The sequence below is a fragment of the Bradyrhizobium sp. ISRA442 genome, from assembly GCF_038085055.1.
In the GTDB taxonomy this organism is placed as follows: domain Bacteria; phylum Pseudomonadota; class Alphaproteobacteria; order Rhizobiales; family Xanthobacteraceae; genus Bradyrhizobium.
In genome coordinates this window covers 220,548-275,312 of sequence record NZ_JALGCN010000011.1, presented here as the reverse complement: position 1 = coordinate 275,312, position 54,765 = coordinate 220,548, and the positions used below count along the sequence as shown (strand labels likewise).

Annotated in this window: 58 protein-coding genes, 1 tRNA gene and 1 pseudogene (2 of these 60 running past the window's edge); 27 read left to right on the top strand and 33 right to left on the bottom strand. The window is 64.9% G+C overall.

The genetic code is table 11. The features are described 5' to 3' along the window. From MTR72_RS24005 to MTR72_RS23985, 5 genes are all read left to right on the top strand, one after another. Window positions 1-197, top strand: partial view of an SDR family oxidoreductase gene (locus MTR72_RS24005; protein ID WP_063697564.1) — the end only. 682 nt of this gene lie to the left of the window's left edge; 197 of the gene's 879 nt are visible here — the last part of the coding sequence; its start codon lies beyond the left edge, outside the window; the stop codon is at window positions 195-197. A 73-nt stretch (window positions 198-270) separates the two neighbouring features. Continuing rightward, window positions 271-1,224, top strand: a complete 954-nt coding sequence (locus MTR72_RS24000) for a dihydrodipicolinate synthase family protein (RefSeq protein ID WP_341511194.1) — start codon at window positions 271-273, stop codon at window positions 1,222-1,224. A 4-nt stretch (window positions 1,225-1,228) separates the two neighbouring features. Beyond that, window positions 1,229-2,026 (top strand): NUDIX hydrolase, encoded by a 798-nt coding sequence (locus tag MTR72_RS23995; protein WP_341511193.1) that lies wholly within the window; start codon window positions 1,229-1,231, stop codon window positions 2,024-2,026. 81 nt (window positions 2,027-2,107) lie between these two features. Next, the gene (locus MTR72_RS23990) at window positions 2,108-3,022 is read left to right on the top strand and encodes a DMT family transporter (RefSeq protein ID WP_341511192.1); all 915 of its coding nucleotides are present in this window, start codon (window positions 2,108-2,110) and stop codon (window positions 3,020-3,022) included. A 133-nt stretch (window positions 3,023-3,155) separates the two neighbouring features. Continuing rightward, window positions 3,156-5,843 (top strand): PAS domain S-box protein, encoded by a 2,688-nt coding sequence (locus MTR72_RS23985; RefSeq protein ID WP_341511191.1) that lies wholly within the window; start codon window positions 3,156-3,158, stop codon window positions 5,841-5,843. Here the strand turns inward: MTR72_RS23985 and MTR72_RS23980 are convergent, their stop codons facing one another. Continuing rightward, on the bottom strand, window positions 5,844-6,194 hold the full coding sequence (locus tag MTR72_RS23980; RefSeq protein WP_280970354.1) for a GrlR family regulatory protein: 351 nt from the start codon (window positions 6,192-6,194) through the stop codon (window positions 5,844-5,846). It lies immediately after the preceding gene. Window positions 6,195-6,449: 255 nt separating this feature from the next. Here MTR72_RS23980 and MTR72_RS23975 point away from each other — a divergent pair, with 255 nt between their 5' ends. Beyond that, window positions 6,450-6,944, top strand: coding sequence for a hypothetical protein (locus MTR72_RS23975; protein WP_280970949.1), 495 nt, complete (start codon window positions 6,450-6,452; stop codon window positions 6,942-6,944). A 46-nt stretch (window positions 6,945-6,990) separates the two neighbouring features. Here MTR72_RS23975 and MTR72_RS23970 read toward each other — a convergent pair whose 3' ends face one another. After that, on the bottom strand, window positions 6,991-7,374 hold the full coding sequence (locus tag MTR72_RS23970) for a VOC family protein (protein ID WP_280970355.1): 384 nt from the start codon (window positions 7,372-7,374) through the stop codon (window positions 6,991-6,993). Window positions 7,375-7,541: 167 nt separating this feature from the next. Between MTR72_RS23970 and MTR72_RS23965 the strand changes: the two genes are divergently transcribed. From MTR72_RS23965 to MTR72_RS23945, 5 genes are all read left to right on the top strand, one after another. Next, window positions 7,542-8,123: a hypothetical protein gene (locus MTR72_RS23965; RefSeq protein WP_280970356.1), complete on the top strand. Its 582-nt coding sequence runs from the start codon at window positions 7,542-7,544 to the stop codon at window positions 8,121-8,123. 161 nt (window positions 8,124-8,284) lie between these two features. Next, the gene (locus MTR72_RS23960) at window positions 8,285-8,773 is read left to right on the top strand and encodes a hypothetical protein (protein WP_280970357.1); all 489 of its coding nucleotides are present in this window, start codon (window positions 8,285-8,287) and stop codon (window positions 8,771-8,773) included. Window positions 8,774-8,921: 148 nt separating this feature from the next. Next, window positions 8,922-8,998, top strand: a tRNA-Arg gene (locus MTR72_RS23955). A 207-nt stretch (window positions 8,999-9,205) separates the two neighbouring features. Beyond that, the gene (locus tag MTR72_RS23950) at window positions 9,206-10,108 is read left to right on the top strand and encodes a sigma-70 family RNA polymerase sigma factor (RefSeq protein ID WP_280970358.1); all 903 of its coding nucleotides are present in this window, start codon (window positions 9,206-9,208) and stop codon (window positions 10,106-10,108) included. A gap of 109 nt (window positions 10,109-10,217) precedes the next feature. Continuing rightward, on the top strand, window positions 10,218-10,556 hold the full coding sequence (locus tag MTR72_RS23945; RefSeq protein ID WP_341511190.1) for a YciI family protein: 339 nt from the start codon (window positions 10,218-10,220) through the stop codon (window positions 10,554-10,556). Between the two features lie 3 nt (window positions 10,557-10,559). Here the strand turns inward: MTR72_RS23945 and MTR72_RS23940 are convergent, their stop codons facing one another. From MTR72_RS23940 to MTR72_RS23930, 3 genes are all read right to left on the bottom strand, one after another. Continuing rightward, window positions 10,560-11,528, bottom strand: coding sequence for an AraC family transcriptional regulator (locus tag MTR72_RS23940; RefSeq protein WP_341511189.1), 969 nt, complete (start codon window positions 11,526-11,528; stop codon window positions 10,560-10,562). 142 nt (window positions 11,529-11,670) lie between these two features. Beyond that, window positions 11,671-11,868, bottom strand: a complete 198-nt coding sequence (locus MTR72_RS23935; protein ID WP_341511215.1) for a hypothetical protein — start codon at window positions 11,866-11,868, stop codon at window positions 11,671-11,673. Window positions 11,869-11,975: 107 nt separating this feature from the next. Beyond that, complete coding sequence (locus tag MTR72_RS23930) at window positions 11,976-12,251, bottom strand: hypothetical protein (protein ID WP_341511188.1); 276 nt, start codon at window positions 12,249-12,251, stop codon at window positions 11,976-11,978. A 304-nt stretch (window positions 12,252-12,555) separates the two neighbouring features. Here MTR72_RS23930 and MTR72_RS23925 point away from each other — a divergent pair, with 304 nt between their 5' ends. After that, the gene (locus tag MTR72_RS23925; protein WP_341511187.1) at window positions 12,556-13,017 is read left to right on the top strand and encodes a host attachment protein; all 462 of its coding nucleotides are present in this window, start codon (window positions 12,556-12,558) and stop codon (window positions 13,015-13,017) included. Between the two features lie 39 nt (window positions 13,018-13,056). On the opposite strand, the gene MTR72_RS23920 is transcribed toward MTR72_RS23925, so the two are convergent. Beyond that, window positions 13,057-13,320: a hypothetical protein gene (locus tag MTR72_RS23920; protein ID WP_280970363.1), complete on the bottom strand. Its 264-nt coding sequence runs from the start codon at window positions 13,318-13,320 to the stop codon at window positions 13,057-13,059. 291 nt (window positions 13,321-13,611) lie between these two features. Here MTR72_RS23920 and MTR72_RS23915 point away from each other — a divergent pair, with 291 nt between their 5' ends. From MTR72_RS23915 to MTR72_RS23905, 3 genes are all read left to right on the top strand, one after another. Further along, window positions 13,612-14,058 (top strand): hypothetical protein, encoded by a 447-nt coding sequence (locus MTR72_RS23915; RefSeq protein ID WP_280970364.1) that lies wholly within the window; start codon window positions 13,612-13,614, stop codon window positions 14,056-14,058. 104 nt (window positions 14,059-14,162) lie between these two features. Then, on the top strand, window positions 14,163-15,035 hold the full coding sequence (locus MTR72_RS23910) for a DMT family transporter (RefSeq protein WP_341511186.1): 873 nt from the start codon (window positions 14,163-14,165) through the stop codon (window positions 15,033-15,035). A 106-nt stretch (window positions 15,036-15,141) separates the two neighbouring features. Beyond that, window positions 15,142-15,885, top strand: a complete 744-nt coding sequence (locus tag MTR72_RS23905; RefSeq protein ID WP_341511185.1) for a hypothetical protein — start codon at window positions 15,142-15,144, stop codon at window positions 15,883-15,885. Window positions 15,886-15,937: 52 nt separating this feature from the next. Here MTR72_RS23905 and MTR72_RS23900 read toward each other — a convergent pair whose 3' ends face one another. The 3 genes from MTR72_RS23900 to MTR72_RS23890 all read right to left on the bottom strand — a co-directional run bounded on the left by MTR72_RS23900 (window position 15,938) and on the right by MTR72_RS23890 (window position 17,201). Further along, window positions 15,938-16,189 (bottom strand): histone, encoded by a 252-nt coding sequence (locus MTR72_RS23900; RefSeq protein ID WP_341511184.1) that lies wholly within the window; start codon window positions 16,187-16,189, stop codon window positions 15,938-15,940. A gap of 54 nt (window positions 16,190-16,243) precedes the next feature. Further along, window positions 16,244-16,453 (bottom strand): hypothetical protein, encoded by a 210-nt coding sequence (locus tag MTR72_RS23895; RefSeq protein WP_341511183.1) that lies wholly within the window; start codon window positions 16,451-16,453, stop codon window positions 16,244-16,246. An 88-nt stretch (window positions 16,454-16,541) separates the two neighbouring features. Next, window positions 16,542-17,201, bottom strand: coding sequence for a peroxiredoxin (locus MTR72_RS23890; RefSeq protein WP_280970368.1), 660 nt, complete (start codon window positions 17,199-17,201; stop codon window positions 16,542-16,544). Between the two features lie 383 nt (window positions 17,202-17,584). Between MTR72_RS23890 and MTR72_RS23885 the strand changes: the two genes are divergently transcribed. Next, the gene (locus MTR72_RS23885; RefSeq protein ID WP_341511182.1) at window positions 17,585-18,157 is read left to right on the top strand and encodes a hypothetical protein; all 573 of its coding nucleotides are present in this window, start codon (window positions 17,585-17,587) and stop codon (window positions 18,155-18,157) included. Between the two features lie 57 nt (window positions 18,158-18,214). On the opposite strand, the gene MTR72_RS23880 is transcribed toward MTR72_RS23885, so the two are convergent. Then, entirely contained in the window at window positions 18,215-20,068 is a 1,854-nt protein-coding gene (locus MTR72_RS23880) for an alkaline phosphatase family protein (protein WP_341511181.1), read from the bottom strand. 678 nt (window positions 20,069-20,746) lie between these two features. Further along, on the bottom strand, window positions 20,747-21,034 hold the full coding sequence (locus MTR72_RS23875) for a hypothetical protein (RefSeq protein WP_341511180.1): 288 nt from the start codon (window positions 21,032-21,034) through the stop codon (window positions 20,747-20,749). Window positions 21,035-21,314: 280 nt separating this feature from the next. On the opposite strand from MTR72_RS23875, the gene MTR72_RS23870 reads away from it, so the two are divergent. After that, window positions 21,315-21,752: a hypothetical protein gene (locus MTR72_RS23870; protein ID WP_341511179.1), complete on the top strand. Its 438-nt coding sequence runs from the start codon at window positions 21,315-21,317 to the stop codon at window positions 21,750-21,752. 12 nt (window positions 21,753-21,764) lie between these two features. On the opposite strand, the gene MTR72_RS23865 is transcribed toward MTR72_RS23870, so the two are convergent. Beyond that, complete coding sequence (locus MTR72_RS23865) at window positions 21,765-22,607, bottom strand: GNAT family N-acetyltransferase (RefSeq protein WP_341511178.1); 843 nt, start codon at window positions 22,605-22,607, stop codon at window positions 21,765-21,767. Between the two features lie 108 nt (window positions 22,608-22,715). Between MTR72_RS23865 and MTR72_RS23860 the strand changes: the two genes are divergently transcribed. Continuing rightward, the gene (locus tag MTR72_RS23860) at window positions 22,716-23,420 is read left to right on the top strand and encodes an SDR family oxidoreductase (protein ID WP_280970374.1); all 705 of its coding nucleotides are present in this window, start codon (window positions 22,716-22,718) and stop codon (window positions 23,418-23,420) included. A gap of 10 nt (window positions 23,421-23,430) precedes the next feature. On the opposite strand, the gene MTR72_RS23855 is transcribed toward MTR72_RS23860, so the two are convergent. Beyond that, entirely contained in the window at window positions 23,431-24,486 is a 1,056-nt protein-coding gene (locus MTR72_RS23855) for a serine hydrolase (protein WP_341511177.1), read from the bottom strand. Between the two features lie 348 nt (window positions 24,487-24,834). Between MTR72_RS23855 and MTR72_RS23850 the strand changes: the two genes are divergently transcribed. Both MTR72_RS23850 and MTR72_RS23845 read left to right on the top strand, forming a co-directional pair. Further along, complete coding sequence (locus tag MTR72_RS23850; RefSeq protein WP_341511214.1) at window positions 24,835-25,224, top strand: ArsR/SmtB family transcription factor; 390 nt, start codon at window positions 24,835-24,837, stop codon at window positions 25,222-25,224. Continuing rightward, the gene (locus MTR72_RS23845; protein WP_341511213.1) at window positions 25,224-25,715 is read left to right on the top strand and encodes an SRPBCC family protein; all 492 of its coding nucleotides are present in this window, start codon (window positions 25,224-25,226) and stop codon (window positions 25,713-25,715) included. Before MTR72_RS23850 ends, MTR72_RS23845 begins: the two co-directional genes overlap by 1 nt. A gap of 160 nt (window positions 25,716-25,875) precedes the next feature. Here MTR72_RS23845 and MTR72_RS23840 read toward each other — a convergent pair whose 3' ends face one another. After that, a complete protein-coding gene (locus MTR72_RS23840; RefSeq protein ID WP_341511176.1) occupies window positions 25,876-26,850 on the bottom strand; it encodes a Bug family tripartite tricarboxylate transporter substrate binding protein in 975 nt (324 codons plus the stop codon). A 36-nt stretch (window positions 26,851-26,886) separates the two neighbouring features. After that, on the bottom strand, window positions 26,887-27,765 hold the full coding sequence (locus MTR72_RS23835) for an IclR family transcriptional regulator (RefSeq protein ID WP_341511175.1): 879 nt from the start codon (window positions 27,763-27,765) through the stop codon (window positions 26,887-26,889). 191 nt (window positions 27,766-27,956) lie between these two features. Here MTR72_RS23835 and MTR72_RS23830 point away from each other — a divergent pair, with 191 nt between their 5' ends. Further along, on the top strand, window positions 27,957-28,793 hold the full coding sequence (locus MTR72_RS23830) for a hypothetical protein (RefSeq protein WP_280970378.1): 837 nt from the start codon (window positions 27,957-27,959) through the stop codon (window positions 28,791-28,793). Between the two features lie 5 nt (window positions 28,794-28,798). On the opposite strand, the gene MTR72_RS23825 is transcribed toward MTR72_RS23830, so the two are convergent. The 4 genes from MTR72_RS23825 to MTR72_RS23810 form a co-directional block, all read right to left on the bottom strand. After that, window positions 28,799-30,004, bottom strand: coding sequence for an ABC transporter substrate-binding protein (locus MTR72_RS23825; RefSeq protein WP_341511174.1), 1,206 nt, complete (start codon window positions 30,002-30,004; stop codon window positions 28,799-28,801). Between the two features lie 45 nt (window positions 30,005-30,049). Then, window positions 30,050-30,907, bottom strand: a complete 858-nt coding sequence (locus tag MTR72_RS23820) for a fumarylacetoacetate hydrolase family protein (RefSeq protein ID WP_341511173.1) — start codon at window positions 30,905-30,907, stop codon at window positions 30,050-30,052. After that, window positions 30,904-32,442 (bottom strand): bifunctional 3-(3-hydroxy-phenyl)propionate/3-hydroxycinnamic acid hydroxylase MhpA, encoded by a 1,539-nt coding sequence (gene mhpA / locus MTR72_RS23815; protein WP_341511172.1) that lies wholly within the window; start codon window positions 32,440-32,442, stop codon window positions 30,904-30,906. Before mhpA ends, MTR72_RS23820 begins: the two co-directional genes overlap by 4 nt. Before the next feature lie 149 nt (window positions 32,443-32,591). Next, window positions 32,592-33,383, bottom strand: coding sequence for a DNA-binding transcriptional regulator (locus tag MTR72_RS23810; protein ID WP_341511171.1), 792 nt, complete (start codon window positions 33,381-33,383; stop codon window positions 32,592-32,594). 148 nt (window positions 33,384-33,531) lie between these two features. On the opposite strand from MTR72_RS23810, the gene MTR72_RS23805 reads away from it, so the two are divergent. Then, window positions 33,532-34,515, top strand: a complete 984-nt coding sequence (locus tag MTR72_RS23805; protein ID WP_341511170.1) for a VOC family protein — start codon at window positions 33,532-33,534, stop codon at window positions 34,513-34,515. A gap of 20 nt (window positions 34,516-34,535) precedes the next feature. Here MTR72_RS23805 and MTR72_RS23800 read toward each other — a convergent pair whose 3' ends face one another. Then, window positions 34,536-35,198, bottom strand: a complete 663-nt coding sequence (locus tag MTR72_RS23800; protein WP_341511169.1) for a response regulator transcription factor — start codon at window positions 35,196-35,198, stop codon at window positions 34,536-34,538. Then, window positions 35,195-36,595 (bottom strand): sensor histidine kinase, encoded by a 1,401-nt coding sequence (locus MTR72_RS23795; protein WP_341511168.1) that lies wholly within the window; start codon window positions 36,593-36,595, stop codon window positions 35,195-35,197. Before MTR72_RS23795 ends, MTR72_RS23800 begins: the two co-directional genes overlap by 4 nt. Before the next feature lie 179 nt (window positions 36,596-36,774). Here MTR72_RS23795 and MTR72_RS23790 point away from each other — a divergent pair, with 179 nt between their 5' ends. Continuing rightward, window positions 36,775-37,653 (top strand): DUF3280 domain-containing protein, encoded by an 879-nt coding sequence (locus tag MTR72_RS23790; protein ID WP_341511167.1) that lies wholly within the window; start codon window positions 36,775-36,777, stop codon window positions 37,651-37,653. Between the two features lie 15 nt (window positions 37,654-37,668). Here the strand turns inward: MTR72_RS23790 and MTR72_RS23785 are convergent, their stop codons facing one another. From MTR72_RS23785 to MTR72_RS23775, 3 genes are read right to left on the bottom strand one after another with little or no spacing between them, the layout of a single operon-like run. Further along, window positions 37,669-38,700 (bottom strand): L-idonate 5-dehydrogenase, encoded by a 1,032-nt coding sequence (locus MTR72_RS23785; RefSeq protein WP_341511166.1) that lies wholly within the window; start codon window positions 38,698-38,700, stop codon window positions 37,669-37,671. A 28-nt stretch (window positions 38,701-38,728) separates the two neighbouring features. Further along, window positions 38,729-39,496, bottom strand: coding sequence for an SDR family oxidoreductase (locus MTR72_RS23780; protein ID WP_341511165.1), 768 nt, complete (start codon window positions 39,494-39,496; stop codon window positions 38,729-38,731). Between the two features lie 11 nt (window positions 39,497-39,507). Then, the gene (locus MTR72_RS23775; RefSeq protein ID WP_341511164.1) at window positions 39,508-40,707 is read right to left on the bottom strand and encodes a mandelate racemase/muconate lactonizing enzyme family protein; all 1,200 of its coding nucleotides are present in this window, start codon (window positions 40,705-40,707) and stop codon (window positions 39,508-39,510) included. A 183-nt stretch (window positions 40,708-40,890) separates the two neighbouring features. On the opposite strand from MTR72_RS23775, the gene MTR72_RS23770 reads away from it, so the two are divergent. After that, window positions 40,891-41,658, top strand: a complete 768-nt coding sequence (locus tag MTR72_RS23770; RefSeq protein WP_341511163.1) for a GntR family transcriptional regulator — start codon at window positions 40,891-40,893, stop codon at window positions 41,656-41,658. 25 nt (window positions 41,659-41,683) lie between these two features. Further along, window positions 41,684-43,048: an MFS transporter gene (locus MTR72_RS23765; RefSeq protein WP_341511162.1), complete on the top strand. Its 1,365-nt coding sequence runs from the start codon at window positions 41,684-41,686 to the stop codon at window positions 43,046-43,048. Window positions 43,049-43,140: 92 nt separating this feature from the next. Here MTR72_RS23765 and MTR72_RS23760 read toward each other — a convergent pair whose 3' ends face one another. From MTR72_RS23760 to MTR72_RS23720, 9 genes are all read right to left on the bottom strand, one after another. Next, complete coding sequence (locus tag MTR72_RS23760; protein WP_280970391.1) at window positions 43,141-43,371, bottom strand: hypothetical protein; 231 nt, start codon at window positions 43,369-43,371, stop codon at window positions 43,141-43,143. 113 nt (window positions 43,372-43,484) lie between these two features. Then, complete coding sequence (locus tag MTR72_RS23755; RefSeq protein ID WP_341511161.1) at window positions 43,485-44,744, bottom strand: arsenic transporter; 1,260 nt, start codon at window positions 44,742-44,744, stop codon at window positions 43,485-43,487. A gap of 20 nt (window positions 44,745-44,764) precedes the next feature. Beyond that, on the bottom strand, window positions 44,765-46,033 hold the full coding sequence (locus MTR72_RS23750; protein ID WP_341511160.1) for an MFS transporter: 1,269 nt from the start codon (window positions 46,031-46,033) through the stop codon (window positions 44,765-44,767). Between the two features lie 51 nt (window positions 46,034-46,084). Next, window positions 46,085-46,696 carry a hypothetical protein gene (locus MTR72_RS23745; RefSeq protein ID WP_341511159.1) on the bottom strand — a complete coding sequence of 204 codons (612 nt, stop codon included), beginning with the start codon at window positions 46,694-46,696 and terminating at the stop codon, window positions 46,085-46,087. A gap of 34 nt (window positions 46,697-46,730) precedes the next feature. Further along, window positions 46,731-47,468, bottom strand: coding sequence for a hypothetical protein (locus tag MTR72_RS23740; protein WP_341511158.1), 738 nt, complete (start codon window positions 47,466-47,468; stop codon window positions 46,731-46,733). A 109-nt stretch (window positions 47,469-47,577) separates the two neighbouring features. Continuing rightward, window positions 47,578-48,942 (bottom strand): sigma-54-dependent transcriptional regulator, encoded by a 1,365-nt coding sequence (locus tag MTR72_RS23735; RefSeq protein WP_341511157.1) that lies wholly within the window; start codon window positions 48,940-48,942, stop codon window positions 47,578-47,580. Beyond that, window positions 48,927-50,381 carry a sensor histidine kinase gene (locus MTR72_RS23730; RefSeq protein ID WP_341511156.1) on the bottom strand — a complete coding sequence of 485 codons (1,455 nt, stop codon included), beginning with the start codon at window positions 50,379-50,381 and terminating at the stop codon, window positions 48,927-48,929. The genes MTR72_RS23735 and MTR72_RS23730 overlap by 16 nt, the downstream gene beginning before the upstream one ends. Window positions 50,382-50,416: 35 nt before the next feature. Continuing rightward, a complete protein-coding gene (locus MTR72_RS23725) occupies window positions 50,417-50,857 on the bottom strand; it encodes an EamA family transporter (RefSeq protein WP_341511155.1) in 441 nt (146 codons plus the stop codon). A 209-nt stretch (window positions 50,858-51,066) separates the two neighbouring features. After that, complete coding sequence (locus MTR72_RS23720; RefSeq protein WP_341511154.1) at window positions 51,067-53,544, bottom strand: PAS domain-containing hybrid sensor histidine kinase/response regulator; 2,478 nt, start codon at window positions 53,542-53,544, stop codon at window positions 51,067-51,069. Between the two features lie 306 nt (window positions 53,545-53,850). Between MTR72_RS23720 and MTR72_RS23715 the strand changes: the two are divergent. Then, window positions 53,851-54,196, top strand: a pseudogene (locus MTR72_RS23715) (putative zinc-binding metallopeptidase); the annotation flags it as partial. A 179-nt stretch (window positions 54,197-54,375) separates the two neighbouring features. Continuing rightward, on the top strand, window positions 54,376-54,765 hold the start of the coding sequence (locus tag MTR72_RS23710; RefSeq protein WP_341511153.1) for an acetyl/propionyl/methylcrotonyl-CoA carboxylase subunit alpha. 1,626 nt of this gene lie beyond the right edge of the window; only the first 390 of its 2,016 coding nucleotides appear in the window; the start codon lies at window positions 54,376-54,378; its stop codon lies off the right edge, out of view.

The window sequence follows — 54,765 nt, the reverse complement described above, 5'->3', positions numbered from 1 at the left end:
TCAGCGATTTGTCGGGCGATCAGACCGGCAAGGTGCTGGGCGTGTCCGGACCCCGCGGCGTGCGCGAAATGCGGATGATGGAGATGGAAGGCTGGAAACCGCCGCACACGGGCTGGAAGGCTCAGGACATCGTCGATCACGCCAAGGAGATCTTCTTCTCCGAAGAGCAGATCAAGATGGGCGCGCGGCGGTTTTAGCCACACCGTCATTCCGGGCCTGGCCCTTCGGGCCATCCCGGAATGACGAAGGAAAGATGGACAAGGAAAGACGATGAAACTCACCGCCGACGCCAAGGGCACCTTCGCAATCGCGCCGACGCCGTTCCACGATGACGGCCGGATCGACGAGCGCTCGATCGACCGCCTGACCGATTTCTACGAGGAGGTCGGCTGCGACGGCGTCACGGTGCTCGGCATCCTTGGTGAGGCGCCGAAGCTCGATGCGGCCGAGGCCGAGCAGGTGGCGGTGCGCTTCGTCAAGCGCGCCAAGAAAATGCAGGTGATCGTCGGCGTCTCCGCGCCGGGCTTTGCGACCATCCGGGCGTTGACGAAGGCCTCGATGGATGCGGGCGCCGCCGGCGTGATGATCGCCCCGCCGCCGTCCTTGCGCACCGACGACCAGATCATCGGCTATTTCAAGCAGGCTGCCGAAGCGATCGGTCCCGACGTGCCCTGGGTGCTCCAGGACTATCCGCTGACCCTGTCGGTGGTGTTCACCCCCGCAGTGATCCGCAAGATCGTCACCGACAATCCGAACTGCGTGATGCTCAAGCACGAGGACTGGCCGGGGCTGGAAAAGATCTCGACCTTGCGCAACTTCCAGAAGGACGGCTCGCTGCGGCCGCTCTCGATTCTTTGCGGCAATGGTGGCCTGTTCCTCGATTTCGAGATGGAGCGCGGTGCCGACGGCGCCATGACCGGCTATGCCTTCCCCGAGCTTCTGATCGACGTCGTCCGTCTCTCGAAGGAGGGTAGGCGCGACGCCGCGCATGACCTGTTCGACGCGCATCTGCCATTGATCCGCTACGAACAGCAGCCCGGCGCAGGGCTCGCCGTGCGCAAATACGTGCTGCAGAAGCGCGGCATCATCGCCTCCAGCGCCCAGCGCAAGCCGGGCGCGACCATCACGCCGGCGGCGAAGGCGGAGGTCGATTATCTGCTGTCGCGCGTGGCCCGCGTCGACAAGCGCGCCAATCTCCAGCCGCTATCGAGTGCCGCAGGTTAGTTGTATGCCCGAGATCGCCGCATCACGCCCCGCGTCCACGATCCTGCTGCTTCGCGATGGCGCAGCACAGGAAATCGAGGTCTTTATGATGGTCCGCCATCATCAGATCGAGTTCAACTCGGGTGCGCTGGTGTTTCCCGGCGGCAGCGTCGATGCCGGCGACAAGGAGATCGTCGCCCGGTCCGAGCTGTATTCGGGCGGCGAAGGCCTGAGCGAAGCGGAGCGCGGCTTCCGCATCGCCGCGATCCGCGAGACCTTCGAAGAGAGCGGCATCCTGCTGGCGCGGCCGAAGGGCTCGGGTGTCCCGATCGATGCCAAGCGCGCCGGCGAGATCGCGGACGCGCACCGCGTCGCGCTGAACGAGCACAAGATCAGCTTCCTCAGCATCCTCGCCGACAACGGCCTCCAGCTCGCGCTCGACACGCTCGTGCCTTACGCGCACTGGATCACGCCGGAGGGCATGCCCAAGCGCTTCGACACCTGGTTTTTCCTCGCGGCAGCACCGCCCGATCAGCTCGGCGCGCATGACGGGCGCGAGTCGACGGACTCGATCTGGGTGTCGCCGCGCGAGGCGGTGGAGGGCGGTGAAAGTGGCCGCTTCAAGCTGCCGTTCCCGACCACGCGCAACCTGATCCGGCTGGCGAAGCAGGGCAGTGTGGCCGCGGCGCTCGACCATGCCCGCGGCATGTCCATCGTCACGGTGATGCCGGTCATGACCAAGACCGAAAGCGGCCGTCAGCTCCGTATCCCCCGCGAAGCCGGCTATGACGGTGAGGTGTTCGAGGTGGGCGCCCTCGGCTGACACACTTCGATATGTAGCGAATTATCGGTGATCGCGGCCGCGTTAAGTTCCGTCGCCTGAGAGCAGGACGGAACGCGTGACATGGATAGCCGGCAGGACACCAACATTGCCGTCGAGCTGGCGCTGCTGCTCGCGCTCGCCACGCTCTGGGGCGGTTCCTACACCTTCATCAAGCTCGGCGTCGCCACCATTCCGCCGATCACGCTGATTGCGGCGCGCACCGCGATCGCCGGCCTGCTGCTGCTCGCCGTCATGCGGGCGCGCGGCATCGGGATGCCGGCGGATGCCGCGACATGGCAGCGCTTCGCCTTCCAGGCCGTGCTCAACAGCGTGATCCCCTGGACGCTGATCGCGTGGGGCGAGCGCCATGTCGATGCCGCCCTTGCCACCATCCTCAACTCGGCGGCGCCGATCTTCACCTTCCTGTTCACCGCCATCGTAACCCGGCACGAGGCGACGACGCCCCGCAAGCTGATCGGCGTGGTCGCCGGTATGGCCGGCATCTGCCTGATCGTCGGGGTCGATGCCTTCCATGACATCGGTCGGGGTCTCATCGCGGAAGCGGCCATCGTTGGGGCTACCATCTGCTACGCCTGCGCCGCGATCTTCAGCCGTGGCTTCAAGGGCCTCGATCCGATGGCGCCGGCGGCCGGCTCGCTGCTTGCGGGGGCGGCGGCCTTGGTCCCGGCTTCGCTCATGGTCGAGCAGCCCTGGACGCTGTCGCCCTCGCTGGTCTCGGTGCTGGCGCTGCTTGCGCTCGCCGTGTTCTCGACCGCGGTGGCGTTCGCAATCTATTTCCGCCTGATCCAGACCCTCGGCTCCGTCGGTACCACCGCGCAAGCCTATCTCCGCGTGCCGATCGGGGTCGCCATCAGCGTCGCCTTCCTCGGCGAAAGCCTGAGCCGGACCGCCTGGATCGGGCTTGCCTGCGTCGTCATCGGCGTCGCCGCAATGACCATTCCGGCCAGGGGCCCGGCCAGCGTCAAAACGTCCTGATCGGAAGGGTTAACCGAAGACGGAGGGCGCTGCCCGGCCCGCGATGTTAAGGATATTCCGCGGCCCAAGGCATGTTCCCCCGAGGCCGCAATACGTCGTATATTGGGCTTCCCGTAGCCCGGTCCTCAACCCAATGTCCGCCGAATCGACGCCGAATCCCGAGAAGAAGCGAATATTCTCGCTCTCCATCGGCCAGCTCACGTTCGGCAGCTTCCTCCTGGTGCTGGCGGTGATCATCGTCACCTCGACCGCGAGCGTGATCGCGATCCGGCATATCGATTCGACCTTCGCCGAGCTGCAGCGGCTCCAGAGCGTCGGCGATCTCGCCGAGGACATTGACCGGCGCATGAACGAGTTGCGGCTCGCCGCGCGCGACTTCGTTACCGACCCCGGCGCCGGAATCCAGTTCCAGCAGGTCGGCGAGGCGGCCGCGACGCTGAGCGACATCCTGAAGAAGACCCGCATCGAGCTCGCGCCCGAGCAGCAGGACATGATCGACGGAGTCACCGAGCGGCTCGCGACCTACCGCAGCGGCTTGGAGCGCATTTCGACGCTGATCGACCGCCGCGCCCAGTTGCTTGCCGGCCTGCCGCCGCTGCGCGAGAGGTTCGATGCTGCGGTCGCCGGAACCGCCGATCGCGAGCTGGCGTCCCGCCTGTCGGAGGCGCAGAGCCGGATCGCGCTGGGATTGCTGGCTCGCAATCCGTCGGCGGCCGAGCAGGCGGCGCAGAGCATGCGGACGACCGACATCGCCGACACCAAGCTGAAGGCGGCCGTGAACGATTACGCCGAAGCCATCATCGCGGTGGCCGTCCGCGAACGGCAGATCGCCGATATCGATCGCGAGGTGCTGGGAACCGAGGGCCGGCTGATCGGACGCGTCACCGAGCTGCTGCGCGAGGTCAGCGCGCGGCGCGGTCATGTGCTGTCGCGCGACTTCGCCCGCACGCTGACGGAGGCGAGATGGCAGAGCATCGTGCTCGGTACGATTTGCGTGCTGATCGGCATCGTCGCGGCCGCCTTCGTGGTGCGGCGGACAGTCCGTCCGCTCGCCCAGATTGCAAGGTCGATCCGCGCGCTGGCCGCCGGCGAGAAGAGGACGTCGATCCCGTCCGCCGACCTCGACAACGAGATCGGCGACATCGCCCGCGCGGCCGAGGTGTTCCGCCGTGCGCTGGAGGAGGCCGACACGGCGCGCGAAGCGGCGGTGCGCGCGCTGACCGAGCAGCGCCTCGCCGAGGAGAGCTATCGCAAGCTGTTCGAGGGCTCGGTCGACGGCATCTATGTCACGACGCCGGCCGGTGAGCTCCTCAACGCCAATCCCGCGCTGGCGCGGATGATGGGCTACGACAGCCCGCAGCACCTCATCGACAGCATCAGCGACATCGCCCATACCATCTACGTCCATCCTGAGGCACGCGCCGAATACCAGCGGTTGATGGAGCGCGACGGCATGGTGCGAGAGTTCGAGTACCAGGTGCGCCAGCGCAGCGGCAACATCTTGTGGCTCTCGGACAGCGCGAGCGGCGTGCGGGACGAGCAGGGCAAGATCGTTCGCTACGAGGGTACGCTGCGCGACATCACCGACCAGAAGCGCGCGGAAGACGCCATCGCCGAGGGTCGCCGCCTGTTGCAGCAGGTCATCGACACCGTGCCCGCGGTGATCAACGTCAAGAACCGCGACCTGCGCTACGTGCTGATGAACCGCTACATGGCCGGCATCTTCGGCATCGAGCCGAAGGATGCTATCGGCCGTACCACGGCCGACCTGATGTCGCGCTACGGCGCGGCCAAGACCGACGAGAACGACAAGCGGGTGCTCAAGTTCCGCAAAGGGCTCGGCTTCTACGAGGAGGAGTACAAGGATTCCTCCGGCAACATGCGGCAATGGCTCGTCAACAAGCTGCCACTGCTCGACGCCGAGGGCGAGATCGAGCGGATCGTCACCGTGGCGCTCGACATCGGCGAACGTAAGCGCGGCGAGCAGGAGATGCGCAAGGCGAAGGAAGCCGCCGAGACCGCGCTGCGCAATCTGCGCGAGACCCAGGCCTCGCTGATCGAGGCGGAGAAGTTAGCTGCGCTGGGGCGGCTGGTCGCGGGTGTTGCGCACGAGGTCAACAATCCCGTCGGCATCAGCCTGACGGTCGCCTCTGCGCTGGAGCGCAAGACTGCGATGTTCAGCGCCGAAGTCGAGCGCGGCGAGCTGCGCCGCTCGACGCTCAACGAATATCTCAACACCAGCCGCGACGCGTCCTCGCAGCTCGTGTCCAATCTCAACCGCGCCGCCGAGCTGATCCAGTCGTTCAAGCAGGTCGCGGCCGATCGCAACTATTCGGACCAGCGCACCTTCGACCTCGCCGACCTCACCGAGCAAGTCGTGCTGAGCCTGCGGCCGGGGCTGCGCAAGCACAATCTGACGCTCAACGTCGACTGTCAGCCCGATCTGACCATGAACAGCTATCCCGGCCCGTACGGCCAGGTGCTGACCAACCTGTTCCTCAATGCGGTGGCGCACGCCTTCCCCGACGGCCGGCCGGGAATCATCGACATCCAGGTGCGCGAGTCCGGCAAGGACAATGTCGAGATCATCTTCTCCGACAATGGCTGCGGCATGAGCCTCGACGTGCGCCGCCGCGCCTTCGATCCGTTTTTCACGACACGGCGCGACCAGGGCGGGACGGGGCTCGGGCTGCACATCGTCTACAGCATCGTCACCAACCGGCTCGGCGGGCGTCTCGATCTCGACTCCGAGCCGGGCGGCGGGACGCGCATCCAGATGATCCTGCCGCGCACGGCTCCGCTCGAGCAGGCGGCGGAGTAGCTACTCGACGTCCGCCAGCTTGCGCAGCGTGGCGCCGAAGATCTGGCTCGCCTTGCCGACGAGCGCCGTTCCCGTCATCTCCGCACCTGTGTCCGTGAAGGTCCCGCTGACGCCGATGCCGACTGGGGCCGGGCCGCCGAACAGCGGATTGTCGTCGCCTCGCGGGGAGGTGTGCCGCTGCACCAGCACCTCGCCCTTGAAGGTGTTGTCCCTCACCGTGTAGCTGCCGGTGTAATAGAGATAGGCATCGCCGCCGAGGATCTTGCCGTCGCGAAAAAAGATCACACCGCTGCCCTTGCCGACTCGACCATCGAGCAGCGTCACGTGAATCGAATAGAGGCCGTTCTTCATAACGTCCCGCGGCCGGTCGCTTTCGCCCTTGGCGTACCGGTCCAGCTTTTATGCCAAAGCATGTTCGCCCGCGCAACGCGGCAGTTTGGCGGCCAACGGCGCTCGTCGATGGCGCGAGCCGTAGTTGTCCCGGCTTGTTTGTGACGGGGATATGACGGTCTCATGCTGACGTGGGACCAATCGTGCGAATCAAGTTGGCCCGCGAAATGCATGACCATCATTGCACCGGCCGCGGGGTGCTGGAGCAAGACGAACATGACCCACTGGATCGATTCCGGCGGCGATGAGCCGCGCCTGTACGGTACGCGTCCCACGAATTGCGAAGCAGACCAGGTTGGCAGCGCGGCGACACGCTGGAGAAGTGTGTGCAGGCTCGGCTGTGCGTTCCTGCTCGTCGCCCTCGCTGTCCCCTTGGCGCACGCGCGCGACCGCGGCCAATTCGTCAACACCAATGCCGAATTGAAGGCCTGGTTCGACGGACTGCGAAGCGGCAAGGGGCCATGCTGCTCCGATGCCGACGGTTCGGCGATCTCGGACTCCGACTGGGAGAGCAAGGACGGGCACTATCGTGTCCGCGTCCCGCGCTACGGCTATGTGACCGGCGGCCAGCCGCAGGAGCTCGTCTGGGTCGACGTACCCGAGGAAGCCGTGATCTCGGAGCCCAACCGGGTTGGGCGCACGATGGTCTGGCCGATCTACGGCTATACGGGCGTCACGATCCGCTGCTTCATGCCGGGAAGCATGACCTAGCTCGGCGCGCGACAGCTCTCGTGTCCGATACGGCCGTGCGGCGTCGTCAGGCGTACTTCTTGTCGCGCTCGAGCAGCTCGATGGAGATGCCTTCCGGGCCGCGGATGAAGCAGATGCGGACGCCGGGCCGGATGGTCGTCGGCTCGCGCGTGAACTCAACGCCCTTGGCCTTGATCTCGGCGGCGACGGCGTCGATGTCCTTCACTGTGAGCCCGAAATGGTCGAGGCCCTGATGGGGATGCGGGGGCGGCGGGCTGACGGCGCCTTCAGCCTCCAGCGGTGCAATGAAGATCTTGGCGCCGCCAAGGTTCACGTCGATCCGTCCCGGAGCGCGCACGATCTCGCCACCGAGGACATCCCGCAGCCAGGCCGCCGTGGCCTCCGGATCGGGGCTGCGCAAATGGACGTGGTCCCAAGTGACGACTGGCATTTCATTTCCTCCCGACCGGGGCTTGCGATGTTGCAGTGCATGTTAGCGATCCCGGCCGATGATCGCCACCGTCCTTCCCGGAATCGCTTGTGCGCGGGAACCATAGTTCGTCTGCTGTATTAAGGTAAGGAGTGGCCGAATCCATTATCGCTATCGGTGACGCAGCCATGAACGCAGGGTTTGGCCGGGTCGGGTTGAGACGCTTCGCTGGGGTCGGCGATCGCTTGGCGCATGCGGCGACAATCGTGAGCGTCTCATTTGGCCGAAGCCTCCTATGGTTGCTGGCAGCACTTGTTGTCGGATGCGGTGTTTGGATGCTGATGCCGGCCAAAGGCAACGGCGCTCAAGGCGAGCCGGGAAAATCCGAGTTGGCGGCCGTCGATCCCGCGCCGGCCATATCGCCCTCGGCGAACCAGGATGCAACGTCCGCGACGGTTTCCGGCGTACAGGCGGCGGCGGAGCTCGATCGCCTTCGGATTTCGTCGCAGACCTGGCGACGCGGCGGGCTTGGCTCGAAGGCGCTGGTGACCTTCACCCTGCGAAACGACAATGATTATGCCGTAAGAGATCTTAAGATCGTCTGCGCCTTCACCCGGCGCGACGGCAGCCATCTGACCGATCGCAGCCGCCTGCTTCGCGAAACCGTGAGCATGAAGAGCCGCAGGACCTTTGTGCGCATTCCCATCGGCTTCATCAACGTTAATGCCGATCAGGCCACATGCTCGGTGATCGCAGCGCGGCGTGCGTGAAGGGGCGGATGTCCCGGTAGCGGAAAAGTTACCGCCATGTCCGTGTTCGTCAAAAAACCTGGCGTTGCCGTTGAACCGAACGGCCTATCTTGAAACCAAATTAAAGGATCGCCAGTTAAGGCGCAGTGCTCGCGCCTGGAAGCGCGCGCGGAGCGGTGCCAATGCCCATCTTTCGGTATTTCATGTTCGTCGGTGGAGCGTTGCTCGCACTGCTGTTGGCGGCGAATTTCATCTGGCCGACGCCGGCTGCGACGTCGGGCATCGCGAGCGCAAGCAACGACCCGCCGCTGATCCGTATCCGGTCGGATCGACATCTGCCGGAACGTGTCGTTCTCGATACCAGCAAGCCGACGATTGCCCCTCCTGTCGTGCAGGCGGCCGCGGTTGCCGCGCCGCAACCAGCGCAGGCGAACGCGTCACCCGGCCTGAACGAAATGTCGGCGAAAGCGCGGGTACGCGAGACCTTCGCCCAGTTCATCCCGCCCGGGTCAAAGGCCGAGGCAACATCGGTCAAGAAGACCGACGCCAAGGCGCAGGCCTCGGTTCAGTCCAAGCGCAGGGTCGCCAGGGCCCGGCCGGCGCAGTTCGCCAGACCGATGATGCTGGTGGCGCAACAGCCGCATTTCGGCTTCTTTAACACGACTTGGTGAGCGCCTCCGCTGCCCCAGCGGGGGGCCGACAGGGCTTTTTATTTTCAAACCTCTCTGCTAAGTCGAACGCATCCGAGCGACGCGCTCGGTGCTGGTCCGCTGGCACCGAACGAGCATGTCTCGGTTGTGGCCCGGCCATCGGGCCGAAGCGCTCGTAGCTCAGCTGGATAGAGCATCGGATTTCGATTCCGAGGGTCGGGAGTTCGAATCTCTCCGAGCGCGCCATTTCGGTCCGCAGTTCGCCGCGACACTCTCCACCCAACAAACCATCGCTCCGCGCCCGCGCGCCGGCGTGCGCCATCTCCGCCGATTATGAACATCGCCGGCATCCATCCCGGCTGAGCGCGTTGGAACCCGCCCTTCTGCGTTGTCACGCCGATCGGGGGGCCATTCGTCATAGTTATGGGGAAGTGCGCCAAGGAAATGTGACCGATGAACGAACAGGAATGGCTCACCGAGCAGTTCGCAGCTCATCGCACTCAATTGCGGAAGGCCGCCTACCGGATTCTTGGCTCGATGGGTGAGGCCGACGACGCCCTACAGGAATCCTGGCTACGGATCAGCCGCGCCAACGCACATGGCGTCGAGAATATGGGTGGATGGCTGACGACGATCGTCGGGCGGGTGTGCCTGGACATGCTGCGCGCGCGAGTCCGCAAGTCCAGGCGTGAGGAGTCCTTGGACTCGTTCGGGCCGGACGCGGTGACGAGTGGTGGGAATGTGATCGATCTCGAGCAGGAGGCGATGCTCGCCGATTCCGTCGGGCTGGCATTGCTCGTCGTCCTGCAGAGATTGCCACCAGCGGAGCGGGTCGCCTACGTCCTGCATGACATGTTCGATCTGCCCTTCGACGAAATCGCGTCAATTGTCGGGCGGTCTGTCGAGGCGACTCGCCAGCTTGCGAGCCGTGCGCGCCGCCGTGTTCAGGGAGGCAGGGCAGTTCCAGAGGCCAATCAGGCTCGCCGGCGTCAGATTGTGGAAGCCTTCCTCACAGCGTCTCGCGCCGGCGACTTCGCTGCCCTGGTCGCCGTGCTCGATCCCGACGTGGTGCTCCGTGCGGACGAGACCGCTGCACGCAGCGGAGTCGCAATAGAAATTCGCGGTGCGTCAACGATTGCCAGACGGGCGCTTGCGTTCTCGGGGCGCGCGCCGGCGACACGCCTTCTGCTCGTGAACGGTGCCGTTGGAGCGGCGTGGTTTCAAGACGAAGAACCCGCCATCATCTTTGCCTTCACTGTCGACGATGCGAAGATCGTTGAGATCGAGCTCATCGCCAATCCCGAAAGGCTTCGCAGCATCGACCTGGCAAATCTCGATGAGCAGGGGTCTTCATAAAAGACCGGGCTCCTGAGGCGTCCTGTCACGAAGTGGGAGCTCTCTTTCGTCAATAAGGTATGGGCTGATGCCGAAGCCCAGGTTCGAGCAAACCCTGGAGATCAACGCTATGAAATATCTGATGCTTATCTATCAGCCGAAGGACTTCGACGCGAAGGCGCTCACTGAAAGCGAGTATAAGGCTGTGGCGGCGCAATACGCGGCCGTGACCGCGATGCCCAACGTAACGCCGGGACTGCCGGCTGGTCTGCCGAAAGACGCTGTGACCGTTCGCGTGCAAAACGGTGAGACGGTGACAGCGCAAGGCCCCTACCAGGAACGCGCAGTGGGAGGTTACTTGGAATTCGAGGCCGACACGATTGACGCCGCGATCGAATTGGCCGCCCGCATCCCGGCTGCCCGTTTGGGGGGTGCCGTTGAGGTTCGTCCGGCCCAGAAATACTGGTAGGAGCTACGGGGTCTGAATCCTGGCCAACCGGCTGCGCGCCAGCGTCTCCGACGGCGCTTCGTTGAAGGTCGCGCGATAGATCGCGGCGAATTCGCCCATGTGGTGGAAGCCGTGGGCACGGGCGCAGCATGCGACGGTCAGGCTGCCGCCGCCTCTCAGGAGCCGGGCGCGGGCCGCCCACAGCCGCTTTAGCCGGATGTACTGGTGCAGGCGCATCCCGCGCAGCTTCGAAACGGCGCCGCCCAGTGTGCGCGTCGAGACGCCAAACTCGCTGGCGAGCCTCGCCGTATAGATCGGGGCGGTCGGATGGGCGGCGACATAGTCGTCGAGCCGCTTGACGAGCCTTGACGACCGCGCGTGCGCGATCCGGTTATCGCCGATTGCGCGCGGATCCACATGAAACAGCTCATCGACAGCGAGCAGCAGCCCCTCCTGAATCTGCGCGGCAAGCTCGGGAATCGCGAACAGGCCCGGTTCCGCGCTGGCGGTCCGAAGGATGTCGAGAATGAGCTGGCGCACATGCATCAGGGCGGCGCGGTCCGGGACATAGGATTGGATCGTGTCGGCCCGGTCGAACCAGCCGCGGTCGGTCAGACCGGGCGATAGGATGATCATCGCGTGAAGGTTGATTGCGGGCTCGATGAAATGGCAGTCATCGTTGCCGCGCAGTGCAACGAAGAAGCGCGAGTCCAGGTCTTCGCCGTTGAGAGTGGCGCGCACATCGTCTGTCAACGGCAGGATCACCATCCCGCCGGGCGCGCGATAGGCCGTATCCAGGATCCGCGCAAAGGATCTCATCACGATGATCCAGCACGCCGGCAGGCAAACGACCGCACGTGCCGCCGCGAAATGCGCGACGTCGAGCGGAATGCTCCTGGCATCCTCCATCAGCTCCGCCGGCCGGAACGCATCGACCTCAGTAAAGGTCGTCAGTTGCAGTGCGGAGGAGGGCGCAAGAGCACTGAACAACATTCGTCTGGCTCACAGCCGTTTCAATGACGCAAATCATATCAATGCTGAAGAGTCTAGATTCCGTAAACCGCGGAGCAGTGCCGTAGTAGTGCGGTGTGTCCGAGGCGGGACGCGGAGACGCCCGATGGATCCGTCCCGCTCTCTAGCGCTCCCGGGTCATCGGCCGGCCCGAAGCGAGATCGATGAAATGGACTCGCGTGCAGGCGGGACAGGTGAATGCCTCTAAACTCCGCCCCTGCAGTTTCGGCTGCTTCTCCAGATAAGTTTGCACGTTCATGCCCGTCTGGGGACATTGGAAAACGATGAAATCCGCCATCAGCGCAAGCTGCCGCAGCGGCATTTTCTTGCTTTGATCTAGATCAGTTTTGGAATTGGTCTACGCGCAGATGGCGCAGCCGGGATGCGTCTCCTCGCAAAAGCGAAGGGGCCCGAAGGCCCCTTCAAATCTCACCAGCGGCGATAGCCGCCGTAATAGCCGTAATATCTCGGACCATAGTATCTCGGACCGTAGTAGGGCGCGTAATATCGCGGACCGTAATACGGGGCGTAATAGTTCGGCCGCCACCAGCAGCGTCCCCAGGCATTGCAGACCATGCGGACCTGCTCAATGTCAGAGACCTGCGGCGCTGGCGCAATCGGCGCAATGGGCATGGCGGACGCCGCCGGCGATGCCATGATGGCACCGAACAGGGACGCGGCAACGAGGCCAATCTTAAGCTTCATGATGTCTTCCTCCGCAAACGCGATCCAAGATATCGAAGAGGGTTCTGATCAAATTGTGGCGGAACCGAAATGTAATGCTGATGAACAAAGCTTCAGCAATGTCGCCGCGGGCCTGATCAGGCGGCGCGGAAACCGTCCCAGGTCTGGGCTCATAGCCATCCTTGATCCCGCGCAAGTCCGAAGTCCGGCTTCGCTCGTAGTCTTGTCGCCGTGAGCAGTCCGTCGAGGACTTCGAAGGGCATCACGGGCGGTGGAGCCCACATGGACCAGAGGGCCACGCCGGCATGTTGTTTGGAGCAGTTCAATGAACAAGATGAGAATCGACAAAGGCGACTGGCTCGTCGTGTGCGACGGGCGCAAGGCACTCATCCTGGAAAATCTTGGCGACGAGATGTTTCCGAACCTGCGTACCCGCGAGGTGCATGAGCACGCCAACCCATCGACCAGTGCGCAGGGGACCGATACGCCTGGCAGACTCCATGCGTCAACGGGCGGTGCGCGCAGCGCGGTCGAGCAGACCGATTGGCACGACGAGGCCGAGCGTGCGTTCCTGCGGACGCTGGCCGAGCGGCTCGATATCGCAGTCAGTTCGGGCGAGACTTCGGCGCTGACCGTGGTGGCCTCGCCGCGCGCGCTGGGCATGATCCGTGCCGACTACTCGGAGGCTGTCCGCAAGGCCCTTCAGGGCGAGGTCGGCAAGGACCTCGTCAAGCTGCCGGTCTACGAGATCGAGAAGCAGTTGCTGCTGTCGGGAGCCGCCAAATAAGACATGAAGCAAGGCTTGCCGGCAGGAGACGGGCGCCCCTCAGAAGCAGGGGTGTCTGCGGCCATCCTGGCCGATATAGCCGGCTGAGCCCTGGTAGCAGTGGTTGTTCGACGGACCGTCGTAATAGGCGAACCTGCCCTGCGTGACGCCGGGGCCATAATTGTGCAGGTAGCTGATCGGATAGGGCAGCGGGTGGGTGTAATGGCGGTGGTGCCGGTGATGCACCCGGGCTTCCGAGAGGCTGGGGGCAAGGACTGCCGCCGACAGGACGGCGACCGCGGCAACAAGCTTCAACCTGCTCATCTCGATTCTCCGGAACCTGCGCTAACGGACCTGCCACTTATAGCCATTTTGGGCCGGCTGGGCACCATCCGGAGGTCGAAAATCGCCTCCGATCGCGGTTATTCCGGCCGGGTGTGACCCAAAAGCCGGGGAGCGTCCGCGGCCCTGCCCATTTTTGGCCTTTTCGAGATGCTTAACGAATTCCCCACACAAGTGTGACCAAAGAGAATTCCGTCAAGATTCCTTTAGCCGGCCCCTTGGGGGGAGCTCTTCGAGGCCGGCTCATTGCAAGGCTGTCGCCGTCACTTTGCCATGCGCATCACGCCCTTAAGCCTGCTGTTGCTCTCCGTGATCGCCGCCACGCCTGCGCGGGCCGATCTGCACATCACCCGTGACCACGGCGGCTATGTCGAGGAGTACAAGGCCAAGTACAAGCGCGTCCGTGACAAGGGCGAGCGGGTCATCATCGACGGCATCTGCAATTCGGCCTGCACGCTGGTGCTGGGCATCGTGCCGATGAACAAGATCTGCGTGACGCCCCGTGCGAGCCTCGGCTTCCACCAAGCTTATTACGACAAGGCCTTCACCTTCGGCATCAAGGTCACCAGCGCCGAAGGGACGTCCGATCTGATGTCGTACTATCCCGACACGGTGAAGGACTGGATCCGCCGCAACGGTGGGCTCACCACCGACATGAAGAAGATCAAGAACGGCGTCGAACTCTGGAAGATCATCGATCCCTGCCCGACCGAATGGTGAGGGCCTGAGCCGCACCCGCGCTCTTGTCCACCCTGCAGCGCAGCATCCCGCAAAGCTGAAAATCGCATTGCCGCACAGCCCCCGGTCGGGCAATGAGGGCGGCAATGAATCATAGTCAAGACTCCCCGGCCGCACGTGCAGCGCCGATCCTGTTCGTCGTGCTCTGGAGCACCGGATTCATCGGCACCAAATACGTCGTCAACAACGCCGATCCATTGACCTATCTCGCGATCCGCATGGCTGTGGTCGTCGGCCTGATGGTGGTGATCGCCGCGATCGCCCGTCCAAAGTGGCCGGATCGCATCGGCATTGCCCACAGCGCCGTCGCCGGGATTTTGGTTCATGGCTTCTATCTCGGTGGCACCGCGATCGCGATCGCGCACTCGATTCCGGCTGGGCTCTCCGCGCTGATCCCGGGACTGCAACCGATCCTGACCTCGACCATCGCCAACCGCTGGCTTGGCGAGCGGGTCACGCCTTTGCAATGGGGCGGCCTGGTGCTCGGCCTGGGCGGCGTTGTTCTGATCCTGCACAACCGTCCCATGACGGGCGAAGCCGGTCTCGGCTGGCTCGCCTCGGTGGTCTCGCTGATCAGCATCACGCTCGGCACGCTTTATCAGCGGCGCTACTGCAACCACATCGACTGGCGCGCCGGCAACCTCGTGCAATACGCCGCCGTGACGATTTTCTTTGCGATCGGCGCCTTCCTGTTCGAGGACCGCGTGGTGCACTGGACGCGGGAATTCGTACTCGCACTCGCCTGGCTGGCCGTGGTGCTCTCGATTGGATCGATCGGGCTCCTGTACTGGTTGATCCGCCATGCCGCAGCGACCTCGGTTGCGAGCCTGTTCTATCTGGTACCGGCCGTCACCGCGCTGATGGCTTATGCGCTGTTCGGAGAGAGGCTGGACGCGCTCGCGATCGCTGGCGTCGCGATCTGCGCGGCGGCGGTGTTTCTGGTCAACCGGCGCTTCTAAGGTCCCGGGAGAGCCGGACCCCGGCAATACATCCCTGACGTGTACCGCCCATCCGTGCTAGGCTGGCGCGGCTTATTTCAGTTTCCCATTCAACTTGGTGATTTCCATGAAGAGAGCCAGGCGTGCACTGCTCGGCAGGTCCCTGAAGCCGGTTCGGATTGCCTGCATCAATTACGCGGAGGAGATGATCAGCGACCGGGCTATGGGCAAGCTCACCGCCGCGCTGCAGAAGTGCTACGACGAGCACTTCCTGCCGGTGTGGGGCTATCCGATCGATCTCTACGTTACGTATAAACCGAAGCAGACGGATTGGCAGCTCGTCTATTTCGACGATGCCTCCCACAAGAACATGCTCGGACGCCACGAACTGACGCATCGCGGCCAGCCGATCTCAAAGATCTTCGTCAAGGCACTCGGCGATGAGCCGGTCAGCATGGCGGCCTCGCACGAGCTGTTCGAGATGGTGCTCGATCCCATGGCCAATCTGTGGGCCGACGAGAGCAGGCACACCCAATATGCCTACGAGGTCTGCGATGCCGTCGAGGAGGAGTTCTTCATCGTCAGCGGCTTCCCGATGTCGAACTTCGTCTATCCGTCCTGGTTCGAGCCGTTCGAGCATCCGCGCGGTACCAAGTTCGATCACAAGGGAACGCTGAAGGCGCCGTTCTCGATGACTGAGGGCGGCTACGTGATCAAGAAGGTCAACGGCAGGCGGGTGATCAAGGCGTTCGGCTCAGCCGAAAAGCGGCGGCGCTTCGCCAAGGAGGATCGGCGCGGCCACAGGAGCGAATTTCGCGATCCAAAAGGGAAGCACCACCCGGGCCGGCGCGCGTCCACGCGACGCGGGTAGAGCGAACCCTCCGGGCGCGGCGCACCCGGAGGCCTTCTTCTCGAGGTTGCGATCAGCGCCTGGCCTTCCTGGCCTTCTTTTTCTTGGCGGTTTTCTTTGCCGCCTTCTTCGCGGTCTTCTTGGCCTTCTTCGAAGACTTCTTGGCTTTCGCCTTGGCGGCCTTCTTCGGCGCTACTTTTTTCGCAACCTTCTTGGCGGCCTTCCTGCCTTTCTTGACGGCGGGGACAGCGGCGTCGTTGGTTGCCTCCACCGCGGTGGTGATCGTCTCCATCGCCTGTTCGGCTATCGGTTTCTCATCGTCCATATCGTCCCCCAGGGTTTGAACGGAGCGCTGACGATAACGGGATTCGAAATTGTGTCAAAGCAACGCACAACCTTTGCGGATCTTCGCATAGGCTAACGCGTGCTCGCGCAGCACCGGATTGAACGCGTGGAAGTGGGGGGCGATTTCACCGCACTGGCGCCGCTCAAGCACTGGAGCTGGCCGGTCGCGTTCGCCGACGTCGGCGCGCGCGGTGGTGACCGCGATCTCATCGACCGCTGGTCTGTCGGCGGCCGAGCTGGTCATTCCGGGCGGTGCGCAACACCCATCCCGGGTTCGCGCTTTGCGCGTCCCGGGATGGCGACTGGCGGTTGTCTTGCGCAACCGCAGCACGTCACTTCGGCTGCGGCACGATCCTAATGTAGGGCTTCGGCTCCTTCCAGCCCTGCGGATAGATCGTCTTGGCCTCGTCGTTGGAGACCGAGCCGGCGATGATGACATCCTCGCCCTGCTTCCAGTCGGCCGGCGTCGCGACGCGGTGCTTGGCGGTCATCTGGAGCGAGTCGATGGAGCGCAGGATCTCCTGGAAGTTACGCCCCGTGGTCATCGGATAGACCATCACCAACTTGATCTTCTTGTCCGGGCCGATGACGAAGACGTTGCGGACGGTCTGGTTATCCGCCGGCGTCCGGGTGAGGGGATCGCCCGAGGTCGAGGCCGGCAGCATCTCGTAGAGCTTCGAGACGTTGAAGTCGGTGTCGCCGATCATCGGGTAGTTGGGGGCGGCGCCCTGCGTCTCCTTGATGTCTTCCGACCACTTCGCGTGGCGATCGACCGGATCGACCGAGAGGCCCATCAGCTTGACGCCGCGTTTGTCGAATTCGGGCTTCAACTTTGCGAGCGCGCCGAGTTCGGTCGTACAAACCGGCGTGAAGTCTTTCGGGTGCGAGAACAGCAAGGCCCAGCTATTGCCGATCCAGTCGTGGAATTTGATCTTCCCTTCGGTGGTCTCGGCTTCGAAGTCGGGGGCGGTGGTGCCGATTGGGAGTGGCATGGTTCTACCTCATCGCATTGAATTTACTGGTAAATTTTCCAAGGCCGTCAAGCTCAGTATATGAGCGTGAACGGTACAAGTGAACCGGCTCAAGTAAAATGTGAATTCCTTCTTTGAAGGACCGATTTTCTAGCATCTTTCTGATAGAGCCGCGCCTGCGGCGAAACAACCCTACCCGGAGGGACGCGGTCTAGATTGCCCCGATAATGCCCTTTATGACCAGCATTACGCGGGCCTCGACTTTTGCTGGAACCGAAATGGTCCTGACAGCGACTAATCGGCAACCATCGAGAAAAGTCGCGATCCTCCTATCGAATCGTTAACCACTCGTTCAGGCCCCGCATGGAAATGCTGGTCGATCAGAAGAAGTTTGGAAGTGAACTATGTCTGCCGTTGCGCCTAACTCCGTCGAGCCTCCCTCTCTCGAACCGTCTTGTCGCGATACCGCGGCCCATGCGCTGACCATCGTGCGCGACGGCGTGATCACGGGTGAGGGCCCGACCACCAAGGGCAGGGTGCATTTCTCCCGCTCGCTCGACGCCGATGACACCGCCTGGTGCACGCGCATCCTGACCGCTGCCGCGGTCAACGACCAGCCGATCAGCCGCGCTGAGGCCGAAGTCCTGTTCGAGATCAACGAGGCCGCGACCGAGCGCACTGATGGTGGCCGGTTCGACGACCTGCTTGCCAAGGCCGTTGCCCATTATGCAGCGAACGCCTCGGGCCTGCCGGTGCCGCCGCGCAGCGTTGCGCTGTCGCCGGACACCGACATCGAGAGCTGGGCGCCATCCTACGCCGCCAAGGTCAACAGCGAGATGCTGGAATGGATCGCCGGCCAGATGCGCGGCAAGCGCCACAACAACCGTCGCCTGATGGCGATGGTGGCGACCTTCCTGGGCGCCACCGCGCTGCCCCTGGCGGGCCAATTGCCGAACGTGTTCGACATCGGCATGTAAAGCTTTGGGCGTGTGAGATTTTCGTGCCTCTCGTGAGGACGCGATGAAGCGGCGGGGTTATTTCCCCGCCGTTTTTTGTTTGCCGGCCTCCGGCTCAAGCCCGAGCGTGCGACCGGGGAAGCCGGCGGCGTCGAAATAGCGCTGGCTGCCGACGCGCTGGAAGTTGAGGACGGTCTGCAGTCCGTTCTCGGACATCTTCGACTTCTCCACGGCCTTGTACGCCTTGGGCACGATGCCGTTAGGCAGGGCCTCCGACATCACCCGGCCGACCAGGCCCCCATTCTGCGACCTGCGCAGCCCCATGATCTGGGCGGCGGTCATGCCGACGTCGGCATTGCTGACCGGCAGCTCGTCGACGAAGCCGGCTTTGAAGTCCGGCCCGATCGCGGCCATGAAGTTCATGGTGTCGCCGCGGCTGAAGCTGCCATGCATGCCCTGGCCCTGGCGCAGCACGGTGTCGGCCACCTGCACCGAGCAGTTGGTCGGCGCCTCGCCGCAATCGCTGGCATAGGAGCGGAAGTTGACGACGATCGCCGGCGTCGGCGTCGCCGCCTTGCCGCGCAGGTTGATGCTCGACAGCGGCAGTGTGCCGGGGAAGCGGCCGAGGGAGTCGTCGACGAACAGGCCGGAGACGTAGTCCTGCTCGAGCAGCGCCTTGACGGTCTTGGCTGCCAGCTTCTTGTCCTTGTTTGGCAGATAAACCAGGTCCGAGCCGCCATTGGTGGCGACGACGAGATCGGGCTTGGTCGGGTCCTTGCCGAGCACGCCGTTACCGGCCTTCGGATGCTTGTTGCCCTCGACCTTCGCATTCTTGTCGTTGGGATCGAACAGCGGCAGGTCGAGCGCCTTGGCGAGGTCGAGCGCCAGAAAGCCCATCGGCAAAAAGTCCTTCGGCGTGTCGTCATAGCTGACCTTGGCCGAGGGGCTGGTCTTGCTCTCCTTGGAGATGGTCGAGAAGCCGTGGTCGGCCTGGATCATGATGTTGGTGTTCGCGGCGAGCCCGAGCTCGTCCAGCGCCCTGCGGATCTGGGCGAGGTTGTTGTCGGCGTTCTTGATGCTCGCCATCGTGCTCGGGCCGTTGATGCCGGGCATGATCTGATTGAGGCTGTCGCCCTGGTTGTGCTGGGTGCCGTCCGGATCGCGCGACCAGAACACCAGCACGAACGGCTTGTTGCGTGCCTTGAACATCGGCAGCACGGCCTTGGTCGCGACGTCGGCGAGGTAGGCCTGCTGCGCGACGTTGGCGACGGTGGTGCCGGGCGTCTTGGCGTCGCCGGCCTTGGCGTTGTCGCCGCGCGAGGGAGTGGCGAGGGGCAGACCGGCCTTGGTCAGGGCCTCTTTCATTTCGTCCGACAGCGCGACGCTGTTCTTGCCGCCGGTGGCGTCGTCGATGACGATCGAATGATTGCCCGGCTTGTCCGGATGATCGGTGTGGTCGAACTGATAGGTCGGACCGACTTTGCCGATGGCCGCCGTGCTCAGGCCCTTGTCGCGAGCCATCTTCAAAATGGTCTCCTCGTTGAGATAGTCGCCCTTGAAGTGCTCGTCGATGTCGCCGAGAACCGCATCGTTCTCGATGAAGGGGACCACGGTATCGCCGGCGGGCACGGACGTGTAGTTGGTCCAGATCGTGTTGGAGAACACGCCGGTGTCGCCGAGATAATGGCCGGTCGATATCGCCGAGCCGTTGGCCATGGTGAAGGTCGGAAACAGCGAATGGGGGTTCTTGAAATTGACGCCCTTGTCGCGGACCTCTGCCATCGCCGGCGCCGTCTCGGGAGTGACCTTCAGCGCGCGCAGGCCGTCAGGGATGAACAGGATCAGGTTATGAGGCGTGTTGTTCTGCGCGGAGGCAAGTCCGGTGGACAGCACTGTCAATCCGGCGGACAGCAACACCAGTGAACGGCGCATAGATCTCTCCCAGCAGTGAGGCGGCTCGGCGACCGATCGCGGCCGCTGCCTTCGTTTAGTTTTGCTGCATGACAGTTTTGTTACAAGAGCGAAGAGGGATGCAAGGGGGGTGGGGAGGGCGCCGCGCGATGTCTGGCGGCGGAGCAAGGTGTTGGCTGGGTGAGTGGCGGTGCTCTGTTAGGAGCATACGGCCATCCGCAACTTCGGCGTCGTCCTCACTTTTCGACGATGCGCAAATAGCGCAATCCGCTTTCACGAGCATCGTCATTGCGAGCGCGGGAAGCAATCCAGACTGTCGCAGCGGGACGACTATGGATTGCTTCGCTGCGCTCGCAATGACGGAGTGTGCGCAACAGCGTCGCTCTTTCAATTCTCATCGCCAACTGCGGACGTATCCTTGCGGCTCGTTTCGCGTGATGATCGCGATATCCGTCTCTGCGGCGACCGGAGTGCGCAATCAATAGCATAGTTTCAAAATTCGAATAATCAGTATTAGTTGTCGTCGACGTCTTGACGCCGGACTCGTGTTTTGGCCCGCCGTCACTCAGATCGGCAATTCAACGAACACTATCCTGAGAAACGCAGGACATGCTGGACTGGCTGCGCAAACAACAACATGGCCGCTGAAACGCGAGGGCCCACCGTCCGCTGGACGGTGGGCCTGGTGGCGCGCCGATCTTACCAGTAGCTATAGCGACCGCTCAGCGTGCCGTTGTTGTTGCCGCCGGGGCCGACGTCACCTTGCGTCGAACTCGGCGTCGGATGGTTGGTGCCGTTGAGCGGGCCGTACGGCGCCGCAGGCCCGAGGTAGTACATTGGGCCCGGCCGCACCGGTTCATAGGCGGGGCCGCTGCGCTCCCATCCCACGCCGTTGCCGTTCCAATCGTAGGCCTGGGCCGACGCGGCGGTTGTACCCGCCATGAGCGATGCCGTGACCAGGCATGCAAGTTTTGCCTTACGTTGCATCGAGATGCTCCCTTGCTGTGTCGGGCCCAACGACCGCAATGCAGCAGCGTTCCGCCGCATCCGGTCAACTCGATCAACTCGCGATCAACAGGTTATGAGACGCGTTCACGGAACGACGTCTTGGCAACGCCCCGGCGGCAGGACGGGCGCGTCTTGCCCGCAGGGCTCGCTCTGTTAATCCCGTTCCTTAACCAATAATTAATTATACGTTTGCGGGGGAGCTGCGGACCGGCCTAGCGTGCAGTGGGGAGCTGCCGTAGCCAACGAGTTGGTGCGTATCATGACCTATAAATTGCATGGGGCGTTGCTCGCCTTGCTCAGCGCAGCCGCGCTGCTCCTTAGTCCGAACGAGAGTGTTGCCAGGCCTGCGATTGCCCCCGCCGCGCCGCCGGCGGTCGGCCGTCCAGCGATCGTGCCGCCCGCAGCCCGGTTCCACCACCGGCGGAACAATCCATTTGTCTACTGGCCGGGCGGGGGCGGGTTCTACTACGACCCCGGCATGACCAACCAGCCCTTCGTCGATGCGGCGCAGCCGCCGCAGTCCACCGACGTGCGCTACACCTACACCTATGACGTCCCCTGGGACTGGGCGCATCGTTTCCCGCCGAACGTCGTGCCGTCCGACCGTCCGTATGTGCCGAGCTGCCCATCGGAGACGGTCACCGTGCCCGGCCGCGGCGGTGGCGAGCACACCGTCAACATCATGCGCTGCTACTGAGCGGCGGATTCTCTAGCCCAGCTCGAAGCTGGTCACGCCGAAGATGCGGTCGAGCTGCAGTGGGCGGATCGGTCCGGTATACATCCGCGCGGTCTCGAACACCGGCGTGAGGCCGAAGGACTCGGCCAATGCAACGGCCTCGCCGTTGATGGCGGGGACGTCGAGAAAGACCTCGCCGCTGCCGGCGCTTGCGAGCAGGGCCCGCAGGATCGTATCCGCGCCGGCGCGATCGTCGGCGACGAGCGGGCCGATCTTGCGGCCGGTCCGGCACGGACGGATCACACCCCATGCCGCAAGCCGGCCGTCGCGCATGAGCGCGCGACCGATATGGCCGGGTGCATCGATCCAGGCACGCAGGAACGCGCGGCGCGGAGCGGGGAAGACGGTGGCATCGTCGGCCTCCACCACTGCTAACGGGATGTTCTCGAGCGCGACGACACCAGCCGGCGGCGAAGGCGGGGCCGCGACGGTGCCGCCGTGGCGGATATTGGCGTAGGCAAGCCGGAAGCCGGATTTTTTGTAATTGTCCTGCTGCGCCACAACGCCGTCGAGCCCGATGACGCGGGATCCCGCATGCGCGATCGCCGCATTCCAGATGCGCAGGCCGTGGCCCGCACCGCGAAAGGCGGCGCGCACGATGTAGAAGCCGAGAAAGGCGAAGGTCTCGCCATAGTTCACGCAGGAGACGGTCGCGACCGGCTCGCCATCGATCTCGCCGAGGAAGAAGCCTTGCGCATCGGGGACGGCGAAACAGGAGGCGTCGGCGAGCCCCGGATTCCAGCCCTCTGCGGCGGCCCAATCGACCGCGAGGGAAGTCTCCCCGGGGCGCATGTTGCGGATCTGCAAGTCGCTCATGATGGTGGCCTGTTGCGATGGTGGACCTATCGGCAATTCTGCTTGTAGAAGAGCCGATGATAGGCCGGGCCGTCGGCTCGCCTCAACGGTATCGCAAGGATGATCGTCATGGCAGCGGAAAAGGTCGCACTCGTCACCGCAGGCGGCAGTGGCATGGGGGCGGGGGCTGCGCGGCGGCTCGCCGGCGACGGTTTTCGCGTCGCGATCCTGTCGTCCTCCGGCAAGGGTGAGGCACTGGCGGCCGAGCTTGGCGGCTTCGGCGTCACCGGCTCGAACAAGTCGAGCGACGATCTGAAGCGGGTCGTCGACGGTGCGCTTGCCAAGTGGGGACGCATCGACGTGCTCGTCAACAGCGCCGGCCACGGACCGCGCGCGCCGATCACGGAGATCACCGACGAGCAGTGGCATGCCGGCCTCGATACTTATCTGCTGAACGTGGTCCGTCCGACACGGCTGGTCACGCCGGTCATGCAGGCGCAGAAGGGCGGCGCCATCATCAACATCTCGACCGCCTGGGCGTTCGAGCCGAGCGCGATGTTCCCGACCTCGGCAGTGTTTCGCGCAGGCCTGGCCGCCTTCACCAAGATCTTCACCGACACTCATGCGGCCGACAACATCCGGATGAACAACGTGCTGCCGGGCTGGATCGACAGCCTGCCGCAGACGGACGCGCGCCGCGACAGCGTGCCGCTGAAGCGCTACGGCAAGGTCGAGGAGATCGCGGCGACGATCTCGTTCCTGGCCTCGGACGGTGCGGCCTACATCACCGGACAGAACATCCGCGTCGACGGCGGACTGACGCGATCGGTCTGACGCCGTTGTCTCAATGTGACGCGACCAGCCGCGCGAGCGTAGGCAGGATCTTGTAGCGCGCGATCTCGTGCGGATAGTCGCCGCGGTTGGCCAGCAGCGCGATGCCGAGCCGTCGGGCCGGGACGAGGCCGATATAGCCAGAGGCGTTGTTGAGGCCGCCGGGCTTGTCCACGACCGTGAGACCGGGAAGATGCACCGTCTCCCAAGCCATGCCCTGTCCGAATTTCTCGTCGACGCGGAAGGCTTCGCGCTGCGTTATCTGGAGGGCCTCGCGCAGTTGCGGTTCGATCGATCGGCCGTCGACGCAGGCAGCCATGAGGCTCGCCAGATCCCGTGCCGAGGAAAACATCTGGCCGGTGCCGGGGACATCGAAATAGCTCTGCTGGTTGCCGGGCGGGCCGATCGCCATGCCCTGGTCCGAATAACCCTGGACGACGCGCCGCATCCGCGGCGCGTCCATGACGGCGCGGTTGTCTGCACCGCGGTCCGGGATGGACGTCGCTTTCATGCCAATCGGCATCAGGACGCGGCGCTCGATGAGCTCGCGGATCGGCTTGCCGTAGCAGCGCTCGAGCACGAGCTGGAGCAGCACGTAGCCGGCATGGCTGTAGATGCGCTGTTTCCCGGGCGCCGCGTCCGCAGGTGGCGCGAAGGCGTCGAGCATGCCGATGAACTGCTCGCGCGTGTACGACTCGTTCGGCCATGGCGGATGGTCGGTCGGCAGCAGCAGGCCCGAGGTATGGGTGGCGAGCTCGCCGACGGTGACGCGGCGAATGTAATCGCCGGTGAGCTCAGGCAGGTATTTCGACACACGATCGTCGAGCCGCAACTCGCCGCGCAGCGCGCCGAGCGCCACCAGCGTCGCCTCGAAAGGCTTTCGCAAGGAGGCGAGATTGAACAGCGTATCCGACGTCACGGGGAGTCGGGTCGTGTCGTCGGCAAAGCCATAGTTGAAGAATTCGACGTGGCGTCCGGCATAGAGCGCGGCGGCGAGGCCGCCTGGATGGTCCGGCGTCGCGGTCGGTGCGAGCTCGGCCGCAACGATGTCGCGCATCAACGCAATCATGTCGGAATCCGCGGCTGCGCGGCGCGGCCGGGCGAGGCAGATCGCGAGCGGTACGAGTGCAGCCCGGGCGAAAGTTCGCCGGGTGAGACGTGTTGATGTGACAAAAGACGGCACGGTCCGAATGTACGATGCGATGCGCCCCCGCTTCGTCTTACAGGGAAGGACCGCGCATCCCAACTCACGTTTGCGCGCTGTGGGTTCCGCATGACGGCCGTCGTTCAGCTTCGTCGCGCGAATGGAGCGGAGCGAAATCCGCGCTCGGAGTGGATTCGCGGCCGATAGAATTTTACTTAGCCGATAGGATAACAATTGTTGACGCTGCCCGGCGCATCGCCTATAGTTAGCTACATGGCTAACCAATTGACCGGACTGGATCAGATCTTTGCAGCACTCGCCGACCCGACCCGGCGGGCGATCGTGATGCGGCTGTGCGCGGGCGAAGCATCGGTCGGCGAGCTCGCCGATCCCTTCGACATGGCGCTGCCGAGCTTCATGAAACACATCCACGTGCTGGAGACGAGCGGCCTTGTGCAATCGGAGAAGGCAGGCCGCGTGCGCACCTGCCGTCTCAAACCGGATGCACTTCTCGGTGCGGAAGACTGGTTCCAGCAGCAGCGTGCGATCTGGGAGGCGCGGCTCGACCGGTTCGAGGCCTATGTGATGAAGTTGAAGAAAGAGAAGGAAAGGGCGGCTGCAAAGCGGCCGTCCCGAACAACCAAACGGAAAGGTTCTAAGTGATGACGAATTCTGCCAACCCTGCTTTGTCGCAATGGTCGCTCGACCGCGAGATCGTGATGTCGCGCGTGATCGACGCGCCGCGTGCGCTGGTGTTCGAGGCGTGGTCCGATCCAAAACATCTGCCGCAATGGTTCGGCCCGAAGGGGTTCAAGATCGAGACCCATGAGATCGACGTGCGCGTCGGAGGCGTCTGGCGTTTCAACATGATCGGCCCCGACGGCACGGTCTATCCGAACCGCATGCGTTTCCGCCGCATCGAGCGGCCGCATCTGATGGAGATGGACCACGGCGTGGACAAGGACGATGATCCCGGTCTGTTTCGCTTCACCATCACCTTCGCAGAGCAGAGCAACGGCAAGACCGTGCTGACGCTCCGGCAATTGGCATCGACCACGGAGCAGCGCGATGCCATGATCGGCTTTGGCGCCGTCGAATACGGCTACCAGACTCTCGACAAGCTCGCGGCCCATGTGGCGACGATGAAGGGCTGATTGCGAACCCTGGAATCTCCAAGTTCGGCGTCCTCGCTCACAGGCGATTCGCGGAAACAGATGCGGCCCCGGCGAAAGGACCTCGCCAGGGCTGCGCTCGCGCGCGCATCCTGTCACGGCGCGCGACTGATGATCCGACTATCGCCGCGGGACGTTGAATTCACTCGCCCTTGAGGCCGGCGTCGCGGATCAGCGCGCTCCATTTGTGCGTCTCGGCGTCGATGAACCGGCTGAATTCGGCGGCCGTGGTCGCGTGCACCTCGAGGCCTTGGGCAGAGAGCTTTTGCTTGATGTCGGCGCTATCGAGCACGCGCAGGATTGCGGCTTGAATACGATCGACCACGGACTGCGGCGTCTTGGTCGGCACCATGAAGCCAAACCAGCCGGCGGCGATCACGTTGGAAAAGCCTTGCTCGCGCAGGGTCGGCGCCTGCGGGTAGAGGGCGCTGCGCTCGCTGGAAGCGACGCCGAGCACGGTGAAATTGCCGCTCTGGATATAGGGCAGAGCGGTCGGCAACGCTGTCAGCGTGGCATCGACGCGCCCGGCGAGCAGCTCGGTGTAGGACGCTGCGTCGCCGCGGAAGGGAATGTTGAGGCCTTTAACGCCGGCGTCCCTGAACAGGAGCTCGCCGGCGAGCTGTGGCTGCGAACCGGCGCCGGGCGAGGCGAAGGTCAGTCCGTCCGGCTTCGACTTGCCGTAGGCGATCAGCTCAGGCAACGTCTTGAACGGCGCGTCCGCGCTGATGATCAGGAACAGCGGCGCGATCACGGCCATGGCGACCGTCTGCAGGTCCTTGCGATCATAGGTCAGCTTGCCGAACAGCGCTTCGGCGGTGGCGTAGGGGGCTGCGACATAGAGGAGCGTGTAGCCGTCGCCCGGTGCGTGCGCGACCAGATCGTTGGCGATGCGCGTGCCGGCACCGGGCTTGTTCTCGACGATGAACTGCTGATGCAGGTTCCGGCCAAGCTCATCGGCGAACAGGCGCAGCGAGATGTCGTTCGATCCGCCCGGCCCATAAGGCGAGATCAGCCGCACCAGTCGCGAGGGCCACGCATCTTCAGCGCGCGCGGACAATGAAACAGCGGGCAGCGAGACGGCGAGGGTGCCCAGCAATGTTCGGCGCGTCATGATCATGGTGGCCTCCCGGACGTGGAGTGCCAGTTGCGTCGTTCATGGCCTGGCCCTCTTCTTGTTTTGTTTACGTGCTTCGATCGACGGCCCCGCAGCGTTGACAATCGCACGGATGTTGTCGGCAAGGGCGGCGATCCGCGGACCGATCTCGCCCTCCAACTGACCGGGCTGAAGCCGGAACGCGGGGATGCCGCAGTTGATGGAGAAGGACTGTTTCAGCTCGCGCGCATGAAACAGCGGCGCGGCGACGGCATGGATCGAGGCGATGTACTCGCCCCAGCAGGCGCAGAAGCCGCGGCTTGCGCATTGCGCGAGGCCCGCGCGGTAAGTGTCGCGGAACGCCGACCACAGCTCGGCGTCTTCGTTCTTGATACGCTCTTCCAGGAATGCGGCGTCGGCCGGCGGCAAGGTCGCCGCCGCGGCGCGGCCCATTGCCGTCATCACCACGGAAATCGGCATGCCGATGTCGGGGACGTGCGGTCCGACATCGCCGGAGCGCGCGGTCTCGACATAGATCATGGAGGTGCCGTCGAGCAGGCCGATCGACACGGTGCCGCGGACGCTTTGCGCGAGCTCCTGCATCATCGGGCGCGCGACCTGGCGGAATTGCATGTCGGCCAGCAGCGGATGCGCCATCCGCAAGGCGCGCGCACCGACGCGGTATTTCGCGCGCTCGGCGTCGTAGCGGAGATAGCCGAGCTCGGCGAGCGTGTGGGTGAGGCGCGCGACAGTCGGCCGCGGAATGCCGGTCAGTGTCGACAGCTCCATGTTGCCGAGCAGCGTCGTTCCGGCCTTGAACGCCTCGAGCACCACGAGACCCTTTGCGAGAGTCGTGGCGAAAGCTGCGTCATCGGCACTCTCGGCCAGCACTGCGGCAGCGGATGAGGAGGTCTGTTTGGACCTGAGAGTTCGAGCCATACGGAATTAATGAACCCGCCAGGCCTATCTGTCCAATAATTTCGCCAATCAGCCAAAATTGTCCAATATGTGCGCAGGCCAGGGAGACGGCCGCAAAGCACGTCAACGCACAGATATTTGTCGTGATTCCATGACGTCCTGTGACAGGATTGTTACGACGACATGTCAAATCGATAACAGCGGAGCGGTTCATGCTGCAGTGGCAGGCGCGGTCAAATCCCCTCGCGTGGTGGTGGGGGGCCCTGACGCTGGTGAGTGCCGCCAACATCCTCGTCTGGTTCATGCTGTACCGCGAGTTCTACCCGACGCCTTCGGCCAGCGTGGGCGGCGGCTCCGACATCGGGCTGATGTTCCTGCTCTGCGCAGCCTATGTGTTCGGCTGCGCCTTCCGCTCGGTGCTGCCGCGCGCCGACGTGCAGCGGATCTGTTTGTTCGACACCTGGCTGTCGAGCGTCTTCGTCGGCCGCTCGGTCGCAACCGTCGCAGAGGTCTGTTTCGCCGCGCAATGGGCCATCATTCTGCACCAGCTCGGCGGCATGGCGGGCGCACAGACGACCATCAACATCGCGCTCGTGATCGTGCCTGTGATCATCATTGCGGAGTGTTTCTCCTGGTACGCGGTGCTGACCACCAACTATCTCTTCAACGCCATCGAGAACTCGCTATGGGCGGTGACCTTCTTCCTGGCCGGAATCGCGCTGTGCCGCTTGATGCCAGAGTTTCAGGGCCCGGTGCGCTGGGCGCTGATCGCCGGCATCGTCGGCATCGCCTGCTTCCTCGCCTTCCTCGTCACCGTCGACGTGCCGATGTATCTCAGCCGTTGGCGGGCAGGGCATGCCGAGGGCAACAAGTTCCTCGGCTTCCTCGAGGGCCTGCATGACGTCAGCACGCGCTGGGTGGTGACCCACGACATCGCGCACTGGAAGGGTGAGCTTGCCTGGATGGCGCTGTATTTCAGCGCCGCGGTGTGGTCGAGCCTTGCGCTCTGCGCACTCTATGCGATGGAAATCACGCGCTATCTCGCCTGATCGGCCTACTTGCCGACCAGGCCGCACTTGCTGCGGTCGAGCGGGCGGAAGGCCTGGTCGGGCGGGATCGTCGCGACCAGCTTGACGAAGTCCCAGGGGCCCCTGGATTCCTCGGGCGTCTTGACCTGCACCAGATAGAGATCATGGACCATGCGTTGGTCCTCGCGGATGCGGCCATTGGTGGTGTAGGCATCCGACACCGGCGTTGCCTTCATCTTCGCCATCACGGTCGCGCTGTCGTCGGAATCGCTGTCCTTCACGGCTTGCAGATAATGGCGCACCGCGGAATAGACGCCGGCCTGGATCTGTGACGGCATCGCCTTGCGGCGCGCATAGAACGCATCGGAGAAGCGCCGGGCGGCGGGCGAGACATCCTCGAAGAACGAGGTGACGATGAGGTCGCCGCGGGTCGCCTTCAACCCAACCGACTCGATGTCGACGTTCTGGAACGACATCGGCACGATCTTCATGCCTTGCGCGGCAAGCCCGAATTCTTCCGCTTGCTTGATCGCGGTGGCGTTGTCGCCGGCGACGTTGATCGCGAGAATCTTTGCGCCCGACGACTGCGCCTGGAGCAGGAACGAGCTGTAGTCGGGCGTGCCGAGCTGCGCCCTGACGCTGCCGGCGACCTTGCCGCCGAGCTCGGTGATGCGAGCGCGCGCGGTCGACTCGATCGAGTGGCCGAAGGCGTAGTCGCCGGTGATGAAGAACCACGGCTCCTTGCTGGTCTGCATGATGCCGGAGACCACGGCGGTCGCGGTGGAATAGGCGTCCTGGGTCCACTGCACGCTGCTCGGCGTGCAGGCTTCATCGGTGAGCTGGTTGGCGCCGGCGCCCGAGACGAGGAAGATCCTGCCATTGCCGCGCACCAGCTCCTGCACGGCGAGCGCCGCCCCCGAGCTGCCGCCGTCGGCGATCGCCTGAACGCCGTCGCTGAACCACTTTCGTGCGAGGGACGATGCGAGGTCAGGCTTGTTCTGGTGGTCGGCCTGCAAAATCTCGATCGGCTTGCCGTCGATCTTGCCGCCGAACTCTTCCGCCGCCATCCGCGCCGCCTCGACCGAGCCCGGGCCCATTGCGGTCGCGAATACGCCGTTCATGTCGGTGAGGACGCCGATGCGGATCGCGTCGCCCTTGATCTCGGCGCGGGCCGCGGAGCCAGCGAGCGCGACCAGCAGGGTGGCGGCGGATGTCATGCGGATTGTGCCCATGTCGTTTCCTGATTTTGTCGTCCGTTGATTGATCGGCGTCGGTGGTCAGGCCGTCTCGGCGATGACCCTGTTGCGCAAGATCCCGATGCCGGAGATCTCGACCTCGACGGTGTCGCCGGGGCGCATCCACAGCGGCGGCGTACGCTTGGCGCCAACGCCGCCCGGCGTGCCCGTGACGATGACGTCACCGGCGACGAGCGGGCAGATCGTCGAGATGTAGGCGATCAGCTCCGGTATCGCCGTGATCAGGAGATCGGTGGTGGTGTTCTGCACGACGATGCCATTGAGCCGCGTCTGCAAAGTGAGTTTTGATGGATCGGGGATTTCGTCCGTCGTCACCAGCCACGGGCCAAAGCTGCCGCTTTCTGCGAAGGCCTTGCCGGAGAGGAACTGGCTGGTGTGGCGCTGCCAGTCGCGGACGCTGCCTTCATTGTAGCAGGCATAGCCGGCGACGTGGTCGAGCGCGCGGCTTGCCGGGATGCGGCGGCCTTCCTTGCCGATGACGAGCGCGAGCTCGCCCTCATAGTCGAAATCGTTGCTGACATCAGGCTTCACGATGGGTTGGAGATGTCCGACCTGGCTGCAGGCGAAGCGGGCGAACAGCGCCGGCTTCTCGGTGACGCTGCGGCCGGTCTCGGCGACGTGGTCGCGATAGTTGAGGCCGACGCAGATGATCTTGCCGGGATCGGGGATGACGGGCGAGAAGGTGATCTTGTCGAGGGGATGATCGGGCGCTACCGACGCGGCGAGCTTTGCCGCGTCCGCAAGCCGGCCGGTTTCGAGCAGCCGGCGCAGCGTCGTGCAGCCGTCGGCGGCCATGCGCGCACCGAGATCGACGACGCCGTCGTCGTTGACGGCTCCGAAGGAGGTGCGGCCGTCGGCGATGAATGAGAGCAGTTTCATGGGATATCCTCGAGGGGTGTTGGTTCAGGCCGCGGATGGCACGTGGGAGGGATGATTGCGGCGACGAGCCGGTCGAGTTCAGCATCGTTGCGGGCGGCGCCGCGGACGTAGCGGTCGGGGCGAACGAGTGCGGCCGCGATGCCGTGCTCGTGGAGCCAGCCTCCCACGCCTTCGGCATCATCGCCGGTGAGAATCGCGATTCCCGCTTGCGACAGCCTGCTGCGAAGACGGGACGAGAGCGCAGCGGCGCTCTCGACCAGAACAAGGTGGGCGTAACCGATCCGATCGTCGCTACGACTGCCGTCGTTCAACGCGAACTGCGGCGCAAGCTGTCCGGCCAATGGTAGATCGCTGAGCGTGAGTCCGGGGCCGAGCAGAGGCTTTTTCACCTCGAGCTTCACTGGCGCGTTCTCGCGCGCTTCGCCGGCGGCGAGGCCCGCTTCGATCGCCCTGGTGTTGATGACGCCGCCGAGGCGAATGGCAAGCTCTATGAACTCGCGCACGTGAGGCAGGCGCTCGCTTTGATAAGTGTCGAGCAAATCGGCCCGGGCGCGGCCACGCAGGATGGCACCGAGCTTCCACGCAAGGTTCGCGGCATCGCGGATACCGGCGCACATGCCTTGTCCGAGGAACGGCGGGGTCTGGTGCGCAGAGTCGCCAGCGAGCAAGAGCCGTCCGCTCCGCCATTGCTGCGCGATGGTGGAGTGAAAGGTGTAGACCGCGGCACGCTCGATCTCGGCGTCCCCGGGTGCGATCCAGCGCGACAAGAGCTTCCAGACCATTGCCGGCTGTGCGACCTCTTGGGAGTCTTCGTCGGGACGGACCGTGATCTCCCAGCGCCGTCGTGTACCGGTGCCGCGGACATAGGTTGCGGGACGGCGCGGATCGCAATGCTGGATGCTGTAGTCGCCGAGGTCGTCGCGGTTGCGCTTGAGCAGGACGTCGACTACGAGCCAGCGCTCGTGAAAGCCGAGATCATCCATGCCGGACCCGATGAAGCGGCGCACCAGCGAGCGCGCGCCGTCGCAGCCGACGACGTAGCCGGCGCGGATTTCGCTGAGCTTGCCGTTGGAGAGATCTTCATAGCGGACGCGTACGCCGCGTTCGTCCTGATCCAGCGCGAACACGTCGCAGCGGTTACGCAAGGTGACGTGCGGCCAGCGGTTCAGGCCGCCGATCAGCGCGTCCTCTAGGTCAGGCTGGTGGAAACGGTAGCTGAGATTCCAGCCCATCGGCGTCGGCGTTTGCGGACGCGACCAGTCCAGAAGCATCCGGCCGTCGGCGTCGAGGAAGCGCATGCCGGGGCTGAGGATAACATGCGGCAGGATGGCGTCGGCGAGGCCGATGGTCTGGAACACGCGCATGCATTCGTCGTCGAAATGCACCGCGCGCGGCAAATGGTAAGTCCGCGCCTCGCGCTCCAGCACCAGCGTCCGCACGCCGCAGAGGCCGAGCAGGTTGGCGAGCGTCGCGCCGACCGGGCCGCGGCCGACGATCACGACGTCGAAGTGTTCGGGGGCGGATCTATCTTGCATGGGGCTATCTCTTCCCCAAGTTATGCCCCCGCTTCAACGCCACCGCGCCAAGTGTCCGCCCTGCGGACGGATGCTAGCACTCGTCAAGCCTGGCATGACGGTGCGGAGGAGTCAGCGCGAGAGCGACGACATATGGCTTTGGGTGAGGTCTAAACCCCGACCGGAATCGCGGACGCCGTCTCCTGTAGCTGCGTCGCGAACTGCGCGATCGCCTCGTCGATCCCGAGCGCCGAGCGGATCCAGATGATGGAGATGCAGCCAAACACCGCGCCGCTGCGGACGATGGGAACGGCGATCGAGGCGGTCTTGGGATTGTATTCGCCTTCGCTGCGGATGGCGTAGCCGCGTGCCCGGGTCTCGGCGATCATGCGGTCGAAGCGAGCGGATTCGAGGAAGGGGCGGTCGTCGACCTCGTCGATCCGGCGCAGATGGTTGACGATCAGGTCGCGCTCGCGCGCGGGGCAGGCGGCGAGATAGGCGCGCCCCGCAGAGGTGCGCAACATCGGCAGGCGCTTGCCGATCATGCCGCGATCGATCGAGAGCGGGCTGCGGGAATGGGTGGTCTCCTGCACCACCATCGCCGCGTTCTCGTAGGTGGAGAGGTCGACTGGCCAGACCAGGGCCTTGCTGAGCTCGGCGAGAAAAGGCGCCGCCGCCTGGCAGATCACCACGCCGGGGTCGTAGCCGTCGCCGAGGCTGAGGGCGCGGCGGGTGACGCGAAAGCGGTCGTCGCTGGCGCTACGCGCGACGTAGCCGAGCTCCTCCAGCGTTTCGAGCAAGCGGTAGACGGTGGGGCGAGGCAGGTCGAGGGCGCGCGCGACGTCGCCGGCGCGGATGCCGCCGGAGCGGTTGACCTCGTGCAGCACGTCCAGTCCGCGCTTGAAGGCGCGGACGCCCTCCGACTGCCGTGGCCGGTCCGCCCGCGTCCGCTCCTTGGACACTTCGAATTTCCTCCCTTGTGCCGCTTCGTCCCGCGACTATCGTCCTCGCGAACGCGAAGCGATTGCCGGGATGCCACCGTAGGATCGCGCGCGGCCGGTATCAAGTTCGACGCAGTGCGGCGAACGCGAGACGATCGGGAGGACGTCGATGGAAATCACCGCGCTCGGCTATATCGGGATCAGTTCATCGGAGCTCGACCAGTGGAGCCGAATGGCGACCGGCTTGCTCGGCATGCAGCAGATCGACCGCGGCGGCAAGATGCGCGCCTTCCGCATGGACGATCGCAAGCAGCGGCTGATCGTCGATGGTAGCAGCGATGCTGGCCTGGCGATGATGGGCTGGGAGGTTCCGTCCACCGCCGAACTCGACCGGCTCGCCGACCGCCTCGAAAGGCACGCCGTGAAGGTGACGCGCGGGTCGCGCGCGCTCGCGGACGAGCGGCACGTGACCGAGCTGATTGCATTCGCGGATCCCGCCGGCAACCGGCTCGAAGCGTTCTGCAAGCCCGAGCTTGCGACCGAGCCGTTCAAGCCAGGCCGGCCGATCTCGGGCTTCCGCACCGGCGCGCTCGGCATGGGACACGTCGTGCTCAACGTGGAGGACGTCGAGCCGCTGTTGCCGTTCTATCGCGACGTGCTCGGCTTTCACGTCTCCGACTTCGGGCTGAAGCCCTATCGGCTCTACTTCTTCCACGTCAACGGCCGCCACCACAGCTTTGCGATGGTGGGTTCGGGGCGGAAGGCGCTGCACCATTTCATGGTCGAGCTCGGCAGCCTCGACGATGTCGGGCAGGGCTATGATCTCGCGCAGATGGACGAGGGCCGCGTCGCCTACACGCTGGGGCGGCACACCAACGACCACATGACCTCGTTCTACGTCAACACGCCATCAGGTTTCTTCATCGAATATGGCTGGGGCGGGCGGGTCATCGATCCCGAGACCTGGCAGCCGCACGAGACCTTCGACGGCCCATCGCTGTGGGGCCACGAGCGGCTGTACATGCCCGAAGAACAGCGCAAGCGCCTGCGCGACATGCGATTGGATGCGGCCGCGCGCGGGGTCCGCGTGCCAGACCCAAGCGTGCCGCCGTTGAACTGCGCGTGGCTCGACTCGGTGATCTCCCGCGAATGATCCGACGCCGCTCGCGGCGCTCAGGCTTCGCCCAGGTCGGCCTGCGTCAGCAGGCCCTGGCGCAGGGCCAGCCGGACCAGCTCGATGTCGGAGGCGACGCCGAGCTTGTCCTTGATCAGGGAGTGCAGGTTCGCCACCGTCTTCGGGCTGACGTGGAGCGTTTCGGCGATCTCCTGCGTGCTCCGTTCGGCGAGCAGCAAGCGCAGCACCTCGAACTCGCGCGCGGTGAGGACGTCGGCGGCGGAGCTCTCGCCGGCAAGCCGGCTCAGCGCCAGCTCGTGGTCGATGTCGGGGCTGATGGCGATCTTGCCGGCGAGAATGTCGGTCACGGCACGCACCAGCGTCTCGGGCGGACTGGTCTTGGTGACATAGCCCCTAGCGCCGGCGCGGATCGCCTGCACGGCAAAACCTGCGTTCTGGTGCATGGTGAAGACGAGGATGCGCGCGCCCTTGTCCCATTGCCTGATCCGCCTGATCGCTTCGATCCCGCCGATGCCGGGCATGCTCAGATCCATGATCACGAGATCCGGTTTTGCCGATTTGAACAGGCGGTACGCCTCCGCCCCGTCGGAGGCCTCGGCCACGACGCGGAAGCCCGGCTGCTTCTGCAACACCGAGCGATAGCCTTCGCGAACGACGGCATGATCGTCGACCAGCATGATGGCGCAGCCGGCTCCGTTCATGCGGCGCGCTCTATGATGATGGAATCGACCGGTGCGGGGATTACGACGCGCAGCGTCGCGCCGCAAGTCCCGCCCGTGTCGAAGCTGAGCTCGCCGCCGAGCGCGGCGACGCGCTCGCGCATTCCGAGCAGGCCCATGCCGGATTTGACTGCGGCATCGCCGGGGCGGCCATCGTCAGTGATGCAAAGTGCGATGACACGATCTTCATTCTCCGCAGCCCCGCGTGCGGCTAGTTCGAGGCTGACGCGCGTGGCGCCGGCATGCTTTGCCGCATTGGTGAGCGCTTCCTGTACGATACGGTAGAGCCCGGCACCGACGGCGGCGGGCAGGTTCTCGAACGCGCCGTCGAAGCGGACGTCGAACTTTGGCCGGCCGCGGCTGCGCCCGTTCCAGCCGGCGACCAGGCCCTCGAGGCTGGCGACGAGGCCGAGCTCGTCGACATCGGGCGGACGCAGTCTGAACAGCGCGCCGCGCAACGTCTCCATCATGTCCGTTGCGGTGCGTGCGATACCGTCGCATTCGGCAAGCAGGGCCGGGCAGTCTTCCGCGGCGGTCTGACGCGCCGATGCGGCGAGGGCGCGGATCGCAGCGAGCGATTGCCCGAATTCGTCGTGCAATTCGCGCGCAAGATGACGGCGCTCCTCGTCCTGGAGGGCAATCAGCTTGCGCGTCAGCTCGCTGCGTTCCGCGAGTGTGGTGGCGAGAGTCTCGGCCAGATGGTTGAACACCTCGCGAATGGCCGACAGCTCCGCCAGATCGAACGGCGGCAGCCGTGCCGTCAGGTCGTTGGCGGTGATCCGTTCGAGGCCGGCGCGAACCACCTGTGTCGGACGCAACGCGCGGGCCAACGCCGCATAGACGAGGGCACAGAGCAGCGGCAGCGCGATCGCGAGCGCGGTCGTCAGCCGGCCCGCCTCATGCCAGGCTTGCGCCGTGAGCACGGCCGGATCGATCCATGCGACGGCTTCGCCGATCTTCATCCCGCGCGCCTCGACCGTGCGGACGGCCTCGCGGCCCGGATCGAACAGGCTGCGATAGAAGGCGGCGAAGACCCGTGGCGGTTCACCGCCTGCATTGGGTGCACCGCCGCAGAAGCGCTGTACGACATCGCCGTTGCTGCCGCGAAAGGCGAGACAGAGGCCGGGCGCCATCACGGAGGCGGCGACATTGTCCAGGTTCGGAAATTCGGAGCGCGGGTTGTTGACCCATTGGATCTTGTTGCGCTGGAGCTCCAGCGTCTTCGCGGCGAGAGCCGCGATCGCATCGATCCTAGCGTGCACCGAACGGTCGGCCTCGACGAGGAAGTAGGCCGCGATCGCCGCGAAGCAGAGCGCGGAGATCGCCGCCACGCGGAGCGTCAGGCGGAGTTTTAGGTCGGGCTTGGAGCGGTTCCACATCGGCGGACACCCTGACTGGTCTTCGGCCATTTAACGGCAGAACGGAACCGCCGGAAAGCGGCGCTGACGATCCGGGACGACGTCGTGAAATTTTCCCGGGCCTTGCCGGGACCTAGATGGCTGCGGGGGCGGGGGCTGCCGGCCTAGGGTCAAGGCCCGTCCATCCCGCGAGGCCGCCCATGCGTCGATCCCTGCCTGTGTTCGTTTCAATTCTCCTGCTCGTTCTGCGGACCGCTGCTGCGTCCGCCGCTGGGCTTGGTGGCGTTGCCATCGATGATTTCAGCTATCTGGACACGTCGGGCGAGCCCGCCAACCAGACCGCCGCTCACGAGAAGCGGCTGGCCGCGTTCATGGCCGCGCTGCGACGGGACATCGCCGCCGGCGAGCGCTACCGGCTTGTTCCGACCGCGCAGGACGGGGCAGCGTTCAAGGTCATCGGCGGCATCCAGAAGACGAGCACGTTGGTGCAATGGGCAAAGGTCGCGGTGATCGACGTCGCTGCCCGCAAGGTCGTGATGGACAAGCTCTACACCTTTCGCGGCGACAATGACGAGGCGTGGGAGCACGCCGAGCGCTTCGTCGCGCGCGAGATCCTGGCGGCGCTCGCCGCACCGGCGCCGATCGCACTTGCGGTGTTCGAGTTCGAACTCGACGACAACACGGCTGCACCCGCGGTGGGCCTCGCGGCCACAGATAGCTCCTATCTGACCGAGGTGACGACTGCGGTGCGCGAAGCGCTCGGGCAATCGGGCCGCTATCGCATCGTCGACGTCAGCGGCGTGCGCGAGGACGCCGTGAGATCCCGCGCCTTGCGCGACTGCAACGGCTGCGATGCCGCCATCGCGGCAAAGCTCGGCGCAGATCAATCGCTGATCGGCGTGGTGCGGCGGGTCAGCCGCACCGAATATACGATCGGCTTCCAGGTGCGGGATGCCCGGACTGGCGCCGTGGTGTCGCGCGGCGACAGCGGGCTGCGCATGGGCGCCGACTATTCCTGGAAGCGCGGCGCCGTCCGGCTGGTCGGCGATCGGCTCATCGAAGGCGCCGCGCAGCCCTGAGGCTCGCGGCTGGCCTCAGAACGTCAACTGCACCTTCATCGATTGCGAGCGGTCGCTGGCGAGCTCGAACGCCGCGACCGCATTCTCGAACGGCATGGCGGCGGTGATCAACGGCTTCACGTCGATCAGGCCTTCGCCCATCAGCCGCACCGCGAGCTCGAATTCGGGATCGAAGCGGAAGGTGCCGCGGAGCTGCAATTCCTTGGCGACGATGGTGTTGATCGGAAGCGTCATCTCGCCGCCGAGGCCGAGCTGCACGAGACTGGCGCCCGGCTGCAGCAGGTCGAGCGCAGTGCGCAGCGCGGCCTGGTTGCCGGAGGCTTCGAACAGCGTGTCGAACACGCCCTTGCCGGCGCGCCAGGCATCGAGCGCCGCGGCATTGCTCGCGACGTTGATGGCGTGACTGGCGCCGAGCTTCTTGGCGACCGCTAGCGGCGCCTCGGCAACATCCGTCACCACGATCTCCGCGGCGCCGCCGAAGCGCGCAACCAAAATCATCAGCGCGCCGATCGGGCCACAGCCAGTGATCAGCACGCGCTTGCCGAGCAGCGGACCCGCCTGCTTGCCGGCATGCAGGCACACCGCGAGTGGCTCGGCGACCGCAGTTTCCGCCAGCGATAGCCTGTCGGCGATCGGCACCGCCTGCGTGGCATCGACGGTCAGGAATTCGCGAAAGCCGCCCTGCACATGCGGAAAGCGCATCGCGCTGCCGAGAAAGCGCATGTCGAGGCACTGGTTGCGCATGCCTTCCTGGCAATGCAGACATTGGCCGCACGGTTTGCTCGGGTTGACGGCAACGCGCGCGCCCGGCTTCACATGGCTGACGCCGTCACCGACCGCCGCGACAACGCCGGCGATCTCGTGGCCCAGCGCCATCGGCTGTTGGATGCGCACGGTGCCGAAGCCGCCATGATGATAGTAATGCAGGTCCGAGCCGCAGATGCCGCCATTTGCGATCTTGACGCGGACCTCGCCTGCACCCGGCGCCGCATCGGGATAGCTGTCGATCCGCAGGTCCTTCGGTGCGTGGATGACGACGGCGCGCATGGCTTGCTCCCTTGTTTCTCGCTCGCGATCACATCGCGGCGATCATGCCACCATCGACATAGATGATCTGGCCGTTGACGCAGGTGGAGGCATCTGAAGCCAGGAAAATCGCGGCCCCAACCAGCTCATCCGGCTTGCCCCAGCGCTTCGAAGGAATGCGGCCCATCAGCCAGTTGTTGAAGTCGGGATTGTTGACCAGAGCTTCGTTCATGTCGGTGAGCATGTAGCCGGGGCCGATCGCATTGGCCTGAATGCCGTGCTGGGCCCATTCCACCGCCATCGAGCGGGTGAGGTTCTTGATGCCGCCTTTGGCGGCGGTGTAGGGCGCGATGGTGGGGCGCGCCAGCTCGCTGCCGAGCGAGCCAATATTGATGATCTTGCCGTGCTTGCGCGGGATCATGCGCTTGGCTGCCTCGCGGCCGATGACGAAGGCGCTGGTGAGGTTGGTCTCGATCACCTTGCGCCATTCGTCGGTGGTAAATTCCACCAGCGGCTTGCGGTGCTGGATGCCGGCATTGTTGACGACGATGTCGACGGCAAGGCCCTTCTTGTCGAACGCATCGAAGGCGGCGACGATGGCCGCCTCATCGGTGACGTTGAAGGCCGCGCCCTCGGCCTGGTGCCCCGCGGCGCGAAATTCGCCGACGGCTTGCTCGACGCGCTTGGGATCGACGCCGTTGACGATGATCTTGGCGCCGGCCTTGGCCATGCCCTCGGCGATGGCGCGGCCGAGGCCACGGGAAGAGCCGGTCACGAGCGCGGTGCGGCCGGAAAGGTCGAAGAGGGAGGTGCTCATCTCGAAATTCCTCAGACGTTGGAGCGGCGCACGGTGAGATCGCTGCGGTCGAATACCGCGGGCAGGAGGTCGACGCCAAGGCCGGGTCCTTCCATCGGGAAGACGTAGCCGTCCTTGATCACCGGCATGGTGGTGACGAGCTCATTGTACCAGCCCTTGTAGAAGGCGCGCACCGATTCCTGGATCAGCGTGTTGGGCTGGCTGAAGGACATGTGGATGGCGGCGATGAAGCCCACCGGGCCGATGCAATCATGAGGAGCAAAAGGCCGGTGATAGGTTTCGGCCATGGCGGCGATCTTGCGGCCCTCGGTGAGGCCGCCGGTCCAGCACAGGTCCGCCATCACCACATGCATGGCGTCGCGGTCGAGCATGTCCTTGTAGGGGAAGCGCGACCCCAGCGTCTCGCTGGCGCAGACCCAGACATCGGTCGAGCGCGCATATTCGGCCAGCGCCTGCGGCGAGTTCATCCGGATCGGGTCTTCGTACCAGGTCGGCTTGTAGGGCTCGAGCGCGCGGGCGATCTGCTTGGCCGCAGGTAGATTCCACAGCGAGTGGAGCTCGACCATGATCTCCATCTTGTCGCCGACGGCTTTGCGGATCTTCTCGAACGGCTCGATCGCCTGCTTCATTTGCGCCGCGGTGATGAACAGGCCCTTGTTCTCCTGCGCTGCCGGATCGAACGGCCAGATCTTCATGGCGGAGATGCCGCTTTCGAGCAGGCTCTCGGCCAGCGCATCGGCGCGGGTCATGAAGGCGTCGAGATCCTCGTACGGTCCTTCGGACGCGCCGAGATTCCAGTTGGCGACCGGGCTGATATTGGTCGAGCGGACGTATTTGGTGCCGGCGCAGGTGTTGTAGATGCGCTGCTTGTCGCGGCAGAGACCGCCGAGCATCTGATGCACCGGCTGGCCACAGACCTTGCCGAACAGATCCCACAGCGCGATGTCGATCGCCGAAGCCGCGCGATATTCGACACCGGTCGAGGACTGCGCCATCGGCAGGTTGAGCATGTCGCGGTGGATCGCCTCGATGTGCAGCGGATTGCGGCCGAGCAGGCGGGCGGCAAAGGTGTCGTGGATCTGCGCTTCGACGGCGCCCGCGCCATAGAAGGTCTCGCCGAGACCGATCACGCCGGCGTCGGTGTGGATGCGTACCCAGATGACGTTGGAGAATTCCTCGGTGCGCATGGTTTCGATCGACGTGATCTTCACGGCAACAGTCCTCCCCACACGAACGCATTGCGCCCGTTTGTTGTTGATTTCCGCGCCGCATGAAGCGGCAGTCTCGGCGGGCAGTCTTACGCTTGCTTGTAATATATCACAACATGTTTTAAGAGGGCCAGAAACAAGGCGCCGCCCTGCAAGGACGACAATGCGGGCGGACGGGAGGACGACATGGCACGGCGCAAGCGCGCGCTCGAGGTGGTGAGATCAGACGACGACGGCGACGGCAGGCCCAGCCGCCGCAACCGCCTCAACTTCTTCGAGCTTGCGTATCAAAAGATCGAGGAACTGCTCGTCCATTGCGAGCTCAAGCCCGGCCAGTTCATGACGATGCTGGAGCTGCAGCAGATTACCGGCTTCGGCCGCACGCCGGTGCATCACGCCGTCAATCGCCTCTCCGCCGACACGCTGATCATTATCCGCCCGCGCCACGGGCTGCACATCGCCCCGATTGATCTGGCGCGCGAGCGCATGCTGCTTGGCCTGCGCCGCGACATGGAGCGCTTCGTGATCCGTCTTGCAGCCGACCGCGCCAGCCTCTCGCATCGCAACCAGGCCCTGCACATCGAGCGGCTGCTGCGCGAGCGGCGTGCGAGCCTCACTCTCGACGAATTCAACAGCATCGATCGCCGCATCGACGCGCTGGTGCTGGAGGCGGCCGGCGAGCCGTTCCTCGCCCACACGCTGCGGCCGCTGCATACGCTCTATCGCCGCATCGGCTTCATCCATCACCGCTTCATGCCGGGCCAGGCCGACCTGTCCGGTACGATCGATCATCATCTGGCCATTCTCAATGCGGTCGCCAGCCGCCGCGTCGATGATGCGGTGAAGGCCAGCGATGCACTGATCGACTACATGGACTTCATGTTCACGGGAATGGAGGCGGGGATCGACCCGCGACTGCTCGATTGCAGCATCGAGCCGCTACTGGGCACGTAACGAGTTTTCAGGAGGACCAGACAACATGTCAACGATGGCCATGCCACAACCGACCGCGAGCGAAGCCGCGGTCCGCTACCTCATCACCAACTACAGTCCGAAAGGCAACAAGGTTGGCTGGCTGATGATGGCTTCGATCCTGGTCGAGGCTTGGGATCTGTATTCGATCGCCTTCGTGCTGATCTTCATCCGCGAGCAGTACAATCCCGATCCGTTGATGCTGGGCCTTGCCGCCGCCGGCACGCAGGGCGGCGCGCTGATCGGCGCGCTGCTCGGAGGCTGGCTGTCCGACAAGATCGGCCGCCGTGTGATGTTCCTGGTGACGATGGTGATGTTCATCGTGCTGGCGCTCGCACAGGCCTTCGTGCCCAGCGTCGGCTGGCTCGTCGTGATCCGCTTCCTGCTCGGCATTCCCCTCGGCTCCGACATCTCGACCGGCTACACCTACATCATGGAATCCATGGCCAAGGGCGAGCGGGAGGTCATGGGCAACCGCTGGCAGTTCATGTTCGCGATCGGCGAAGTCCTAACCATCGGCGTCATCGTCATCTTCCTCCTGATCGATATGCAGCACGAGATGCTGTGGCGCGTGACGCTCGGTCTCGGTGCGGTGCCGGCGCTGATCATCCTGATCATGCGCCACGACGTGCCGGAGACGGCGGTGTGGCTGGTGCAGAAGGGACGCTTCCGCGAGGCCAAGCAGGTCGCGCGCGAGATGTTCAACGACAATCTCGACATGCTGCCGGATCAGGACGTGGAGGTGCCGAAGGTCTCTACCCGCGCGTTCCTCGCCGACCTCAAGAAGGATCCGATCCGCTGGCGCGCCACGATCTACGGCTGGATCGCCTGCTTTGCCCAGGGCAGCGAGTTCTCGACCTTCGCCTTCTACCTGCCAGTGCTGTTTGTCATGGTCGGCGTGTCGAGCGTGCTCGGCAACAACCTGGTGACGATGGGACTGTTCTGTCTTGCCGCGGTGTCGGGCTGGGTGGGTCCGCTGCTGACGCCGAAGATCGGCCATCGCGGCATCGCGATCGCCGGCTTCGGCATCGTGCTAGCCTCGCTCCTGGTCGCGGCCTTCGCGCTCTACACCGACAACAAGATGCTGCTGCCGTTCGCCGCGGCCGCGATGCTGTGGGGCCATTATTGGGACGCCTCGAACTGCATGACGATCCCGACCATGGTTGCGAAGCCAAAATATCGCGGCACCGCGAGCGGCTTTGCCTACATGTTCGTGAAGCTGCCGTCGTTCCTGGCGATCTTCCTGTTCCCGTCGCTGTTCGCGGCGATCGGACAGGCGAATGCCACGCTGTTCGTCGCGATCTTCCCGCTGATCGGATTGCTCGCCGCAATCTTCATCCTGCCGGAAGTCTACGGCTACGAGAACGACTGACCGTGCTCGCGGGCGGATTTGTCCGCCGGCATCGCAATAGTTGATCGCGGCGGTGTCGCCGCGATCAACCCGCTCGACGCGTCTTCGGCGCGTCAGGGGCTCATGAAGATCGGATCGATCGTAGCCGTATGACCGAGCAGGCCGATCGCTTCCAGCGCGGCGCTATGCTGGTCGATCGCCACGATGGCGAGCAGGAGCAGCAGCACCGCGGCCGTGAACGCGAGCAGAGCGTTGGCCTTCTCGGGCTGATGTTCGCCCGGGCGGGCCAAAGCCTGCATCTGGCGGCGCGGCGAGAAGTGCTTCGGCAATTCCTTATTCTGCATGATGGACCTCCTTGCCGCGCCGCATGAGCAGGCGCGACAAGCTGAATGATAGGTCCGTTCTTGCCGGCGATATTGATATGGCGCAAATAGCCGCGCTTAAGCCCAGTGTGCGGCTACCAGATTGCCGCAGCTAACGCCGCGATCAGGGCCGGCGGCGTCACGAGCAGGCCCAGCTTGAGGAATGGCCAGGCGCCGACCTCGATCTTTTCCCGCCGCAGCGCCACCAGCCAGAGGATGGTGGCGAGCGATCCGGTGATCGAAAAGTTCGGCCCGAGATCGACGCCGATCAGGATGGCGCTGACGACGGAGGCCGGCAGATGGTCGCTGGCGACGATCGATCCCGCCACGAGACCGACCGGCAGGTTGTTGGCGATATTGTCGGCGATCGCGGTTGCGATCCCGACGCTCCAGGCAGCTTTCGGCACCGACTGCGCGACGGCCTCGTGCAGCAATGCGGACAGATGGCCGATCACGCCGGTCTTCACCAACGCTTCCACCATGACGAAGAGGCCGCCGACCAGCGGCAGCACGCTCCATGACACGTGCTTCAGCACCGGCAGCGGCGACTGGCGGTTGAGCATGAGAACGAGGCCGGTCGTCACCACGCCGCAGACGAAGGTCGGGAGGCCTAGCTGCTTGTCGAGTGCCGAGGCCGTCAGCAGCACGGCGCCGATCGCAGCAATACCGACAGCCGTCAGCTTGCCGCCGCGGCTGAGCTTCCGGTGCGGCACACGGTGCTCGATGGTCTCCTCCTTCAGCGCCCGATGCTGGGTAAGGCGCAGGACGATGTAGGTCAGCACGATCGAGGCGAGCGAGGGCAGCGCGAACAGGCGCAGCCATTCGGTGAGGTGCGGCATGCGGGAGGCGAACACCACGAGATTGGCCGGGTTCGAGATCGGCAGCACGAAGCTCGCGGCATTGGCGATGAAGGCGCAGACGAAGAGGTAGGGCAGCGGCTTTGCGCCGGCCGCGCGCGTCGCGGCATAGACGGCGGGCGTCAGCACGATCGCAGTGGCATCGTTGGAGAGCAGCACCGTCACCAGCGTACCGACGAGATAGATCAGCAGGAACAGCCGCTGCGGCGAGCCGCCGGCATATTCCACGGCAAGCGCAGCGAGATAATCAAACAGGCCTTCGAGCCGCGCCAGCTCGGCGATCAGCATCATCCCGATCAGAAAGAGGTAGACGTCGATACCCTTCGCGATACCGGTGAGCGCGTCGTCCCACGACAGGAAGCCGAACAGCACCAGGCTCCCAGCACCGGCCAGTGCCCAGACCGCCTCCGGCAGGCGAAAGGGGCGGATGATCACGCCTGCGGTCGCCGGCAGGATGATGCTCCAGGCCCAAAGATTGTCGTGCGGCGCGAGTGGCAATGTCGGTCCTCGTTCGATGGCTATTCGGCTGCAATGGTCGAAGCGGGCAGCACCGTCGTCCCCCGTTGCGGTGGTGCTGTATGGGCGATTTGGCGCGTCTCGGGAAGGGCAAAGACGCAGACGACGGCGCCGATCGCGGCGATTGCACCAAGCGTGAGGAATGCTGCGCTATAGCCCGCGCCGACCACGACCAGGCCGGCCAGTGTGGTCGACAGGGCTGCACCCAAGCTTTGCGCCGTGATCACCGCGCCCTGGGCGACGTTGAAGCGACCGGTGTTGCGCATGAGGTCGGCGACGATCACGGGAAAGATCGCGCCAAAAATGCCGGCGCCGACACCATCGAGGAGCTGTACGCCGACCAACCAGTACGGATTGTCGGAGAGCGTGTAGAGTGCGCCGCGGATGGGCAGGATCAAGAGCGCGGCGAGGAAGAAGTGCTTGTGGCCCCAGCGGTCGGCACAGGCGCCGACCAGCATCGCGAACGGCACCATCACCACCTGCGCCGCGACGATGCAGGCCGACATCAGGCTGGTGCCCATGTTCTTGTCCTGAAGAGCGAGTTTTTGCCCGACCAGCGGCAGCATCGCCGCGTTGGAGAGGTGAAACAGCACGACGCAGATCGCGAAGACGAGCAGGGGACGGCAGGTGAGGAGCACGCTGAAGCCCGACGGCTGCTCGCCTGCGCGACCGTCAGCCAAACCGCGGGCGAGGTCATGGTCGATGGCACGTTCGGGGATGAGCATGATACTGACGAGACTTGCCAGCGACATGAAGGCGAGCAGGTAGAACACGATGGTTGGACCGAATTGGTAGGCCCCGATGCCCGCAATCGCCGCAGCCGCGGCATTGCCCGCGTGGTTGAACGTCTCGTTGCGTCCGATCCGTGCGGTGAAGGCGCGATGGCCAGCCGTGCCGAGCGATACGGCGGCAAGCGCCGGCGGAAAAATCACGCCGGCGGCATGCGCAATACTTTGCGAGATGGCGACCGGCACGAAGCGCGGGAAGAGCGGCAGCGTCAGTGAGGCGACCGTCACCAGAGTGGCTGCGGCAGCCATCGCCAGGCGCTTGGCCCTGGTCGCATCGATCAGCGCGCCCGCCGGCGTCTGCGCGACAATTCCGGCGATCGCAGCGATCGACATCACAAGGCCGATCCGGGCTTCGTTCCATCGTTGCTCCGTGAGGAGATAGACCGCAAGATAGGGGCCGAGGCCATCGCGGACATCGGCGAGGAAGAAGTTGGCCGCATCCAGCGCGCGGCTGGCGCGTCTGCGATCTGCAGGTGTGGACACGATAGCCTCCAGACCAATGCGGTGCGTTTCGTCCTCGCCGTGAGCGCCCGCCTAGGCCGCACGGACCTCGGCGTGGGATTTGGTCTTGTCTTTGGGTTTGGGCGTCTTGACCGGCTTCAGTGCGTGCGGGCCGGGTCCGATCTCCAGCACATGGATCACCCGACCGTGCTGCGTCTCGGCTCCGTCACCGCGCGCGGCGACCTTTGCACCCGGCGCGAGCAGGGTCGCGACGCTCTCGGCCTCCTTGGGCCCGATGCGAAGAACGACGCCATCGGAAAGCAGTGCGCCGCGAAGCTCGCCCCTTGGGCCGAACAGAGACATCCGTACATTGCCTTCGGCGGCCATCGGCTGATGCTTGAGCTTTGGATGTTTGCGGTCGGGCACCGGGCCCTCATCGATGATCTGTCGCCCATCGGATGAGGTGATGGCGACGGCGGCGACGAGGTCGGCCCCGCGTGGCCGCACACCCCGAACGCGGACCGCGTCGCCGGCGGAGAGGTGGCGGGTCAGTTCGCTCTCCAGGTGCGGTGGCGTGTGAACCAGGATTGCAGTCCGCCCGTCAGGCTTCATGACGAAGCCATCGACCTCACCATGGGGATTGAGAATGAAGCGCTCGAAGGTGCCTTCGACTTCGGGCAGGCAGTCAGGATCGATCCAATGCATTGGCTTTTCTTTCTCGGTTGGTTGAACGGACGCATTAGCTGCGCGGGGGCGGAGGAGGTGGAAGACCAGGGCCGGGCAGGGGCGGAGGCGGCGGCGGGCCGCGCCGGTCGGGACCATCCGCGGGACCGCGGGGCGGCCGCGGGCCGGCGAGTTCGCTCATCTGCTCAGGCGAGTTTCCGATCGCCTGCACGTCGACCACTCTGCCGAGTGGCGTGTCGAGGATGCCGCCGCGCACCGAGACGGGTTGACCCTGCCGCAACCAGTCCTGCAGACGTTCAGCCTCCGGCGGTGGGAGGCGCAGCACTGTGCCGTCCTCCAGCAGCGCGCCGTTGACTTCGCCGCGCTTGCCGTGCAGCGGCGCGGCGATCCTGCCGTTGATCATCTGGTCCTGACCGCGATCGCGCCGGTCAGGCGGGCCGCTGTCGACGACGCTGCGGCCTGTGGTGACATTGGTGATCGATGCGGCATCGACCAGGGCCACCGCGCGGGCCCGCAGGCCGCGGATCGAGACCTGATCGCCCGGGTGGATCGAGAAGACCGTTTGTGCTGTCAGATGCGGCGGCAGCTTCACCTCGGTGCCATCGGTCAGGATGATGCCATCGACGTCGCCGCGCGGTGTCAGCGTGTATTGCTTGACCGTGCCGCGCGACTCCGGAAGCTGAGAGGAATCCCATATCGGGCCTGTGGTCTGCGCGTAGGCGGCCGCATTGGCGCCGATCGCCGTGGTGGCGAGCAGCGCATATAACGGCCATCGCATGCGTGCTGTTTTCATGCAACAACTCCTTTCGATTTCGCGACGATGTCGCTTGGCCATGCTTGAGCAAGCGATGTGCCAGTCGCGAGATCGTTGATTTCAAAGGAGTTGTTGCAAGGTGCCGGGGTTATTCGTCGTCTTTGCGGACACGGTCCGTCAGGTTTTCTGACGCCTCCGCCGCAATCCCGTAGCGCTGCATCTTGGTGTAGAGAAGCTGGCGGTTGATGCCGAGTCGGCGCGCAGCTTCCGTCCGGTTGCCATCGCACGCAGCCAGCGCGCGCAGGATCATCGTCTTCTCAAGCTGCGCGACTGCGGCCGGAAGGTCCGCATCGGGAGGGGAATCTGGCGGCTGCACGTCGGCGCGGCTGGTGTCGATGTCGCCGGGCCCGATCACGTCGGACCGGGTTAGGATGTAGGCACGCTCGATCACATTGCGAAGCTCGCGGACGTTGCCGGGCCAGCCATGACGCTGCAACTTCTCGATCGCCGCGGCGTTGAGCCGCTTATGCCATCCGCTTGGCGTGGCAACACGGGCAAGGAAGTGCTCGGCGAGCGGGACGATATCCGCCGCGCGCTCGCGCAGCGGCGGAATCGCAATGGGCAGGACGTTGAGCCGGTAGTAGAGGTCTTCGCGAAACTCCTTCGCCGCGACGAGTTTGGCAAGATCGCGATGGGTGGCAGTGATGACGCGCGCGGTGGTGCGCACCGGCTTGCCACCCACGGGGGTAACGACCTGCTCTTGCAGGGCGCGCAGGATTTTCGCCTGCATGGCAAGCGGCATGTCGCCGATCTCGTCGAGGAACAGCGTGCCATTGCCGGCGTCGCGAAACGCGCCGGCCCGGTCTGCGGTCGCGCCTGTGAAGGAGCCCCTCACATGGCCGAACAATTCGCTCTCGAGCAGGTCTTCGGGAATGGCCGCGCAATTGACCGCGACGAACGGATCATCCTTGCGCTTACCGTAGATGTGGAGTGCGCGAGCCACCAGCTCCTTGCCGGTGCCGGTTTCACCATGGATCAAGACGATCGCATCGCTGTCGGCAGCGAGCCCAATCGCCTTCTGGACGCTGCGCATCGCCTCGCTCGATCCGATCAAGCTGTCGCCGGCCTCGCGCGCGGGTACCAGGATCGAATGCGCGCGTTCGGGCAGGCGCTTCAGTAGCGCCTTCAGCTCCTCGCGGCCGATCGGCTTGCTGAGATGATCGAAGGCGCCGAGCCTCATGGCTTCGATCGTGTTCGCGGCGCTGGCAAACGCCGTCAGCACCACGACCGGCGGCGCATCGCGTTCCGACCGGATTCGACGCAGCACCTCGATGCCATCCATGCCGCCGGGCATGCGCAGATCGAGCAGCACAGCGTCGACGTCGTCGCTGAGCGCGGCAAGGCCCTCCCGGCCGGACGCCGCCACGCGAGGGGTATGGCCAAGATCGGTCAGCGCTTCGGCGAGACCGTCGCGCAGCGCCGCATCGTCATCGACAATCAGGATGATCGCCATGGCACCTCGATCTCGAACGTCGCGCCGCGTGGGGCCGGCACGAGCCGTGCTTCGCCGTCATGATTTCGCGCGATCTCGCGCACAATGGCAAGACCGAGCCCGGTGCCGTCCGGCCGTCCGGTGACGAACGGTTCGAACAGGTGTTCGCGCAGCTCGGCGGAAATGCCGGCACCGGTATCGGCAACCCGCAGCACCAGGCTGCCATCCCGGCGGCGGGCGTCGACCGCCACGATGCCTCCGGGCGGGCAGTTCTGGATGGCGTTGAGGATCAGATTGTCCAACGCGCGCTGCATCTGAAAGGGGTCGAACCGTGGCAACTCCCGGCACGCGCCTTCGGTTCCCGCCGTTATGATCAGGTCCTTGGCGGCCGCGAGCTCGCGATGGGCGTCCAACGTCCTTTGGATGAAGGACGCAAGATCGACGTCCGTGAGCTTCGGCTCGTGCGCCTGGGTCATATCCAGCAAATCCCGCAACAGAAGATCGAGCCGGTCAACCTGTTGCAGGATGGTGCTGAGAGCCGCGTTGCTGCGTGAGCCGTCAGCGACGGCGAGCGCGTTCTCGGCCTTCAAGCGCATTGCTGCGATCGGATTGCGAATTTCATGCGCAAGGCCGGCCGACAGGCGGCCGAGCGCGGCGAGCCGCTCGGCGCTCGCGGCGCGCCGGCGCTCGAGCGAGAGACGCTCGCCGGTCGCATTCAAGGCATCCACCAGCCGATCGAGCTCGGGCGTGCCGGTACGCGCCAGCTTCGGCAGGTCGACCAGACCGTCCCGCCGGTGGTCAAGCTCGCTCTCGATCAGCGCGATGTTGCGCGACCACGTGTAGAGCAGTCGGGCGAGCCAGAGGGCCGATCCGAAGATCGTCAGGGCCAGAACCATGAGGCCGGCCAGCAACTGCGTGTATGCGGGTCCCTGCGCGGTGAAGACTCGCGTCATGGTCCAGCCGGTGGCGCCTTGCAACGGGCCGCGCAGCGGGCACGCATGCACGATGAGGACCTGGGATCGGCCGGCTTGCTGGATCGATGCGGGGCGCCCGGAGCGCAAGGCCTCGGAGTTGACCTCGCGAATGGTGTTCTGCTCGGCTGCCGGCAGATCGGTCTTCGGGCCGGTCCCTTCGTAGGTCGGAAATGCGTAGGCAAGCGAGCCGGCGTCGGCTTGCCAGATTCCGCCTTCCACACCGGCCGCGCCGGCGAGAGCGGTCTGGGTCACACCGGTCAGCTCGCCTTTGAGCCGATCGTCGATCGGCCCGCCAGACCAGCCCGCGACAAAGAATTGATAGCGGTCGGCGAGATCGCGGCAGGCGCGGGCGACGAGTTCCTCGGACCGCGCCAGGCGCGCATTGGCGGTCTGCTGAAATGACTCGAACAGCAGGTAACCGGTCGCAATGCCGGAGACGACCAGCATGATCCACAGAGCCAGCAGTCGGAAACGAAGAGAGCGCATCGCTGCGTCCTGTGACTTGTCGCCTGATCAATACCTCAAAATTTTATCGCCAGCAGCACCGCGCCGGCGCCGATCATGGCGATGCCGAGCCAGCCCTGCGCGGTCGGGCGCTCGCCGAGAAAGGCGAAGGCGAAGAGGGCAACCAGGACGACGCTGAGTTTGTCGATCGGCGCCACCAGCGTCGCGGGACCGAGCTTCAGCGCACGGAAATAGCAGAGCCAGGACGCGCCGGTCGCAAGTCCCGACAGCACCAGGAATAGCCAGGTCTTCGACGAGATCGCCGAGGGCACGGCAAACTGGCTGGTGAGGAACAGCAGCACGGAGAAGGCGAGCAGCACCACGATGGTGCGGATGAAGGTCGCCAGATCCGGATTGATGTTCTCGACGCCGACTTTGGCAAAGATCGCGGTCAACGCGGCAAAGCAGGCCGACAGAAACGCCCAGGTCTGCCAGGCGGAGAGGAGGGCGGGTTTCACGGGTGGGTATCCGATGCGGTGGCTGTTCAGCGGTCGTTATGCGGACGACTGCAGCCTAAACTCAGGTGTCGTCCCGGCGAAGGCCGGGACCCATACCGCGGAATCTCCCTTGAGGCACGCGCGTCGTCGTTCTTCGCCAAACACAATCCTGTGGTTATGGGGTCCCCGGCCCCCCGTGCGCAATTGCGCACTAGGCCGGGAGGCTGCACTCACCGCACAACCGACAGCTTCTCCGTGATCGCCTTGCGCAGGATCCGCGACAGCGCTTCCACCGAATACGGCTTCTGGATCAGCTCGAAACCGCGGTGGGCGTTTTCGGCGAGAACATTGCTGTAGCCGCTCGTGAGCACGACGGGCAGGCCCGGATAGCGCTCGCGGATGATGCCGGCGAGCTCGACGCCGTTCATCCCGGGCATGATGACGTCGGAGAAGACGAGGTCGACGGCGAATTCGTTCTCGCTGAGGATTGCCAGCGCCGCATTGGCGTTGGCGACGCGGCGTACGACATAGCCGAGGTCTTCGAGGAGCTCGGTGGAGAAACGGCCGACATCGTCATTGTCCTCGACCACGAGCACGCGGTAACCGCGCCCAGTGGTTGCGGCCTCGCTGGTCAGTGCTGCGGCTTCCCTCTCCCCGGCAGGGCTCTGCGCCTGCGGCAGATAGATGGTGAAGGTCGCGCCGTGGCCTTGCGTGCTCGTCACCTCGATGTCGCCTTCGGACTGCTTTGCGAAGCCGAAGGCCTGGCTCAGGCCGAGCCCGGTGCCCTTGCCGACCTCCTTGGTGGTGAAGAACGGCTCGAAGATGGCGTCGATGTTTTCCGGCGCGATGCCGCTGCCGGTGTCCGACACCGAGATCGCGACGTAGTCCCCGCCGCGCGCCGATTGCGCGCGCAGGCTCGGAATGCCCAAGACCTTCCGGACCGCGATGGTGAGGCGGCCTTCGTCATCCATTGCATCGCGGGCATTGATCGCAAGGTTGATCAGTGCGATCTCGAACTGGGCGATGTCGGCCACGGTGAAGCAGTCGGCGTCCGTGATCTCCACCGCGATCTCGATGCGGCCGCCGACCAGCGGCCGGACAAGCTGCGCCACGCTCTCGACCTGGCTGCCGACATTGAAGATCTGCGGCTTCAGCGGCTGCCGGCGGGCAAAGGCCAGGAGCTGGGCGGTCAGCTTGGAGGCGCGCTCGACGGTCTCGGAGATCGCATCGACATAGCGGCGGCGGCGCTCCTCCGGCAGCTCGCGGCGGCGCAGGAAGTCGGTCGCGGATCGGATAATGGTGAGGAGGTTGTTGAAGTCGTGCGCGACGCCGCCGGTGAGCTGGCCGATTGCCTCCATCTTCTGCGACTGTCGCAGCGCCTCCTCGCCGCGCCGCCGCTCGGTGATGTCGACGGCTTCCGGCACCGCACCGGAAATGTTGCCGTGGCGGTCGAGCACGGGGCGCATGCCGAACTCGAAATCGCGCTCGCCGACGGGAAGACGCAGGCGCATCTCCAGTCGTACGGCTTCGCCTTTGAGCACGGTGTTGAAGGCCTCGCGCACGATGGTGCTCATGCCCTCCGTGGCGGTGAACCAGGGCGTCTCCCAGAACGGCTTGCCGATGACATCGCGTACCTCGGCGCGGATGCCGTCGAGCGCAGTCCGGTTGGCGTAAACCAGCTCGCCTTTGAGATTGACCAGCCCCTGATACTGGTTGCTCGTCTCCAGGATCGCGCGCAGCCGCGCCTCGTTGGACTCGAGCTCTGCGGTGCGCTCGGTGATGCGCTCTTCCAGCGTCTCATTCAGCCGCCTCAGCTCGATCTCGGCCTGCTTGGCCGCGGTGATGTCGTGGGCGACGCCGATGAAGCCGATGTGCTTGCCGGTCGGATCCCAGCGCGGCTGGGATTCCGAGCGCAGCCAGCGCCACTCGCCATTGGCATTCTTGTAGCGCGCTTCCAGCACGAAGGGCTTGAGCGACGCCTCGCCCTGGACCGATTGCTGCAGCACGCGCGGCAGGTCGTCCGGATGCAGCACCTTGCGCCAGTCGAAATCAATGGCCTGGTCGTAGGGCAGGCCGACGAAATCGACATAGGCCTGGTTCGCGAAGGAGCGCTTGCGGTCGAGCTTGGTCACCCAGATCGGCACCGGCGCGCTGTCGGCGATCAGCCGAAAGCGCTCCTCGCTCTCGCGCAATGTGGCCTGGGCCAGCATTTGGTCGGTGACGTCGAGGTCGGCGCCGACCAGCCGCACCGCGCGGCCGCTCGCATCGCGGTCGATCTTGCCGACAACACGGATCCAGCGCACCTCGCCGTCGTTGGGGCGGATGATGCGGTACGTGTCGGAATAATCGTCGCTCTCGCTCTTGAGGGTGCCGAACAGCCGCTTGATCGTGCGCTCGCGATCCTCGGGATGGATTCGCTGCATCCAGTCGCCATAGGTCTCGTTGGCTGCCTCGGGCGGCAGACCGTGGATCAGGAGATATTCGGGCGTACGCCGGTTCTTGACGCCGTCACGGAAGTCAATCTCAAGCCCGCCGACGCCGGCGATGCGCTGGATCCGCGCGAGCTCCGCCTCGCGCTCCTGGAGCGCACGATAGGCGTTGTCGCGCTCACGCGCGATCTCCTCCAGGTGCTGGCGCAGCCTTTCGGCGGCGATGGTCTCGGGCAAGGTGTCGTTCAAGGCATTGGCCGTTGTGATGCGGGTGCGCACGTGCCGGGCCGATCTTCACACAGACGGGGCGGGATGACCATTGCTCAATGGGAGAGTGCTTAAGGAAAGGATCCGTCGCTGTCGGCGTATCGCGACGTCAGATGGGGAAGGCATGAACGGCCGGCAACGCCGTGTTTGGCAATTTGTTCCGGAGACCGGAACGATCGGGCCTTCGGATGCGTCGTCGCGGGACGCAACAAGCGCGCTCTCGCAAGACTTCGTTTCAGGAGAGGCTAAATCTTGAAGCTCTCTGTCAGGCCTGCGGCAACATCCTCTATTTCGAGAACCGGCCATCGGGGTCGCCTTGGCGCGCCGCCGGACGGGCAGCAGACCCATGTGTCGGCCTACGCGACGATGCACCCCTGGGAGGACTTTGCTGAGACCTTGGCGAACGATCTCCACTTCGTCGACACGCTGGAGGTGGCTGCGCAATTCGGCATGGAGGTGCGCCGCAAGGTCGACCGCGACGGGGAGTTGACGGCGCCATCCGTTTCACCCCCTATGAGGCCAGAGACGTCCAGGCGCTCGTCAGCGCATGGCTGCCCTTCTTCGCCATCAACAGCGTCAACCGGACAATCGGCCTGTGGTGGTCGCCAAACGCGGCTTTGCGAATAGCCTCGTGCGGGGCATGGCCACGGCCGGGAAGCCATAGGGGCGGTCCGCAAGACCTCGCCGGGCCCCGTTCGGTCTTGCGCTGGTACGCTAGGGGCGCGGATTTAGACCGTTGCCTCCGGCCCATTTTGCTGTACCACGACAGGCATACGGCCCGTCCCGACCGGCCCGCCACCGGCCCGGGAGGGGTCCCGCCCAAGGACGAAGCTCAAGAAGAACATGTTCAAACGCATTCTGATCGCCAATCGCGGCGAAATCGCCTGCCGGGTCATCAAGACTGCCCGTCGGATGGGAATTCAGACGGTTGCGGTCTACTCCGAGGCCGACCGCGATGCCCTCCATGTCGAGATGGCCGACGAGGCGGTGCTGATCGGCCCGCCGGCTGCGGCCGAGAGCTATCTGGTGATCGACAAGATCGTGGACGCCTGCCGCAAGACCGGCGCGGAAGCGGTGCACCCCGGCTACGGCTTTCTGTCCGAGCGCGAGGCGTTTCCGCGCGCACTGAAGGAAGCCGGCCTTGTCTTCATCGGCCCGAATCCCGACGCGATCGCGGCGATGGGCGACAAGATCGAGTCCAAGAAGGCCGCGGCGAAGGCCAAGGTTTCCACC

Coding starts and splice junctions, on each gene's coding strand:
- MTR72_RS24000 (WP_341511194.1), top strand. CDS start 271: ATGAAACTCACCGCCGACGCCAAGGGCACCTTCGCAATCGCGCCGACG.
- MTR72_RS23865 (WP_341511178.1), bottom strand. CDS start 22,607: ATGAGCGACTTGCAGATCCGCAACATGCGCCCCGGGGAGACTTCCCTC.
- MTR72_RS23940 (WP_341511189.1), bottom strand. CDS start 11,528: ATGTTGTTCAGTGCTCTTGCGCCCTCCTCCGCACTGCAACTGACGACC.
- MTR72_RS23835 (WP_341511175.1), bottom strand. CDS start 27,765: ATGGCTCGAACTCTCAGGTCCAAACAGACCTCCTCATCCGCTGCCGCA.
- MTR72_RS23995 (WP_341511193.1), top strand. CDS start 1,229: ATGCCCGAGATCGCCGCATCACGCCCCGCGTCCACGATCCTGCTGCTT.
- MTR72_RS23850 (WP_341511214.1), top strand. CDS start 24,835: ATGGCTAACCAATTGACCGGACTGGATCAGATCTTTGCAGCACTCGCC.
- MTR72_RS23745 (WP_341511159.1), bottom strand. CDS start 46,696: ATGCATTGGATCGATCCTGACTGCCTGCCCGAAGTCGAAGGCACCTTC.
- MTR72_RS23925 (WP_341511187.1), top strand. CDS start 12,556: ATGAACAAGATGAGAATCGACAAAGGCGACTGGCTCGTCGTGTGCGAC.
- MTR72_RS23765 (WP_341511162.1), top strand. CDS start 41,684: ATGTCAACGATGGCCATGCCACAACCGACCGCGAGCGAAGCCGCGGTC.
- MTR72_RS23800 (WP_341511169.1), bottom strand. CDS start 35,198: ATGAACGGAGCCGGCTGCGCCATCATGCTGGTCGACGATCATGCCGTC.
- MTR72_RS23785 (WP_341511166.1), bottom strand. CDS start 38,700: ATGCGCGCCGTCGTCATCCACGCACCGAAGGACCTGCGGATCGACAGC.
- MTR72_RS23990 (WP_341511192.1), top strand. CDS start 2,108: ATGGATAGCCGGCAGGACACCAACATTGCCGTCGAGCTGGCGCTGCTG.
- MTR72_RS23855 (WP_341511177.1), bottom strand. CDS start 24,486: ATGATTGCGTTGATGCGCGACATCGTTGCGGCCGAGCTCGCACCGACC.
- MTR72_RS23985 (WP_341511191.1), top strand. CDS start 3,156: ATGTCCGCCGAATCGACGCCGAATCCCGAGAAGAAGCGAATATTCTCG.
- MTR72_RS23805 (WP_341511170.1), top strand. CDS start 33,532: ATGGAAATCACCGCGCTCGGCTATATCGGGATCAGTTCATCGGAGCTC.
- MTR72_RS23790 (WP_341511167.1), top strand. CDS start 36,775: ATGCGTCGATCCCTGCCTGTGTTCGTTTCAATTCTCCTGCTCGTTCTG.
- MTR72_RS23970 (WP_280970355.1), bottom strand. CDS start 7,374: ATGCCAGTCGTCACTTGGGACCACGTCCATTTGCGCAGCCCCGATCCG.
- MTR72_RS23975 (WP_280970949.1), top strand. CDS start 6,450: ATGACCCACTGGATCGATTCCGGCGGCGATGAGCCGCGCCTGTACGGT.
- MTR72_RS23950 (WP_280970358.1), top strand. CDS start 9,206: ATGAACGAACAGGAATGGCTCACCGAGCAGTTCGCAGCTCATCGCACT.
- MTR72_RS23830 (WP_280970378.1), top strand. CDS start 27,957: ATGCTGCAGTGGCAGGCGCGGTCAAATCCCCTCGCGTGGTGGTGGGGG.
- MTR72_RS23930 (WP_341511188.1), bottom strand. CDS start 12,251: ATGAAGCTTAAGATTGGCCTCGTTGCCGCGTCCCTGTTCGGTGCCATC.
- MTR72_RS23895 (WP_341511183.1), bottom strand. CDS start 16,453: ATGACCAGCTCGGCCGCCGACAGACCAGCGGTCGATGAGATCGCGGTC.
- MTR72_RS23905 (WP_341511185.1), top strand. CDS start 15,142: ATGAAGAGAGCCAGGCGTGCACTGCTCGGCAGGTCCCTGAAGCCGGTT.
- MTR72_RS23890 (WP_280970368.1), bottom strand. CDS start 17,201: ATGCCACTCCCAATCGGCACCACCGCCCCCGACTTCGAAGCCGAGACC.
- MTR72_RS23935 (WP_341511215.1), bottom strand. CDS start 11,868: ATGCCGCTGCGGCAGCTTGCGCTGATGGCGGATTTCATCGTTTTCCAA.
- MTR72_RS23920 (WP_280970363.1), bottom strand. CDS start 13,320: ATGAGCAGGTTGAAGCTTGTTGCCGCGGTCGCCGTCCTGTCGGCGGCA.
- MTR72_RS23770 (WP_341511163.1), top strand. CDS start 40,891: ATGGCACGGCGCAAGCGCGCGCTCGAGGTGGTGAGATCAGACGACGAC.
- MTR72_RS23870 (WP_341511179.1), top strand. CDS start 21,315: ATGACCTATAAATTGCATGGGGCGTTGCTCGCCTTGCTCAGCGCAGCC.
- MTR72_RS23730 (WP_341511156.1), bottom strand. CDS start 50,381: ATGCGCTCTCTTCGTTTCCGACTGCTGGCTCTGTGGATCATGCTGGTC.
- MTR72_RS23910 (WP_341511186.1), top strand. CDS start 14,163: ATGAATCATAGTCAAGACTCCCCGGCCGCACGTGCAGCGCCGATCCTG.
- MTR72_RS23840 (WP_341511176.1), bottom strand. CDS start 26,850: ATGATCATGACGCGCCGAACATTGCTGGGCACCCTCGCCGTCTCGCTG.
- MTR72_RS23780 (WP_341511165.1), bottom strand. CDS start 39,496: ATGAGCACCTCCCTCTTCGACCTTTCCGGCCGCACCGCGCTCGTGACC.
- MTR72_RS23760 (WP_280970391.1), bottom strand. CDS start 43,371: ATGCAGAATAAGGAATTGCCGAAGCACTTCTCGCCGCGCCGCCAGATG.
- MTR72_RS23845 (WP_341511213.1), top strand. CDS start 25,224: ATGACGAATTCTGCCAACCCTGCTTTGTCGCAATGGTCGCTCGACCGC.
- MTR72_RS23860 (WP_280970374.1), top strand. CDS start 22,716: ATGGCAGCGGAAAAGGTCGCACTCGTCACCGCAGGCGGCAGTGGCATG.
- MTR72_RS23900 (WP_341511184.1), bottom strand. CDS start 16,189: ATGGACGATGAGAAACCGATAGCCGAACAGGCGATGGAGACGATCACC.
- MTR72_RS23740 (WP_341511158.1), bottom strand. CDS start 47,468: ATGAAAACAGCACGCATGCGATGGCCGTTATATGCGCTGCTCGCCACC.
- MTR72_RS23875 (WP_341511180.1), bottom strand. CDS start 21,034: ATGCAACGTAAGGCAAAACTTGCATGCCTGGTCACGGCATCGCTCATG.
- MTR72_RS23735 (WP_341511157.1), bottom strand. CDS start 48,942: ATGGCGATCATCCTGATTGTCGATGACGATGCGGCGCTGCGCGACGGT.
- MTR72_RS23980 (WP_280970354.1), bottom strand. CDS start 6,194: ATGAAGAACGGCCTCTATTCGATTCACGTGACGCTGCTCGATGGTCGA.
- MTR72_RS23965 (WP_280970356.1), top strand. CDS start 7,542: ATGAACGCAGGGTTTGGCCGGGTCGGGTTGAGACGCTTCGCTGGGGTC.
- MTR72_RS23915 (WP_280970364.1), top strand. CDS start 13,612: ATGCGCATCACGCCCTTAAGCCTGCTGTTGCTCTCCGTGATCGCCGCC.
- MTR72_RS23885 (WP_341511182.1), top strand. CDS start 17,585: ATGTCTGCCGTTGCGCCTAACTCCGTCGAGCCTCCCTCTCTCGAACCG.
- MTR72_RS23960 (WP_280970357.1), top strand. CDS start 8,285: ATGCCCATCTTTCGGTATTTCATGTTCGTCGGTGGAGCGTTGCTCGCA.
- MTR72_RS23825 (WP_341511174.1), bottom strand. CDS start 30,004: ATGGGCACAATCCGCATGACATCCGCCGCCACCCTGCTGGTCGCGCTC.
- MTR72_RS23820 (WP_341511173.1), bottom strand. CDS start 30,907: ATGAAACTGCTCTCATTCATCGCCGACGGCCGCACCTCCTTCGGAGCC.
- MTR72_RS23795 (WP_341511168.1), bottom strand. CDS start 36,595: ATGTGGAACCGCTCCAAGCCCGACCTAAAACTCCGCCTGACGCTCCGC.
- mhpA (WP_341511172.1), bottom strand. CDS start 32,442: ATGCAAGATAGATCCGCCCCCGAACACTTCGACGTCGTGATCGTCGGC.
- MTR72_RS23945 (WP_341511190.1), top strand. CDS start 10,218: ATGAAATATCTGATGCTTATCTATCAGCCGAAGGACTTCGACGCGAAG.
- MTR72_RS23880 (WP_341511181.1), bottom strand. CDS start 20,068: ATGCGCCGTTCACTGGTGTTGCTGTCCGCCGGATTGACAGTGCTGTCC.